Annotated in this window: 50 protein-coding genes (1 of these 50 running past the window's edge); 7 read left to right on the forward strand and 43 right to left on the reverse strand. The window is 72.1% G+C overall.

What is annotated here, in order from left to right:
* Positions 1-265 precede the first annotated feature (265 nt).
* From ACZ51D_RS03225 to ACZ51D_RS03265, 9 genes are all read right to left on the reverse strand, one after another.
* Entirely contained in the window at positions 266-1789 is a 1524-nt protein-coding gene (locus ACZ51D_RS03225) for a CoA-acylating methylmalonate-semialdehyde dehydrogenase (RefSeq protein ID WP_360504704.1), read from the reverse strand.
* A 220-nt stretch (positions 1790-2009) separates the two neighbouring features.
* A complete protein-coding gene (locus ACZ51D_RS03230; RefSeq protein WP_465622221.1) occupies positions 2010-2849 on the reverse strand; it encodes a nucleotidyl transferase AbiEii/AbiGii toxin family protein in 840 nt (279 codons plus the stop codon).
* Between the two features lie 139 nt (positions 2850-2988).
* Entirely contained in the window at positions 2989-3420 is a 432-nt protein-coding gene (locus tag ACZ51D_RS03235; protein ID WP_465622223.1) for a hypothetical protein, read from the reverse strand.
* Between the two features lie 112 nt (positions 3421-3532).
* Positions 3533-4927, reverse strand: coding sequence for an NAD(P)/FAD-dependent oxidoreductase (locus ACZ51D_RS03240; protein ID WP_360504701.1), 1395 nt, complete (start codon positions 4925-4927; stop codon positions 3533-3535).
* 61 nt (positions 4928-4988) lie between these two features.
* A complete protein-coding gene (locus ACZ51D_RS03245; RefSeq protein WP_465622224.1) occupies positions 4989-5792 on the reverse strand; it encodes an ABC transporter permease in 804 nt (267 codons plus the stop codon).
* Positions 5792-6736 (reverse strand): ABC transporter permease, encoded by a 945-nt coding sequence (locus ACZ51D_RS03250; RefSeq protein ID WP_465622226.1) that lies wholly within the window; start codon positions 6734-6736, stop codon positions 5792-5794. Before ACZ51D_RS03250 ends, ACZ51D_RS03245 begins: the two co-directional genes overlap by 1 nt.
* Positions 6733-7875 (reverse strand): ABC transporter ATP-binding protein, encoded by a 1143-nt coding sequence (locus ACZ51D_RS03255; protein WP_465622227.1) that lies wholly within the window; start codon positions 7873-7875, stop codon positions 6733-6735. Before ACZ51D_RS03255 ends, ACZ51D_RS03250 begins: the two co-directional genes overlap by 4 nt.
* Before the next feature lie 40 nt (positions 7876-7915).
* Entirely contained in the window at positions 7916-9166 is a 1251-nt protein-coding gene (locus tag ACZ51D_RS03260; protein ID WP_465622228.1) for a polyamine ABC transporter substrate-binding protein, read from the reverse strand.
* Positions 9167-9223: 57 nt separating this feature from the next.
* A complete protein-coding gene (locus tag ACZ51D_RS03265) occupies positions 9224-10735 on the reverse strand; it encodes a gamma-aminobutyraldehyde dehydrogenase (RefSeq protein ID WP_465661064.1) in 1512 nt (503 codons plus the stop codon).
* 398 nt (positions 10736-11133) lie between these two features.
* Between ACZ51D_RS03265 and ACZ51D_RS03270 the strand changes: the two genes are divergently transcribed.
* Positions 11134-12789 carry a PucR family transcriptional regulator gene (locus ACZ51D_RS03270; protein WP_360504689.1) on the forward strand — a complete coding sequence of 552 codons (1656 nt, stop codon included), beginning with the start codon at positions 11134-11136 and terminating at the stop codon, positions 12787-12789.
* Between the two features lie 10 nt (positions 12790-12799).
* Here ACZ51D_RS03270 and ACZ51D_RS03275 read toward each other — a convergent pair whose 3' ends face one another.
* The 3 genes from ACZ51D_RS03275 to ACZ51D_RS03285 form a co-directional block, all read right to left on the reverse strand.
* The gene (locus ACZ51D_RS03275; RefSeq protein WP_360504687.1) at positions 12800-14002 is read right to left on the reverse strand and encodes a polyamine ABC transporter substrate-binding protein; all 1203 of its coding nucleotides are present in this window, start codon (positions 14000-14002) and stop codon (positions 12800-12802) included.
* Positions 14003-14067: 65 nt separating this feature from the next.
* On the reverse strand, positions 14068-15426 hold the full coding sequence (locus tag ACZ51D_RS03280) for an aminotransferase class III-fold pyridoxal phosphate-dependent enzyme (protein ID WP_465622234.1): 1359 nt from the start codon (positions 15424-15426) through the stop codon (positions 14068-14070).
* Positions 15427-15646: 220 nt separating this feature from the next.
* Positions 15647-17140 carry a gamma-aminobutyraldehyde dehydrogenase gene (locus tag ACZ51D_RS03285; protein WP_465661066.1) on the reverse strand — a complete coding sequence of 498 codons (1494 nt, stop codon included), beginning with the start codon at positions 17138-17140 and terminating at the stop codon, positions 15647-15649.
* Between the two features lie 250 nt (positions 17141-17390).
* Here ACZ51D_RS03285 and ACZ51D_RS03290 point away from each other — a divergent pair, with 250 nt between their 5' ends.
* From ACZ51D_RS03290 to ACZ51D_RS03305, 4 genes are all read left to right on the forward strand, one after another.
* Positions 17391-17864 carry an Lrp/AsnC family transcriptional regulator gene (locus ACZ51D_RS03290; protein WP_030306695.1) on the forward strand — a complete coding sequence of 158 codons (474 nt, stop codon included), beginning with the start codon at positions 17391-17393 and terminating at the stop codon, positions 17862-17864.
* Positions 17861-19255 (forward strand): aspartate aminotransferase family protein, encoded by a 1395-nt coding sequence (locus tag ACZ51D_RS03295; RefSeq protein WP_360504681.1) that lies wholly within the window; start codon positions 17861-17863, stop codon positions 19253-19255. The genes ACZ51D_RS03290 and ACZ51D_RS03295 overlap by 4 nt, the downstream gene beginning before the upstream one ends.
* A gap of 221 nt (positions 19256-19476) precedes the next feature.
* On the forward strand, positions 19477-20232 hold the full coding sequence (locus ACZ51D_RS03300; protein ID WP_465622236.1) for an ABC transporter ATP-binding protein: 756 nt from the start codon (positions 19477-19479) through the stop codon (positions 20230-20232).
* Between the two features lie 27 nt (positions 20233-20259).
* A complete protein-coding gene (locus ACZ51D_RS03305; protein ID WP_465622238.1) occupies positions 20260-21411 on the forward strand; it encodes a hypothetical protein in 1152 nt (383 codons plus the stop codon).
* 18 nt (positions 21412-21429) lie between these two features.
* Here ACZ51D_RS03305 and rlmN read toward each other — a convergent pair whose 3' ends face one another.
* From rlmN to rpsB, 6 genes are all read right to left on the reverse strand, one after another.
* Positions 21430-22530: a dual-specificity RNA methyltransferase RlmN gene (gene rlmN / locus ACZ51D_RS03310; protein WP_360504676.1), complete on the reverse strand. Its 1101-nt coding sequence runs from the start codon at positions 22528-22530 to the stop codon at positions 21430-21432.
* Positions 22531-22603: 73 nt separating this feature from the next.
* Positions 22604-23869, reverse strand: coding sequence for a phosphatidate cytidylyltransferase (locus ACZ51D_RS03315; protein ID WP_465661068.1), 1266 nt, complete (start codon positions 23867-23869; stop codon positions 22604-22606).
* Between the two features lie 281 nt (positions 23870-24150).
* Positions 24151-24708 (reverse strand): ribosome recycling factor, encoded by a 558-nt coding sequence (gene frr, locus ACZ51D_RS03320; RefSeq protein ID WP_359900627.1) that lies wholly within the window; start codon positions 24706-24708, stop codon positions 24151-24153.
* 99 nt (positions 24709-24807) lie between these two features.
* Complete coding sequence (pyrH, locus tag ACZ51D_RS03325) at positions 24808-25572, reverse strand: UMP kinase (protein WP_360504673.1); 765 nt, start codon at positions 25570-25572, stop codon at positions 24808-24810.
* 262 nt (positions 25573-25834) lie between these two features.
* A complete protein-coding gene (gene tsf / locus ACZ51D_RS03330) occupies positions 25835-26674 on the reverse strand; it encodes a translation elongation factor Ts (protein WP_387693683.1) in 840 nt (279 codons plus the stop codon).
* A 130-nt stretch (positions 26675-26804) separates the two neighbouring features.
* A complete protein-coding gene (gene rpsB / locus ACZ51D_RS03335) occupies positions 26805-27713 on the reverse strand; it encodes a 30S ribosomal protein S2 (RefSeq protein ID WP_465661070.1) in 909 nt (302 codons plus the stop codon).
* 607 nt (positions 27714-28320) lie between these two features.
* Here rpsB and ACZ51D_RS03340 point away from each other — a divergent pair.
* Positions 28321-29010, forward strand: coding sequence for a M23 family metallopeptidase (locus ACZ51D_RS03340; RefSeq protein ID WP_465661072.1), 690 nt, complete (start codon positions 28321-28323; stop codon positions 29008-29010).
* Here the strand turns inward: ACZ51D_RS03340 and ACZ51D_RS03345 are convergent.
* The 18 genes from ACZ51D_RS03345 to proS all read right to left on the reverse strand — a co-directional run bounded on the left by ACZ51D_RS03345 (position 28997) and on the right by proS (position 45597).
* The gene (locus tag ACZ51D_RS03345) at positions 28997-29599 is read right to left on the reverse strand and encodes a TetR/AcrR family transcriptional regulator (protein WP_465622390.1); all 603 of its coding nucleotides are present in this window, start codon (positions 29597-29599) and stop codon (positions 28997-28999) included. The two genes, ACZ51D_RS03340 and ACZ51D_RS03345, sit on opposite strands and share 14 nt — an antisense overlap.
* A 223-nt stretch (positions 29600-29822) precedes the next feature.
* Positions 29823-30857, reverse strand: coding sequence for an RNA polymerase sigma factor WhiG (gene whiG, locus ACZ51D_RS03350; protein WP_465622244.1), 1035 nt, complete (start codon positions 30855-30857; stop codon positions 29823-29825).
* 252 nt (positions 30858-31109) lie between these two features.
* Positions 31110-32333, reverse strand: coding sequence for a DNA-processing protein DprA (dprA, locus tag ACZ51D_RS03355; RefSeq protein WP_465622246.1), 1224 nt, complete (start codon positions 32331-32333; stop codon positions 31110-31112).
* Between the two features lie 8 nt (positions 32334-32341).
* Positions 32342-34051, reverse strand: a complete 1710-nt coding sequence (locus ACZ51D_RS03360) for a YifB family Mg chelatase-like AAA ATPase (RefSeq protein WP_465622248.1) — start codon at positions 34049-34051, stop codon at positions 32342-32344.
* Between the two features lies 1 nt (position 34052).
* Entirely contained in the window at positions 34053-34487 is a 435-nt protein-coding gene (locus tag ACZ51D_RS03365) for a YraN family protein (RefSeq protein WP_360504712.1), read from the reverse strand.
* Between the two features lie 297 nt (positions 34488-34784).
* Positions 34785-35111, reverse strand: coding sequence for a DUF2469 domain-containing protein (locus ACZ51D_RS03370; protein WP_030056781.1), 327 nt, complete (start codon positions 35109-35111; stop codon positions 34785-34787).
* Positions 35112-35166: 55 nt separating this feature from the next.
* On the reverse strand, positions 35167-35640 hold the full coding sequence (locus tag ACZ51D_RS03375; RefSeq protein WP_465622249.1) for an NUDIX hydrolase: 474 nt from the start codon (positions 35638-35640) through the stop codon (positions 35167-35169).
* A gap of 112 nt (positions 35641-35752) precedes the next feature.
* Entirely contained in the window at positions 35753-36508 is a 756-nt protein-coding gene (lepB, locus tag ACZ51D_RS03380) for a signal peptidase I (RefSeq protein WP_465622250.1), read from the reverse strand.
* Positions 36509-36653: 145 nt separating this feature from the next.
* Positions 36654-37595 (reverse strand): signal peptidase I, encoded by a 942-nt coding sequence (gene lepB, locus ACZ51D_RS03385; protein ID WP_465622252.1) that lies wholly within the window; start codon positions 37593-37595, stop codon positions 36654-36656.
* Between the two features lie 306 nt (positions 37596-37901).
* Positions 37902-38843, reverse strand: a complete 942-nt coding sequence (gene lepB / locus ACZ51D_RS03390) for a signal peptidase I (RefSeq protein ID WP_465622253.1) — start codon at positions 38841-38843, stop codon at positions 37902-37904.
* On the reverse strand, positions 38827-39759 hold the full coding sequence (lepB, locus tag ACZ51D_RS03395) for a signal peptidase I (RefSeq protein WP_465622255.1): 933 nt from the start codon (positions 39757-39759) through the stop codon (positions 38827-38829). Before lepB (ACZ51D_RS03395) ends, lepB (ACZ51D_RS03390) begins: the two co-directional genes overlap by 17 nt.
* A gap of 77 nt (positions 39760-39836) precedes the next feature.
* Positions 39837-40187 (reverse strand): 50S ribosomal protein L19, encoded by a 351-nt coding sequence (gene rplS, locus ACZ51D_RS03400; RefSeq protein ID WP_030306736.1) that lies wholly within the window; start codon positions 40185-40187, stop codon positions 39837-39839.
* 154 nt (positions 40188-40341) lie between these two features.
* Positions 40342-41160, reverse strand: a complete 819-nt coding sequence (gene trmD, locus ACZ51D_RS03405; protein ID WP_465622392.1) for a tRNA (guanosine(37)-N1)-methyltransferase TrmD — start codon at positions 41158-41160, stop codon at positions 40342-40344.
* 32 nt (positions 41161-41192) lie between these two features.
* Complete coding sequence (rimM, locus tag ACZ51D_RS03410) at positions 41193-41819, reverse strand: ribosome maturation factor RimM (RefSeq protein ID WP_465661074.1); 627 nt, start codon at positions 41817-41819, stop codon at positions 41193-41195.
* Positions 41820-42022: 203 nt separating this feature from the next.
* Entirely contained in the window at positions 42023-42262 is a 240-nt protein-coding gene (locus ACZ51D_RS03415; RefSeq protein WP_030056773.1) for an RNA-binding protein, read from the reverse strand.
* 2 nt (positions 42263-42264) lie between these two features.
* Complete coding sequence (gene rpsP, locus ACZ51D_RS03420) at positions 42265-42693, reverse strand: 30S ribosomal protein S16 (RefSeq protein WP_360504647.1); 429 nt, start codon at positions 42691-42693, stop codon at positions 42265-42267.
* A gap of 391 nt (positions 42694-43084) precedes the next feature.
* The gene (locus ACZ51D_RS03425) at positions 43085-43663 is read right to left on the reverse strand and encodes a hypothetical protein (protein WP_360504645.1); all 579 of its coding nucleotides are present in this window, start codon (positions 43661-43663) and stop codon (positions 43085-43087) included.
* 521 nt (positions 43664-44184) lie between these two features.
* Positions 44185-45597: a proline--tRNA ligase gene (gene proS / locus ACZ51D_RS03430; protein ID WP_465622258.1), complete on the reverse strand. Its 1413-nt coding sequence runs from the start codon at positions 45595-45597 to the stop codon at positions 44185-44187.
* A 230-nt stretch (positions 45598-45827) separates the two neighbouring features.
* Here proS and ACZ51D_RS03435 point away from each other — a divergent pair, with 230 nt between their 5' ends.
* Positions 45828-46652, forward strand: a complete 825-nt coding sequence (locus ACZ51D_RS03435; protein WP_360504641.1) for a class I SAM-dependent methyltransferase — start codon at positions 45828-45830, stop codon at positions 46650-46652.
* 53 nt (positions 46653-46705) lie between these two features.
* Here ACZ51D_RS03435 and ftsH read toward each other — a convergent pair whose 3' ends face one another.
* The 7 genes from ftsH to nsdA all read right to left on the reverse strand — a co-directional run.
* Positions 46706-48799 (reverse strand): ATP-dependent zinc metalloprotease FtsH, encoded by a 2094-nt coding sequence (gene ftsH / locus ACZ51D_RS03440; RefSeq protein WP_465622259.1) that lies wholly within the window; start codon positions 48797-48799, stop codon positions 46706-46708.
* 93 nt (positions 48800-48892) lie between these two features.
* Complete coding sequence (locus tag ACZ51D_RS03445; protein WP_396289949.1) at positions 48893-49417, reverse strand: GNAT family N-acetyltransferase; 525 nt, start codon at positions 49415-49417, stop codon at positions 48893-48895.
* A 108-nt stretch (positions 49418-49525) separates the two neighbouring features.
* Positions 49526-51091, reverse strand: a complete 1566-nt coding sequence (gene ffh / locus ACZ51D_RS03450; RefSeq protein WP_465622393.1) for a signal recognition particle protein — start codon at positions 51089-51091, stop codon at positions 49526-49528.
* A gap of 149 nt (positions 51092-51240) precedes the next feature.
* Positions 51241-53697 (reverse strand): [protein-PII] uridylyltransferase, encoded by a 2457-nt coding sequence (locus tag ACZ51D_RS03455; RefSeq protein WP_360504637.1) that lies wholly within the window; start codon positions 53695-53697, stop codon positions 51241-51243.
* A 144-nt stretch (positions 53698-53841) separates the two neighbouring features.
* Positions 53842-54180 carry a P-II family nitrogen regulator gene (locus tag ACZ51D_RS03460; protein WP_045700226.1) on the reverse strand — a complete coding sequence of 113 codons (339 nt, stop codon included), beginning with the start codon at positions 54178-54180 and terminating at the stop codon, positions 53842-53844.
* Positions 54180-55565, reverse strand: a complete 1386-nt coding sequence (locus tag ACZ51D_RS03465; protein WP_360504635.1) for an ammonium transporter — start codon at positions 55563-55565, stop codon at positions 54180-54182. The genes ACZ51D_RS03460 and ACZ51D_RS03465 overlap by 1 nt, the downstream gene beginning before the upstream one ends.
* Positions 55566-55890: 325 nt before the next feature.
* On the reverse strand, positions 55891-57245 hold the 3' portion of the coding sequence (gene nsdA / locus ACZ51D_RS03470; protein ID WP_360504633.1) for a transcriptional repressor NsdA. 100 nt of this gene lie beyond the right edge of the window; 1355 of the gene's 1455 nt are visible here — the last part of the coding sequence; its start codon lies off the right edge, out of view; the stop codon is at positions 55891-55893.

The raw sequence follows: 57245 nt of genomic DNA on the forward strand, positions 1-57245 counted from the left end.
ATAAAACGAACACGCCGAATAAGAACCGAGCCGCGACGCACAAATGCAGACGCAACCCAGCCCGAACCTGGGAAGTGGTGTTTCAGAGGATTGGCTACCCCGGGACCGTCCGCGCCGATGCGTGTCCGGTGCTCCCTGCCGAGCAGCTCGAAGAACTCTACGCGCTTCGGCAGGCTGATGCAAACGCGGATGCGGCGTGCGGGCAAGAGCACGCCGGCCGGACCCCGGGAGAGGGGTCCGGCCGGCGTGTCCGCGCGGTGCGGGCTCAGCTGTTGGTGGGGAAGCCGAGGTTGATGCCGCCGTGCGACGGGTCCAGCCAGCGCTGGGTGACGGCCTTGCCGCGGGTGAAGAACTGCACGCCGTCCGGGCCGTACGCGTGGGCGTCGCCGAAGAGCGAGGCCTTCCAGCCGCCGAAGGAGTAGTAGGCGACCGGCACCGGGATCGGCACGTTGATGCCGACCATGCCGACCTCCACCTCGAACTGGAAGCGCCGGGCCGCGCCGCCGTCGTTGGTGAAGAGGGCGGTGCCGTTGCCGTACGGGTTGGCGTTGATCAGCGCCAGGCCCTCCTCGTAGGAGGAGACGCGCACGACCGAGAGGACCGGGCCGAAGATCTCGTCGTTGTAGACGGACATGCCGGGCTTCACGTGGTCGAACAGCGTCGGGCCGAGCCAGAAGCCGTCGGCGGTCGGGGTGCCGTCCTTGTCCTCGGCGGTGACCGGGTGCTTGCGGCCGTCCACGGCGAGCTCGGCGCCGTCGGCGACACCGGACTCCACGTAGGAGGTGACCTTGTCACGGTGCTGGCCGGTGACCAGCGGGCCCATCTCCGAGTCGCCGTTGCAGCCCGGGCCGACCTTGAGGGTGGCCACCCGCTGCTTGATCTTCTCGACCAGCTCGTCGCCGATCGGGTCGACCGCGACCAGGACGGACACCGCCATGCAGCGCTCTCCCGCCGCGCCGAAGCCGGCGTTGACGGCGGCGTCGGCGGCCAGGTCCAGGTCGGCGTCGGGCAGGACCAGCATGTGGTTCTTGGCGCCGCCCAGGGCCTGCACGCGCTTGCCGTAGCGGGTGCCGGTCTCGTAGACGTAGCGGGCGATCGGGGTGGAGCCGACGAAGCTGACGGACTTGATGTCCGGGTGCTCCAGCAGGCGGTCGACGGCCACCTTGTCGCCGTGCACGACGTTGAAGACGCCGTCCGGCAGGCCGGCCTCCTTCCACAGACCGGCCAGGAAGTCGGCGGCGGACGGGTCCTTCTCCGAGGGCTTCAGGACGACGGTGTTGCCGGCCGCGATGGCGATCGGGAAGAACCACATCGGCACCATGGCCGGGAAGTTGAACGGCGAGATGATGGCGACCGGGCCGAGCGGCTGGCGGATCGAGTAGACGTCGATGCCGGTGGAGGCCTGCTCGGTGAAGCCGCCCTTGATGAGCTGCGGGATTCCGCAGGCGTACTCCACGACCTCCAGGCCGCGGGCGATCTCGCCCAGGGCGTCGGAGTGCACCTTGCCGTGCTCCGCGACGATGATCGAGGCCAGCTCGTCGCGGCGGGCGTTCAGCAGCTCCCGGAAGGCGAAGAGCACCGTGGCCCGCCTGGCGACCGAGGCGGTGCGCCACTCGGTGAAGGCCGAGGCGGCGGCGGCCACGGCCTGGTCGACCTCGGCGATCCCGGCGAAGTCGACGTGACCGGCGACCTGACCGGTGGCCGGGTCGAAGATGTCGCCGCGACGGGGCGCCGCACCCGCGGTGGCGACCGGCTTGCCGCCGATCCAGTGAATGATGTGCTTGCTCAAGGTCGTCTGCCTCCGAAGTCCCGGGCGGCGTCCTGCCACCGGTCCGGTCTGGCGCCGCCCGCGAGTGGGCCGGGCGACGGAAATTCACGGGGCTACCGCGCTCGTCTCCAGTCTGCTCGCCGCTTCGGCCCGGCTCAACGAACAGGCTGACGGGGATCTCGGATTCAGCCTTACAGGTCGTCCGGTCGCTACTCCGAACGTGTTCCGCCCACCACGTTGCTCAGGCTTCGTCGTCCTCCGGGGACGGATCCTCCGAAGGTGAACCCTCCGGGTCCGGGTCCTCCGGGTACGGGTCCTCCTGGTCCGGGTCCTCCAGGTAAGGATCGTGCAGCCCGTCCGCCGCCTCCTGGGTCTCCAGCAGGTCCAGCCGCAGGTCCTGCGCCCACGCCAGCGCCCACCGTTTCCGCTCGTCCACCCCGCCGGCCGGAACGCCCCGGGCGCGGAACCGCCCGTCCGCCGCCTCGGCGAGCGTCTCCAGCCGGTCGGCGAGCGCCGCAGGCTGGAAGTCCGGGTCCAATTCCCGTGCCAGTGCGAGCAGTTCGCCCTCCCGGTAGCAGCGGGTGAGCGCGTGGACGTCGATCAGGTCGCGCGGCATGCCTCGGTCCACGAGCAGCGCGGTGGTCAGCGCCGCCACGTCCTCCAGGGCGACGACCGGCAGCACCACCGGTGGCTCGTCCGGCCCGGGCGCGCCGAGGTCGAGCCGGACCGGCCGATGGGCCAGCGGTTCCTTGCGCAGCTCCACCGAGTGCGTCCGGCCGCCCAGCGCCAGCCGGACGGTGAGCTGCTCCAGCCGCGGGGTGCCCGGTCGCTCGGCCACTCCGCCACCCGCCGCGCGGTACGCCTCGGCCAGCGCGTCGGCGACCTCCGGCAGGTCGGCGCCGCCGGTCACCAGGGTGAGCCCGTCCTGTGCGCAGGCCGCGACGCCGTGGGCGCGCAGCGCGTGCCCACCGGCCAGGGCGAGGCCGTACCGGTCGCAGACCGGCGCGGCCAGACCGGCCAGGCGCAGCTGGGCGGGGCCCGGTCGGAGGGACGCGTCGACGGCGTGCGGGGCGGTGGTCACGCCTCCAGTCTGACGCGACCGCCCGTCCCGCGCGCCATCGTCAGCCCCCTCACCACCGGCCGAACCACCCGCCGAAACACCCGCTGAAACACCCGCTGAAACACCCACCGAAGCCGCCGAACCACCCGCCGGACCCCCCTCACCACCCGCCGAGCCCTGCCGCCGCCTCGTGCAGGGCGAGTTCCAGCAGCACCGGGTCGTTGAGCCGCCCGGAGCCGCCCGGCGGGACGAGCCAGCGCACGCCCCGGCTGTTGTGCTCGGGGTGCGGGACGACGATCCAGGTGCCCTCCCCCGCGCTGCGCACGCCCGTGCCGACCCAGCGGGCGGCGGTGCCGAGCGGCACCAGGAAGCTGAGGTGCTCCTCGCCGAAGTCGGTGAGGACGGGGCCGCAGGAGCCGGTGTCCAGGATCTCCAGGGCGGGGCGCCCGAGCCGTCCGGGGACGGAGAGGACGTCCCAGCGGCGGCCGGCCGGGAGCAGCATCAGGCCGAGCCCGGTGCGTTCCCAGTGCTCCCGGAAGAACTCCGGGTCCGCCGCCACCTGGGCGAGCCAGTGCAGTCCGGTGCTCTCCATGTCTGTCCCCGCTTCTTGCCGCTCGTACTGTTCGGGCGCGGCGGGAAAGGCCGAGACCCGCCGTCACCAAGGAGAGGCGGACGGCGGGTCCCGATTACACGGGTCGCGGGGGTCAGCTGTCGAAGCCCAGCCCCAGGCGGTCGAGCGTGCGCAGCCAGAGGTTGCGGTGGCCGCCGTTGCGGTCGGCCCGCTCCAGCGACCGGGTGGTGATCTCGATGCCGGCCCAGCGCACCGGCTCGGGCGGGAACGGCAGCGGCTTGCTGCGGACCATCTCCAGCGAGGTGAGTTCGGTGCGCTCGCCCGCGAGCAGGTCGAGCATCACCTCGGCGCCGAAGCGGGTCGCGCCGACGCCGAGCCCGGTGTAGCCGACCGCGTACGCGACCTTGCCCCGGTACGCGGTGTCGAAGAACGCCGAGAACCGGCTGCAGGTGTCGATCGCGCCGCCCCAGGCGTTGGTGAAGCGCAGGCCCTCCAGCTGCGGGAAGCAGCGGAAGAAGTGGTTCGCCAGGGTGCGGAAGGTCTCCGGTCGCTGGTCGTACTCGTGCCGGACGTGGCCGCCGTAGTGGTAGACCGCGTCGTAGCCGCCCCAGAGGATCCGGTTGTCGGCGGAGAGCCGGAAGTAGTGGAACTTGTTGGCGCTGTCGCCGAGCCCCTGCCGCCCGCGCCAGCCGATCGAGGCGAGCTGCTCGTCGTTGAGCGGCTCGGTCATCAGCGCGTAGTCGTACACCGGCACGATGTACGGGCGGACCCGCTTGAGCAGGGACGGGAACACGTTGGTGCCGAGCGCGACCCGGCGGGCGAAGACCCGGCCGTAGGAGGTGCGGGCGGCCATGCCGCTGCCGTACTCCCGCAGGTCGGTGGCCCGGGTGTGCTCGTGGATCCGCACGCCCTGGCTCAGGCAGGCGTCCTTGAGGCCCCAGGCGAGCTTGGCGGGGTGGACCATCGCCACGCCCTCCTTGTCCCAGAGGCCGCCGAGGAAGGTCGGCGAGTTCACCTCGGCGCGCAGCTGGTCGGCGTCCAGGACGGTGATGTCGAGGCCGTGGCGGGCGACCGCCTCGGCGACCTCGTGGAGCTCCTCGACCTGGTGGGGCTGGGTGGCGACGTCGATCTCGCCGGTGCGTTCCCACTCGGCGTCGATGCCGTAGCGCTTGAGGGTGGCCTCGATGCCGTCGAGGTTGGCGGCACCGAGGCGTTCCAGCTGGGCGAGTTCGGACGGCCAGCGCTCCAGGCCGTTGCCGAAGCCGTGGGTGAGGCTGGCCGCGCAGAATCCGCCGTTGCGCCCGGACGCGGCCCACCCGACCTCGTTGCCCTCGACCAGCACGACGTCCAGCGAGGGGTCGCGTTCCTTGGCGATGAGGGCGGTCCACAGGCCGGAGTAGCCGCCGCCGACGACCAGCAGGTCGCAGGTGGTGTCGCCGACCAGGGCGGGCAGTGCCGCCGGCCGGCCCGGGTCCTCCAGCCAGAAGGGGGTGGGCCTGGCGTCACTGAGTGCGCGAGCGGAGTCCATGCATTATCAGCCACTTTCCACGGATAGGTGTCATGTCGGGCCACCGCTGACCGACCGTACGTCAGGCGGTGGCCTTCCTGCGGTTGCCGAGCCCCTGGCCGGCGACGGTCAGCGCGACGGCGGCGAGGAACATCGCGGTGCCGATGACGTTCACCTGCACCGGGATGCCGCGCTGCGAGGCGCCCCAGACGAACATCGGGAAGGTGACCGTGGTCGGGCCCGAGTTGAACTGGGTGATGATGAAGTCGTCGAAGGAGAGCGCGAAGCTGAGCAGCGCACCCGCCGCGATGCCGGGCGCCGCCAGCGGCAGGGTGACCCGGAGGAAGGTCTGGGTGGGGGTCGCGTAGAGGTCCTGGGCGGCCTGTTCGAGCCTCGGGTCCATGCTCATCACGCGCGCCTTGACCGCCGTCACCACGAAGCTGAGGCAGAACATGATGTGCGCGATGAGGATGGTGGTGAAGCCGAACGGGATGCGCATGTTGAGGAAGAGCGTCCCGAGCGAGGCGGCCATGACCACCTCGGGCATGGCCATCGGCAGGAAGATCATCGCGGTGGTGGCGGAGCGGCCGCGGAAGCGGAAGCGGGCCAGTGCGAAGGCGACCATGGTGCCGAGCACGGTGGCGCCGATGGTGGCGAACACCGCGATCTGCAGGCTGAGCGAGAGCGACTGGCACATGTCGGCCACGCCGCAGGGGTTGGTCCAGGCGTCGGTGGAGAACTCGTTCCACTCGTAGTTGAACTTGCCCACCGGCTTGTTGAACGAGAAGGCGAGCACGACCAGGTTGGGCAGCACCAGGTAGGCGAGGGCCAGCAGGCCGGCCAGCACTACCAGGTGGGCGCGGACCCACTTCAGAATCCGGGACATCAGACCAGTTCCTCCGTCCCGGCCTTGCGCATGTAGACCGTCACCATGCCCAGGATCAGGGCCATCAGGATGAAGCTCAGCGCGGCGGCCGTGGGGTAGTCGAGCACGTTCAGGAACTGTTTCTGGATGCCGTTGCCGACCATCTGCTCGCTCGGCGAGCCCAGCAGCTGGGCGTTGATGTAGTCGCCGGAGGCCGGGATGAAGGTCAGCAGGGTGCCCGCGACCACGCCCGGCAGCGAGATCGGGAAGGTGACCTTGCGGAAGGTGGTGAACGGCCGGGCGTAGAGGTCGCCGGCCGCCTCGTGCAGGCGCGGGTCGATCCGCTCCAGTGAGGTGTACAGCGGAAGGATCATGAACGGCAGGAAGTTGTAGGTCAGGCCGCAGACCACCGCGAGCGGCGTGGCCAGCACCCGGTCGCCGGAGGTGAGGCCGACCAGGTTGGTGAGGTCCAGGACGTGCAGCGCGTTCAGCGCGCCGACCACCGGGCCGCCGTCGGACAGGATGGTCTTCCAGGCCAGCGTGCGGATCAGGAAGCTGGTGAAGAACGGCGCGATGACCAGGATCAGGATGACGTTGCGCCAGCGCTTGCTCGCCTTGAAGGCGATCGTGTACGCGAGCGGGTAGCCGACGGCCAGGCAGAGCACGGTGGCGACAGCGGCGTAGGAGAACGAGCGGACGAAGTGCCACTTGTACTCGACCAGCGCGTCCCAGTACGTCGAGAGGTGCCAGGTGACCTTGAAGCCCTCTTCGAGCGAGCCGGTCTGCAGCGAGGTGGACGCCTGGTAGAGCATCGGGACGGCGAAGAAGACGACCAGCCAGGCGACGCCGGGCAGCAGCAGCCAGTACGGGGTGAGCTTGCGCTTCGGCTTGCGCTCGGCCGTCGGCAGCGGGCTGCCGTCGGGGGGTATGGCCTGGGGCGGCGCGGCCGGGGTGGTGGCGGTCATGCGGCCTCCTCCGCGGTGCCCGCGTCGATCGCCTGCGAGGCGTCCAGGGCGAAGGAGTGCGCCGGGTTCCAGTGCAGCCGGACGGCGGCGCCGGGGACGATCCGGGCGTCGCGCTCCATGTTCTGCTCGAAGACGGTGACCTCCTGGCCGCCGTCGATGCGCACCACGTACTGGGTGGAGACGCCGATGAAGCTGGAGTCGAGCACCGTGCCGGACAGCTTGTTGCGGCCGTCGGCGACCTCCTCGGAGGCGTGCGTGATGGTGAGCTTCTCCGGGCGCACGCCGAGGTGGACGCGCTTGGCGTCGGTGGCGCAGCGCGCCTTCGGCACGGCGAGGCGGACACCGCCCGCGCTCAGCAGCAGGTCGCCGCCCTCGGTGCCGGTGACCTCGGCGGGCAGCAGGTTGGACTGGCCGAGGAAGTTCGCCACGAAGGTGGTGGCGGGGTTCTCGTACAGCTCGGCGGGCGCGCCCAGCTGCTCGACCCGGCCGCCGTTCATCACCGCGATGGTGTCGGCCATGGTCATGGCCTCCTCCTGGTCGTGGGTGACGTGCACGAAGGTGATGCCGACCTCGGTCTGGATCCGCTTGAGTTCCAGCTGCATCTGGCGGCGGAGCTTGAGGTCGAGCGCGCCGAGCGGCTCGTCCAGGAGCAGTACCTGCGGGTGGTTGATCAGCGCGCGGGCGACGGCGACGCGCTGCTGCTGGCCGCCGGAGAGCTGGTGTGGCTTGCGCCGGGCGTACTGGCCGAGCTCGACCAGCTCCAGCATGTCGTCGACCTGCTTCCTGACGTCCTTCTTGCCGCGCCGGCGCAGGCCGAAGGCGACGTTCTCGAAGATGTCCAGGTGCGGGAAGAGCGCGTAGCTCTGGAAGACGGTGTTCACCGGCCGCTTGTACGGGGGCAGGGCGGTGACGTCCTGGCCGCCGATCAGGACGGTGCCGCTGGTGGGCTCCTCCAGGCCGGCGATCATGCGCAGGGTGGTGGTCTTGCCGCAGCCGGAGGCGCCGAGCAGGGCGAAGAAGGAGCCCTGGGGGACGGTCAGGTCGAGCGGGTGGACGGCGGTGAAGGAGCCGTAGGTCTTGCCGATGCCGGTGAGCCGGACGTCTCCGCCGGCGGCCGCGTCGCGCTGCTGGTCTGTCATGGAGTGGTGTCTTCCTGGGTTTCTCTGCCGGGAGTGGGGGTCAGGCGCCGATGAGCTTGGAGAACTTCTGCTCGAAGTCGCTCTCCTCGCTCTCGGTGAGCGTGCGGAACACGTGCGCCTTGGCCGCCATCTCGGGGGTGGGTACGACCAGCGGGTTGGCCGCGGTGTCCGGGGCGAGGGTGGCGAGCTCGTCGGTCATCCCGGTGACGGCGGAGACGTAGCCGATGCCCGCGACCAGCTGCGCCGCGATCTTCGGCTGATAGTAGAAGTCGATCAGCTTTTCCGCGTTCGCCTTGTGCTGCGCCTTGGCCGGAACCAGCATGTTGTCGGTCGAGGAGAGGAAGCCCTTCTCCGGGATGACGAACTCGATGTCCGGGTTGTCGGCGCGCAGTTGGATCAGGTCGCCGCCCCAGGCGATGCAGGCCGCGATGTCGCCGGAGGAGAGTTCCTGACCGTAGTCGTTGCCGGTGAAGCGGCGGATCTGCTTGCTGTCGACGGCCTTCTGCAGCCGGGCGATCGCGGCGTCGAAGTCGTCGGCGGTGAACTTCGCGGAGTCCTTGCCCTGGTCGAGCAGCACCATCCCGATGCTGTCGCGCATCTCGGAGAGGAAGGTGACCCGGCCCTTCAGGTCGGGGTCGTCCAGCAGCTGGGAGACGCTGGTGACCTCCTTCCCCTTGGTCGCCTTCTTGTTGTACGCGACGACGGTCTGGATGCCGGCCCACGGGTAGGAGTAGAGCCGGCCCGGGTCCCAGTCGGGGGCGCGGAAGCGCGATTCGACCGTGGTGATCGCGGTGGTGACGTTCGCCGGGTCGAGCTTCTGCACCCAGCCGAGCCGGATCAGCCGGGCGGCCATCCAGTCGGTGAGCACCATCAGGTCGCGGCCGGTGTCCTGGCCGGAGGCGAGCTGCGGCTTGATCTTGCCGAAGAACTCGACGTTGTCGTTGACGTCCTCGTTGTACTTGACCTTGATCCCGGTGGCCTGGGTGAAGGCGTCCAGGGTGCCGTGCTTCTCCTTGTCCTTCTCGTCGGTGTCGATGTAGAGCGGCCAGTTGGAGAAGGCGACCTCCTTCTCCGAGTCCGAGAGGTCCTTGGCGGCGTTCGCGGTGGAGTCGCCGGTCGACCGGGGGGCCGCCGGGATGCCGCAGGCCGCCAGGGTGCCCGCTCCGGCGGTGAGGGCGGCGGCGCGCAGCAGGGTGCGGCGGCCGAGTGCGGCCCGGCCGCTGGTCAGGCTGCGCTCCCACGCCTTGCGGACCGGTTCGGGCAGACCGTCGGTGAGCTCGTTGAACGCCATGGAACGGGCCTCCTGGGGGGAGAGAGGGGGCGTGGGGGAAGCGCCCTTGTCCGGGGGTTATCTGTCTCCGAAGACGGTGCGGTGCCAGTCCTTGCGGGCCACCGCGGTGGTGTCGAACATGACGTGCTTGACCTGGGTGTACTCGTCCAGCGAGTACTGGGACATGTCCTTGCCGTAGCCGGACGCCTTGTAGCCGCCGTGCGGCATCTCGCTGATGATCGGGATGTGGTCGTTGACCCAGACGCACCCGGCCGCGATCTCCCGGGTGGCGCGCAGCGAGCGGTGCACGTTGCTCGTCCAGGCGGAGGCGGCCAGGCCGTACGGGGTGTCGTTGGCCAGCCGCAGGCCCTCGTCGTCGCCGTCGAAGGGCAGCACGACCAGCACCGGGCCGAAGATCTCGCCCTGGACGACCTCGCTGTCCTGGGCCGCGCCGGTGATCAGGGTGGGCGGGTAGTACGCGCCCCGGGTGAGGTCGGTGCCGTCGTGGCCCTTCTCCGGCACCTGTCCGCCGGTGACCACGGTGGCGTACGAGCGGGCGCGCTCCACGAAGCCGGCCACCCGGTCCCGGTGGGTGTACGAGACCAGCGGGCCGAGGTCGGTCCGCGGGTTCAGCGGGTCGCCGATCCGGATCGCCGCGAACAGCTCGGCCACCCCGGCCACGAAGGCGTCGTACAGCGGGCGCTGGACGTACGCGCGGGTGGCGGCGGTGCAGTCCTGGCCGCTGTTGATCAGCGAGGCGGCGACGGCGCCGTGCACGGCGGCGTCCAGGTCGGCGTCGTCGAAGACCACGAACGGGGCCTTGCCGCCGAGTTCCAGGTGGGTGCGCTTGACGCTCGCGGTGGCGATCTCGGCGACCCGCCTGCCGACGGCGGTGGAGCCGGTGAAGGAGACCATCGCGACGTCCGGGTGCCCGATCAGGTGCTCGCCGGCGGTGCGCCCGGCGCCGGTGACCACGTTGACCACGCCGTCCGGGATGCCTGCCGCGGTGCAGGCCCGGGCGAACATCAGCGAGGTCAGCGGGGTCAGTTCGGCCGGCTTGAGCACGATGGTGTTGCCCGCCGCGATCGCCGGGAGGATCTTCCAGGCGGCCATCTGCAGCGGGTAGTTCCACGGCGAGATCGAGCCGACCACGCCGATCGCCTCGCGCCGCACGTACGAGGTGTGGTCGCCGGAGTACTCGCCGGCCGCCCTGCCCTCCAGGTTGCGGGCGGCACCGGCGAAGAACGCGGCGTTGTCGATGGTGCCGGGGACGTCGAACTCGGTGGCCAGCTTGACCGGCTTGCCGGTCTGCGCGGTCTCCACCCGGGCGAGGTCGCCGCAGGCGTCGGTCAGCACGGCGGCCAGCCGGGTGAGCGCCTCGGAGCGCGCCCCGGGGGTGGCCGAGGACCAGCCCGGCAGGGCGGCCTTCGCGGCGGCGACGGCCGTGTCGACGTCCTCGGCGGTGGCCAGGGCGACCTGCTCGACCACGCTGCCGTCGGCGGGGTTGACGACCTGGAAGGGCTCGCCGTTCCCCCGGGTCAGGCGGCCCGCGATGTACTGCGCGCCCGCGCCGAAGTCGGTCAGGTCCATCTGGTTCCTCCAAGTGCCGGTGGTACGACTGAGCGACGGAGCGCCGCCTCCCGCCGTGGGGGTCTGCGGGGTGCGGGAATCCGTCCTGTCGATCATCGGGGTTGCGCGATCCTGACAGTCCGGTTGGCTCCGGACAAGGGATTCCACGGTTGCGTTCTGGTCAACGCGACGGATTCCGGCGTGAGGTCGGTTTTCCGCCACAGCCGACCCGCTGACCATGCCCGGTGCCGCCGGGGCGTGACAAGGGTCACTGCGACAATCTCGACACGAAGGGCCTTACAGGGTGCAAGGGTCCCGCCAGGGCAACAGGTCGTTGCGGGGATGGATGATTCACCTGACACTCTGACCACCTCTGCCCACCCGTCCCCGCTCTGGTCCCCCGGCCATGGAGGCCCGCGATGCTCCCCACCGTCGCCCGAGTACTCGACCTGGAGGTGATGCGGCGCGGCCTGCCCCAGGTCGTGGCCGGCGCCGACCACCTGGAGCGGCCGGTCCGCTGGGTCCACGTCAGCGAGCTGCCCGACGTCGCCGGGATGCTCCGGGGCGGCGAGCTGGTGCTGACCACCGGCATCGCGCTGCCCGAGGACCGCGAGGGCCTGGCCCGCTACGTCCGCGAGCTGGACGAGGTCGGGGTGGCCGGCCTGGTCGTCGAGTACGGGCGGCGCTACTTCGACACGCTCCCCCGCGCGCTGGTCAACGCCGCCGAGCAGCGCGGGCTGCCGCTGATCACGCTCCGCCGCGAGCTGCGCTTCGTCGCCGTCACCGAGGCCGTGCACGCCCTGGTGGTCAACGCCCAGCTGGAGCAGCTGCGCGCCTCCGAGTCGGTCCACCAGGTGTTCAACGAACTGGTGGTGGAGGGCGCCGAGCCGCCCGAGGTGATCCGGCAGGTGGCCCGGATGGCGGGCGGGCCGGTCGTCCTGGAGAACCTGGCCCACCAGGTGCTTGCCCACGACACCGCCGGGCGTCCGGAGGCCGAGGTGCTGGAGGACTGGGAGCGCCGCTCGCGCGGGGTCCGCCCGTCCGGCCGCACCGGCCACGACCCGCGCAGCGGCTGGCTGGTCACCACCGTCGGCGCCCGCGGCCAGGACTGGGGCCGGCTGGTGCTGGTCCTGGAACCCGGCCCGCTGCCCGAGGGCGAGACCCACCCGCACGCGATGCTGCTGGAGCGCGGCGCCTCCGCGCTGGCGCTCAACCGGCTGGTGGTCCGCGACCGGGAGAGCCTGGAGCGGCAGACCCACCGCACCCTGCTCTCCGGCATCCTCACCCACGCGCTGACCGTCTCCGAGGCGGCGCTGCGGGCCCAGGCACTCGGCGTCCCGCTGGAGGGCCGCCGGCTGGTCGGCGTGGTGCTGCGGCAGCGGCGCGGGCCGATCCCGGCCGCGCTGGAGGCGCAGTCCCGGCTGCGCGACTTCACCGAGCTGGCCGCGAGCGCGGTCCGCTCCTGCCGGCTCTCCGCCCTGGTCGGCGCGCTGGACGACGAGGCCGTCGGCCTGCTGATCTCGCTCGGCGCCCAGCAGGACGAGCACTCCGCGCTGGACTCCTTCTCCGCCGCCCTGCGCCGGATGTCCGCCGAGGCCGCCCGGGAGGGCGCCGACCCGGCGGGCCCGGTGGTCGCGGTCGGCTCCTCCGTCGGCTCGGTCCGCGACGCCCGGCGCACCCTGCTGGAGGCCACCCAGGTCGCCGACGCCGCCCTGCACGACGCGCCCGGCGGCGGCCGCACCTCCTCCTACTACCGGCTGCCGGACGTCCGGCTGCGCGGCCTGCTCCACCTGCTGCGCGACGACGCCCGGCTGCAGACCTACGTGGAGCGCGAGCTGGGCCCGCTGCTGGCCCACGACGCCGAGCACAACGGCCAGCTGGTGCAGATGCTGCGGATCTACCTGGAGCAGGGCCGGAACAAGTCGGCCGCGGCGGACGCCGCGCACCTGTCCCGGCCGTCCTTCTACGACCGGCTGCACAAGGTCGAGCGGATCCTCGGCGTCGACCTCGACCAGGTCGAGTCCTGCCTGTCCCTGCACGTGGCGCTGCTCGCCCTGGACGCCGTACGGCGCTGAGCCCCGCGCGTCACACCCCGGTGATGCGGCCCCAGACCTTGTGCAGCTCCGGCCGCTCGGCCGAGGTGACGTCACGCATGGTGCGCAGCCGGGCCCGCATCTCCTCGGTCGGGAACACCAGCGGGTTCTCGGCGAGTTCGGCCTTCTCCTTGTCGCCGCTGGCCGCCAGCACCTCGCGGGCGGCCGGCACCGGGCAGATGTACTGGACGAACGCGGCGAGTTCGGCGGCCACCTCGGGCTGGTAGTAGTAGTCGATCAGCAGCTCGGCGTTGCGCTTGTGGGTGGCGCGGTTGGGGATCATCAGGCTCTCCGCCCACAGCTCGCCGCCCTCCTCCGGCACCACGAACTCGATGTCCGGGTTCTCGGCGGTGAGTTGGACCGCGTCGCCGGAGTAGGCCTGGCAGGCGAGCGCAGCGCCGGAGGCGAGGTCGCTGGTGTAGTCGTTGCCGGTGAAGCGGCGGATGTGGCCGGTGTCGACCATCTTCTGCACCAGGTCCATCGCCTTGTTCGCGTCGTCGTCGCCGAACGTCGCGATGTCCGCGCCCTGGGAGAGCATCAGCAGCCCGAGCGCCTCGTCCAGCCCGGCGAACAGCGTGATCCGGCCCTTGAGGTCGGGTGCCCACAGGTCGGCGGTGGACTTGATCTCCCGGCCGAGCGCCTTGCGGTTGTACGCGATGCCGGTGATCCCGGACTGCCACGGCACGCTGCGCCGGCGCCCGGGGTCGAAGCCCGGGTTCGCGAGCTGCGGGTCCAGGTTGGCGGTGACGTTGGGCAGGTTGGCCCGGTCCATGGCCTGCACCCAGCCCAGCGAGACGTACCGCCCTGCCATCCAGTCGCTGATCACCATCAGGTCCCGGCCGGGGGCGGCGCCCTGGGTGAGCACCGGGCTGATCTTGCCGAAGAACTCGTCGTTGTCGTTGATGTCCTCGGTGTAGGTGACGTCGATCCCGGTCTTCTCGCTGAAGCCGTCCAGGGTCGGGCGGCCGCCGTGGTCGTCGGTGTCGATGTACTGCGTCCAGTTGGAGAAGGCGAGCCGCTTGTCGGTCTCCGAGCGGTCCGGCGCCGAGCGGCGGTCTTCGGGGACGTACGCGGACGGGATCCCGCAGCCGGTCAGGGTGCCGGCGCCGAGCAGCGCGGCCCCACCGAGCACGGAACGTCGGCGCAGCACGGCGGAGTCGGGCGTACGGCGGGTCAGGGTGGAGCTGCTGGGCATGGCGGAGCCTTCCGGAGCGTGGGACGGCCCCGGGCACAACTGCCCGGGGCCGTCCTGGAGGTACGTCAGACAGTGTGCGCGTCGGTGAGCGACAGCACCTCGTCCAGCACCGCGAGGCCGGTCTTGGCCTCCTCCTCGGTGACGGTGCACGGCGGGACGACGTGGAAGCGGTTCATGTTGACGAACGGCCAGAGCCCGCGCCGCTTGCAGGCGGCGGCCAGCTCGGCCATCGGCGCGTTGGCGGCGCCGGCGGCGTTGTACGGCACCATCGGCTCGCGGGTCTCCCGGTTCTTCACCAGGTCGAGCGCCCAGAACACGCCCATGCCGCGGACCTCGCCGATCGACGGGTGCCGCTCGGCCAGCTCGCGCAGGCCGGGGCCGAGCACGGTCTCGCCGATGTGCTTGGCGTTCTCGACGATGCCCTCCTGCGCCATCGTGGTGATGGTCGCCACCGCGGAGGCGCAGGCCAGCGGGTGGCCGGAGTAGGTGAGTCCGCCGGGGAACGGCCGCTCGGCGAAGGTGGCCGCGATCTCGGCGCTGATCGCCACGCCGCCGAGCGGCACGTAGCCGGAGTTGACGCCCTTGGCGAAGGTGAGCAGGTCCGGGGTGACGCCCCAGTGGTCGGCGGCGAACCACTCACCGGTGCGGCCGAAGCCCGCCATCACCTCGTCGAGGATGAACACGATGCCGTGGCGGTCACAGATCTCCCGCACCCCGGCCAGGTAGCCCGGCGGCGGGATCAGGATGCCCGCGGTGCCGACCACGGTCTCCAGGATGACGGCCGCGACGGTGCCCGGCCCCTCGAAGGCGATCACCTCCTCCAGGTGCCGCAGCGCGCGCTCGCACTCCTGCGCCTCGTTCTCGGCGTGGAAGTTGGAGCGGTAGGCGTACGGGCCCCAGAAGTGCACCACGCCGGAGACCCCGGTCTCGTTGGCCCAGCGCCGCGGGTCGCCGGTGAGGGCGATCGCGTTGGCGGTGGCGCCGTGGTACGAGCGGTAGGTGGACAGCACCTTCTGCCGGCCCGTGTGCAGCCGGGCCAGCCGGATCGCGTTCTCGTTGGCCTCGGCGCCGCCGTTGGTGAAGAAGATCTTGTCCAGGTCGCCCGGGGTGCGCTCGGCGATCAGCCGGGCGGCCTCGCTGCGCGACTCGACCGCGAAGCCGGGTGCGATGGTGCAGAGCTTCGCCGCCTGCTCCTGGATCGCGGCGACCACCTTCGGGTGCTGGTGCCCGATGTTGGTGTTGACCAGCTGCGAGGAGAAGTCGAGGTAGCGGTTGCCGTCGTAGTCCCAGAAGTACGAGCCCTCGGCGCCGGCCACCGCGAGGGGGTCGATCAGCGCCTGGGCGGACCACGAGTGGAAGACGTGCGCGCGGTCGGCGGCCTTGACGGCCTGGCCGGCGGCTGAGTCAGCGGTGGGGATGCTCATGCCGGTAAGGCTAGGACGGGCCGCGCGCGAAGTGCAGTTTCATCTTGTCAGTCGGTCGCCCGATCCGTCGACAGGGTGCAAAGACACCGGGCCCGGGGCGGAAAGCCCCGGGCCCATTGTCAGTTCATACGACCTGAATAGGTCAGATCGCGGTCATACTGCGCCCGACGGTCATGACCCGCTAGATCGCGGTCATACTGCGCCCGACGGTCATGACCCGCTAGATCGCGGTCATGACGTGCTTCACGCGGGTGTAGTCCTCGAAGCCGTACGACGACAGGTCCTTGCCGTAGCCGGACTTCTTGAAGCCGCCGTGCGGCATCTCGGCGACCAGCGGGATGTGGGTGTTGATCCAGACGCAGCCGAAGTCCAGGCGGCGCGACATCCGCATGGCGCGGGCGTGGTCCTTGGTCCACACCGAGGAGGCCAGCGCGAACTCGACGCCGTTGGCGTACTCGACGGCCTGGTCCTCGTCGGTGAACTTCTGCACGGTGATGACCGGGCCGAAGACCTCGTTCTGGATGATCTCGTCGTCCTGGTTCAGGCCGGAGACGACGGTCGGGGCGTAGAAGTAGCCCTTGTCGCCGACCCGGTGGCCACCGGCCTCGACCTTGGCGTGGGCGGGCAGCCGCTCGATGAAGCCGGCGACCTGCTTCAGCTGGTTGGCGTTGTTCAGCGGGCCGTACAGCACGTCCTCGTCGTCCGCGCCGCCGGTCTTGGTCTCGGCCGCGGCCTTGGCCAGCGCCTCGACGAAGGCGTCGTGGATCGACTCGTGCACCAGCACGCGGGTGGCGGCGGTGCAGTCCTGGCCGGCGTTGAAGTAGCCCGCGACCGAGATGCCCTCGACGGCCTCGGCGATGTCGGCGTCCTCGAAGACCACGACCGGGGCCTTGCCGCCCAGCTCCAGGTGGACGCGCTTGACGTCCTTGGACGCCGACTCGGCGACCTGGATGCCGGCCCGGACCGAACCGGTGATGGAGGCCATCGCCGGGGTCTTGTGCTCGACCATCAGCTTGCCGGTCTCGCGGTCGCCGCAGATGACGTTGAAGACGCCGGCCGGCAGGTCCAGGTCCTTGAGGATGCCGCCGATGATCTCGGCCAGCAGCACGGTCGAGGCCGGGGTGGTGTCCGAGGGCTTCAGGACGACGGCGTTGCCCGCGGCGATGGCCGGGGCGAACTTCCAGACGGCCATCATCATCGGGTAGTTCCACGGCGCGACCTGGGCACAGACACCGACCGGCTCGCGGCGGACGATCGAGGTCATCCCGTCCATGTACTCACCGGCGGCCTTGCCCTCCAGCAGGCGGGCGGCACCGGCGAAGAAGCGGATCTGGTCCACCATCGGGCCGATCTCCTCGGAGAGGGTCAGCGCCCGGGGCTTGCCGGTGTTGCGCACCTCGGCGTCGACGATCTCGTCGGCCCGGGCCTCGACCGCGTCGGCGATCTTGAGCAGCAGCTTCTGCCGGGTGCTCGGGGTGGAGTCCCGCCAGATCGGGAACGCGACGGCGGCGGAGGCCATGGCGGCGTCCACGTCCGCGGCACCGGACAGCGGCGACGTCGCGTACACCTCGCCGGTGGCCGGGTCGACGATGTCGAGCGTGCGGCCGTCAGCCGCGTCGACGAACTCACCGTTGATGTAGTTGCGCAGCGTGCGAAGGTCGCTCACGGATCTCTCCTCGGTCTGGGCCTGCGGCGTTGCAGATTCCGGCGCCATGGTACGTCGGCGGATCCGGCGTACGAAGGGCGCCGAGTGGCCGTGCCCGAAGCGGCGCGGTCCACTGGTGGCGGTATGCGCGGCACCTCGCGGTGCCGCGCGCGTACCGTGTCAGGGTAGCCGCACGACGGCTGGTATCGACAGGCAGACTCCGTGTACGCGATGAAATCCGTACGCGTTTTCCAAGATCACGACGAAATCAGCAGCTTCCAAGCTTGCGAACACGGGAACGATCAGGCACAGTGGCCGCGTGGCCAACCGCGACCGGAACGCCAGCGTTCCCCTCGACGCCGCCTCCAAGGCGATCATCGAGCAGCTGCAGGAGGACGGGCGTCGCCCGTACGCCGCCATCGGCAAGGCCGTCGGCCTGTCCGAGGCAGCCGTACGGCAACGCGTCCAGAAGCTGCTCGACCAGGGCGTGATGCAGATCGTCGCCGTCACGGACCCGCTCACCGTCGGCTTCACCCGCCAGGCGATGGTCGGCATCCGGGTCGAGGGCGACATCGAGCCCGTCGCCGACGCGCTGGCCGCCCTCGACGAGGTCGACTACGTCGTCTGCACCGCAGGCTCGTTCGACCTCCTGGCCGAACTGGTCTGCGAGGACGACGAGCACCTGCTCGAAATGATCAACAAGCGCATCCGCGCCCTTCCCGGCGTGCGGAGCACCGAGAGCTTCGTTTACCTGAAGCTCCGGAAACAGACCTACACCTGGGGCACCCGATGACAGCCGACCCGGCGCAGAAGGACCTTTCCAAGACCGCTTACGACCACCTGTGGATGCACTTCACCCGCATGTCGTCGTACGAGAACTCCCCCGTGCCGACGATCGTCCGGGGCGAGGGCACCTACGTCTGGGACGACAAGGGCCGCAAGTACCTCGACGGCCTGGCCGGCCTGTTCGTCGTCCAGGCCGGCCACGGCCGCGAGGAGCTCGCCGAGGCCGCCGCCAAGCAGGCCAAGGAGCTCGCCTTCTTCCCGGTGTGGAGCTACGCCCACCCGAAGGCCGTCGAGCTGGCCGAGCGCCTGGCCAACTACGCCCCCGGCGACCTGAACAAGGTCTTCTTCTCCACCGGTGGCGGCGAGGCCGTCGAGACCGCCTGGAAGCTCGCCAAGCAGTACTTCAAGCTGACCGGCAAGCCGACCAAGTACAAGGTCATCTCCCGCGCCGTCGCCTACCACGGCACCCCGCAGGGCGCGCTGTCCATCACCGGCCTGCCGGGCCTGAAGGCCCCGTTCGAGCCGCTGGTGCCGGGCACCCACAAGGCGCCGAACACCAACATCTACCGCGCCCCCGCCTTCCTGGAGAGCCCGGACGGCACCGTCGACCCCGAGGCCTACGGCCGCTGGTGCGCCGACGAGATCGAGGTGGCCATCCTCAACGAGGGCGCCGAGACCGTCGCCGCCGTCTTCGTCGAGCCGGTGCAGAACGCCGGCGGCTGCTTCCCGCCGCCGCCCGGGTACTTCCAGCGCCTGCGCGAGATCTGCGACCGCCACGACGTGCTGCTGGTCTCGGACGAGGTCATCTGCGCCTTCGGCCGCCTGGGCACCATGTTCGGCGCCGACAAGTTCGGCTACCAGCCCGACATGATCACCTGCGCCAAGGGCATGACCTCGGGCTACTCCCCGATCGGCGCCACGATCATCTCGGACCGCCTGGCCGAGCCGTTCTACAAGGGTGACAACACCTTCCTGCACGGCTACACCTTCGGCGGCCACCCGGTCTCCTCCGCGGTGGCGCTGGCCAACCTCGACATCTTCGAGCGCGAGGGCCTGAACCAGCACGTCCTCGACAACGAGGCCGCCTTCCTCGGCACCCTGAACAAGCTGCGCGACCTGCCGATCGTCGGCGACGTCCGCGGCAACGGGTACTTCTACGGCATCGAGCTCGTGAAGGACAAGGTCACCAAGGAGTCGTTCAACGACGACGAGGTCGAGCGCGTGCTCTACGGCTTCCTGTCGAAGGCGCTCTTCGACAACGGCCTGTACTGCCGCGCCGACGACCGTGGCGACCCGGTCATCCAGCTGGCCCCGCCGCTGATCTCCAACCAGTCGACCTTCGACGAGATCGAGCAGATCCTGCGGACCAGCCTCACCGACGCGTGGGCGAAGATCTGATCCCCTGAGCCCTCTTCCCCACCCTCCGCCGAAGGGCGGCCCAGCTCCCCGCCGGGCCGCCCTTCGGCGTTCCCCCACCGGAACATCACAGTCGCACGACCAAACATGCCTGAATGCGGGTGATTTGCCCGTGATGGACCAGAGCGCCGCAACCGCGCCCCGCCCCGGTCGTTCTAATCTGACGACTGTCATATCCCTGCGGCCACCCAGGATGGAACCTCATGTCAGCGGCACCGCCTGACAACGACGTGCTGTGGGCCCGAGGGATCGTCAAGTCCCATCACGGCACCCCCGCCCTGCGCGGCATCTCGCTCGGCGTCCGCGAGGGCGAGGTGCTCGCCGTCACCGGCCCGCGCGGCTCCGGCAAGAGCACCCTGCTGGGCTGCCTCTCCGCCCAGCTCCCGGTCGACGAGGGCGAGGTCTGGTTCAACAGCGCCCCCGTGCACACCCTCACCCGGGCCGGCCGCGAACGGCTGCGCCGCGACCGCTTCGGCTTCGTCGGCTCCGAGCCGCACCTGGTCCCCGAACTGACCGCCCGGGAGAACGTCGCCCTGCCGCTGCTGCTCGCCGGGGCCGGCAACAAGGCCGCCTACACCGCCGCCGCCGAGTGGCTGGAGCGCCTCGACGTCGGCGACTTCGCCAAGCACCGCCCCGACCGGCTGGTCCAGAGCCAGCGCCAACGGGTCGCCGTCGCCCGTGCCCTGGCCCCGCTGCCGCCTGTCGTCTTCGCCGACGACCCCACCGCCCCGCTGCACCGCGAAGCCGCCGACCAGGTCCTGCGGATACTGACCAGCGCGGCCCGCTCGCACCAGCTCACCCTCGTCCTGGCCACCCACGACCCCGAGCTCGTCCGGTTCGCGGACCGCGCCGTCGCCCTCGTCGACGGACGGCTCACCGCCCCCGCCGCCCCCGTCCCGCGCGGCACCACCGTGTCCGGGGCCCCCGGAGCGCCCGCCGTCACGGCCACCCGCCGCTGACGACGCCGAGCCGCTGAAAGAGTCGACGTGTTCTATCTCCGTCTGGCCCGGGGCTACCGGGTGCCCGACCTCGGCCGCTGGCTGCTCACCGCGCTGGCCGCCGCCGTGGTCGCCGCCTTCCTGCTGCGCTCCCTCGGCCGGGCGATGAGCGACCCGCTCGGCGGCGCCGACCCGCTGGTCCGGCTGCTCTGGTGCCTGCCCCCGCTCGCCGCCGTCGCCTGGTTCGCGGCCGTCGCCGCCCGCGCGGTGCCCGCCCGGCGCCCCGAGCGGATCGCCGGCCTCACCGCCGCCGGAGCCGGCTCCCGCCGGATCCGGGCCCTGATCGCCGGCGAGGTCGCCCTCGCCTGCACCCTCGGCAGCGTGCTCACCCTGCTGGTCTTCCTGGTACTGCGCAACGACATCGCCGGGCCCTCGCTCGCCCCCGACCTCGGCATGGGCGTGCCGCTGCCGCCCGCCGCGCCGGTCACCCTGCTCGCCCTGGTCCCGCTCACCGCCGGCCTCGCCGCCGCCTGCGCGGTGCCCGCCACCGAGAACCTGCCCGGCGGCCGCACCCGCCGCCGCACCGGCTTCGGCGTCTGGCGGATCGCCCTGCCGATCGGGCTGGGCGTGATCGGCGCCGCACTCGAACTCATCGCGCTGCGGCCCGGCGCCGCCGCCGACGGCCGCCCGATCCACCTGCCCGCCGGGCTCGGCACCACCAGCACCGCCGCGCTCGGCGGCTGGGCCACCAGCGCACTCGGCCTCGCCCTGCTCACCGGCCCGCTGCTGGCCTGGGCCGGACGGCTGCTCGCCCTCGGCCGGCCCACCCCGCTGCGACTGCTCGCCGGGCGCGGGCTCACCGCCCAGGCCCCGCGCCTCGGCGCGCCGCTGGCCGTCCTCACCCTCGCCGTCGCGCTGGTGCTCACCACCATCCGCTACTGGATCGGCGCCCCCGACAGCGCCGACGCGCTGCCCGCCGTCGAGGCCTGCCTGGTGCTCGGCTGCGCGGCCGCCGCGGTGGTCGCCCGGCTCGCCGAGGTCCGCACCGACCGCCGCCACGTCACCGACGCGCTGCTGCGCCTCGGCGCCTCGCCCCGCCTGCTGTTCGGCGCGGTCGCGCTGCGCACCCTGGCGGTCGGCACCACGCTGCTGCTGACCGGCGGGGCGACCGCCGCACTGGCGGCCGCCGGACTGCGGTAGCGGCCGGGCTCCCGGGGGCTAACCCGCTGCGGCGAGCTGGCCGCAGGCGCCGTCGATCTCCTGGCCGCGGGTGTCGCGGACGGTCGTCGGCACACCGTGCGACTGCAGCCGGCGGACGAACTCGCGCTCGTCCTCGGGCCGGGAGGCGGTCCACTTGGAACCCGGGGTCGGGTTCAGCGGGATCAGGTTGACGTGCACCCGGTGGTTCTTGATCAGCCGGCCGAGCAGGTCGGCCCGCCACGCCTGGTCGTTGATGTCCTTGATCAGCGCGTACTCGATGGAGATCCGGCGGCCGGACTTCTCCGCGTAGTTCCAGGCCGCGTCCAGCACCTCGTCGACCTTCCACCGGGTGTTCACCGGCACCAGCTCGTCGCGCAGCTCGTCGTCCGGGGCGTGCAGTGACAGCGCCAGGCGGCAGCTGAGGCCCTCGTCGGCGAAGCGGTGCATCGCCGGGACGAGCCCGACGGTCGAGACGGTGATGCCGCGCTGGGACAGGCCGAAGCCGTCCGGCGCCGGGTCGGTCAGTCGGCGGATCGAGGCCAGCACCCGGTTGTAGTTGGCCAGCGGCTCGCCCATGCCCATGAACACCACGTTGGACAGCCGCGCCTCACCGCCCGGGATCTCCCCGTCCTTGAGCGAACGCATCCCGGCGGCGATCTGCTCGACGATCTCGGCGGTGGAGAGGTTGCGGGTCAGCCCGGCCTGGCCGGTGGCGCAGAACGGGCAGTTCATGCCGCAGCCGGCCTGCGAGCTGATGCACATGGTGACCCGGTCCGGGTAGCGCATCAGCACGGACTCCACGAGCGTGCCGTCGAAGAGCTTCCACAGCGTCTTGCGGGTGGCGTCGTCGTCACAGGAGACGTGCCGCACCACCGACATCAGCTCGGGCAGCAGGCTCCCGGTGAGCTTCTCCCGGCTGGCGGCGGGGATGTCCGTCCAGCTCGCCGGGTCGTTCGACATCCGGCCGAAGTAGTGGTTGGAGAGCTGCTTGGCGCGGAACGGCTGCTCGCCCAGCTCGGCGACGGCCTCCTTGCGCTCGGCGGGGCTCAGGTCGGCGAGGTGTCGCGGGGGCTTGGCGCCGCGCGGCGCGACAAAGGTGAGTTCTCCGGGCTTAGGCATGGTTGTTCCAGTGTCGCAGACGCGCGGGGGCCCCGGACGCCAGGCGTCCGGGGCCCTCGCGGGTACGCGCGGATCAGCTGCCGACGAAGGCCGTCAGCAGCAGCCAGACCACCGGGGCGGTCGGCAGGAGCGAGTCCAGCCGGTCCATGATGCCGCCGTGGCCGGGCAGCAGCGTGCCCATGTCCTTGATGCCGAGGTCACGCTTGATCATCGACTCGCCCAGGTCGCCCAGGGTCGCGGTGACCGCCGCGCAGCCGCCCAGGATCAGGCCCTGCCACCAGCTGCCGTCGTCGATGATCAGCTGCATCAGCACCGCGCCCGCCAGCATCGACAGGCCGATGCCGCCGGCCAGGCCCTCGCGGGTCTTGCCGGGGCTGATCGTCGGGGCCAGCTTGGTGCGGCCGAACTTGTAGCCCACGGCGTAGGCGCCGGTGTCGCTGCAGATCGTGACGATCAGGAAGAGCACGATCCGCTGGGGGCCGTCGTCGGCCGCCAGCATCATCGCCACGAAGGTGGCCAGGAACGGCACGTAGAAGGCGGTGAACACCCCTGCCGTTATGTCCCGCAGGTAGTTCTCCGGCGGTTCGGCCATCCGCCAGACCATCACCGCCAGCCCGGTCAGCGCGAGCGAGGCCGCGGCCCACTGGATCCCGGACCAGTAGCCGGTCGCGACCATGGCGATGCCGCCCGCGACCAGCGGGATCAGCGGCGCCTTGATCTGCTTGCGCTCGGAGAGCCGGCTGGTCAGCTCCCAGACACCGACCGCGACCGCGGCCATCACGACAACCAGGAACAGTGCCTTCACCACGAACAGCGAGGCGACGATCACCGCGCCGAGGCCGACGCCCACGCCTATGGCGGCCTGGAGATTACGGCCGCCGCGCTGCTTGCGCGGCTGCGGCTGCGGGTCGGGCTGGGCGGCCACGGGTGTCTCCTGCCCTGGATGGGACGACGGCACGAAGTGGGGCTGTCCGGCCGCCGGGTGGCTGGGCGGCGGCGCGGAATGCACCGGTGCCCCCGGGTACGGCGGGGTGCCGTGGCCGGGGGCGGGGGCGGTGTCACCGGATATCGCGCGCAGCACGACCGTCTCCGTCACGCCGGGCGGCGCGGTCTCCGGCTGCTCGTCCCGGAACAGCGGGCCGCTCAGCCGGCCGGCTTCCCGGGCCTGGCCCGCGGCGGGGTCGGCCGGTCCGCCGGTGGGCTGACCGGGTGCGGGCCGGCCCGGTGCGGGCTGACCGGGCGCGGGCCGGCCCGGTGCCGCGGACGCGCCGCGGCCGACCGGTCGGCCGCCGCCGGGCACACCGGGAGGCGGGCCGGGGTCGGCCGGTACGGGAGGCATGACCTGAGTCTCCTGCGCGTCGCCGCCCCAGTACACCGGAGGCTGCTGCGGGTGATCCGAACGGAGGTCCCGCTCCGGCGGGCCGGCACCCGGCGCGCCCGGGGGCACGGCTCGGCCGCCCGGGTGGCCGGGGTGTCCCTGGACCGGCGCCGCCGGTTCGCCGTACCCCGGCGCCGGATGGGCCGGGGTACGGGATGCCTGCGGCTGCGGCGCCGGGCGGTAGGGCTGGAACTGCTGGTCGGACGGGCCCCAGTAGCCAGGGGCGTCAGGGGCGTCGTTCATCAGACCTCGAGCAGCTCGGCTTCCTTGTGCTTCAGCAGCTCGTCGACCTGGGCCACGTACTTGGCCGTGGTGTCGTCGAGCTCCTTCTCGGCGCGGCGGCCGTCGTCCTCGCCGACCTCGCCGTCCTTGACCAGCTTGTCGATGGCGTCCTTGGCCTTGCGGCGCACGGCACGGATCGAGACCTTGGCGTCCTCGCCCTTGGTGCGGGCGATCTTGATGAACTCCCGGCGGCGCTCTTCGGTCAGCTCGGGCAGCACCACGCGGATGATGGAGCCGTCGTTCGACGGGTTGACGCCCAGGTCGGAGTCGCGGATCGCCTGCTCGATGGCCTTCAGCGCGGTCTTGTCGAACGGCGAGACGACCGCCATCCGCGGCTCCGGCACCGAGAACGAGGCCAGCTGGTTGATCGGCGTCACGGCGCCGTAGTACTCCGCGACGATCTTGGCGAACATCGCCGGGTGCGCACGGCCGGTACGGATGGCCGCGAGGTCGTCCTTGGCGACGCCGACGGCCTTCTCCATCTTCTCCTCGGCCTCGAGGAGGGTCTCTTCGATCACTGTGGTCTCCCTGTCCGGTTCATCTGCTGTTGTTCCGACCGGTGTCGGCGCGGCGGCCGTTCGCGGCTCCCGCACCGTTCCCGTACGGCTGGTTGCTGCTCAGGCCCGGACAGAATCCTGGCTGATGAGTGTGCCGATCTTCTCACTCTTCACCGCACGCGCGATATTGCCCTCCGCCAGCAGTTCGAAGACCAGCATCGGGAGGTTGTTGTCCTTGCACAGCGTGATCGCGGTGAGGTCGGCGACCTTGAGGTCGCGCGCGATGACCTCGGAGTACTCCAGCGCGTCGAACTTGACCGCGTCCGGGTTCGTCCGCGGGTCGGAGTCGTAGACGCCGTCCACGCCGTTCTTGCCCATCAGCAGGACGTCGGCGTGGATCTCCAGCGCGCGCTGGACGGCCGTGGTGTCGGTGGAGAAGTACGGCATGCCCATACCGGCGCCGAAGATCACCACGCGGCCCTTCTCCAGGTGCCGGACGGCCCGCAGCGGGAGGTACGGCTCGGCGACCTGGCCCATGGTGATGGCGGTCTGGACCCGGGTCTCGATGCCCTCCTTGACCAGGAAGTCCTGCAGCGCCAGGCAGTTCATGACGGTGCCGAGCATGCCCATGTAGTCGGAGCGGGCCCGGTCCATGCCGCGAACCTGCAGTTCGGCGCCCCGGAAGAAGTTGCCACCACCGATGACCACCGCGACCTCGGTACCGGCGCGGACGACCGTGGCGATCTCTCGGGCGATCGCGTGCACGACGTCCGGGTCGACGCCGAGTCCGCCGCCACCGGCGAAGGCTTCACCGGACAGCTTGAGCAGCACCCGGCGGCGCGAGCCGACCCTGGGGTCCTGCGCGGTCTCCTGCGTCTCCTGCATGGACTTCTCCTTTTTGCACCTACTGGTCACAGGCGCGGGTGTGCGGATGCCCCGCCTGCGCGTACACGCGAGGAGGCCACTGCCGCGGGAACCGGTTCGGTGTCCTGCACGGCAATGGCCTCCTCGTCGTTCATGGTGCCGACGCGAGCCCGCCCGTGGGCGGTTGGCGCTGGGTGAGCCCGTTCGGCGTTCCTCCCGCCCTGGTCAGCGGGCGGGGGCGGTTCCCAGCCTAAAGGGGGCCGGGAACCCGGTGGAACGTGGCTCAGGCGCCGACGCGGAAGCGGGCGAAGCGCTTGAGGGCGACGCCGTTCTCCTCGAGGACCTTGGCGACGGTCTTCTTGTTGTCCTTCGCGAAGGCCTGCTCCAGGACGGAGAACTCCTTCACGAAGCCGGTGACGCGACCCTCGACGATCTTCGGCAGGGCAGCCTCCGGCTTGCCCTCCTCGCGAGCGGTGGCCTCGGCGACGCGGCGCTCGTTCTCGATGTCCTCGGCCGGGATGTCCTCGCGGGACAGGTACTTCGGGGCGAAGGCGGCGATGTGCTGCGCGACGTCCTTCGCGACCTCGGCGTTCTCCTTGTCCAGCTCGACCAGGACGCCGACGGCCGGCGGCAGGTCGGGGCTGGTCTTGTGCAGGTAGACCGCGACGAAGCCGTCACCGTCGAACTGGGCGAAGCGACGGAAGACGATCTTCTCGCCCAGGGTGGCGTTGGCCTCGTCCACGAACTGCTGGACGGTCTTGCCGGCCTCGATCTCGGAAGCCAGGGCGGCGTCCAGGTCGGCCGGGGCCGTCTTGGCGACGTGGGCGGCAATGGCGTCGGCGACCTTGACGAAGTTGTCACCCTTGGCGACGAAGTCCGTCTCGCAGTTCAGCTCGACCAGAACGCCGGACTTCTTGTCCTCGGCGATCAGCGCGGCGACGGCGCCGTTGGAGGCGTCGCGGCCCTCGCGCTTGGCAACGCCCTTCTGGCCCTTGATGCGCAGGAGCTCGACGGCCTTCTCGACGTTGCCCTCGGCCTCGTCCAGGGCCTTCTTGCAGTCCATCATGCCGGCGCCGGTGAGCTCACGGAGCTTCTTGACGTCCGCGGCGGTGAAGTTCGCCATGGTGTGAATCTCTTCTCGCGTCTCGCGTGTCTGCGTGGAGTGGCGCCGGGACCGATGGTTCGGGTCCCGGCGCTGGAGAGAGGGGCACCTGCCGGCTTCGTACCGGCGGGTGCCCCTCACCCTTGGTACGTCAGGCCTGCTCGGCCGGCGCCTCGGTGGCGGGAGCCTCGGCGGCGGCGGGGGCCTCCTCGGCGGCCGGCGCCTCGGCAGCGGGGGCCTCCTCGGCGGCGGGGGCCTCGGCGGCGGCGGGGGCCTCCTCGGCCTTCTCGCCCTCGATGAGGTCCTTCTCCCAGGCGGCCAGCGGCTGGTCGGCGCCCGGCTCGGCCTTGGTGTCGCCCTTGGCGACACCGGCGCGGGACTTCAGGCCCTCGGCCACGGCGTCGGCGATCACGCGGGTCAGCAGGGTGACGGAGCGGATCGCGTCGTCGTTGCCCGGGATCTTGTAGTCGACCTCGTCCGGGTCACAGTTGGTGTCGAGGATGGCGACGACCGGGATGTTGAGCTTCCGGGCCTCGCCGACCGCGATGTGCTCCTTCTTGGTGTCCACGATCCAGACGGCGCTGGGAACGCGCTGCATGTCGCGGATACCGCCGAGGGTCTTCTCCAGCTTGTCGTGCTCGCGCTGGAGGACCAGGAGCTCCTTCTTGGTGAGGCCGGAACCGGCCACGTCCGAGAAGTCCAGCTCGCCGAGCTCCTTCAGACGCTGAAGGCGCTTGTAGACGGTCGAGAAGTTGGTCAGCATGCCGCCAAGCCAGCGCTGGTTCACGTAGGGCATGCCCACGCGGGTGGCCTGCTCGGCGATGGCCTCCTGGGCCTGCTTCTTCGTGCCGACGAAGAGGACGCTGCCGCCGTGGGCAACGGTCTCCTTGATGAACTCGAAGGCGCGGTCGATGTAGTTCAGCGACTGCAGGAGGTCGATGATGTAGATGCCGTTGCGCTCCGTGATGATGAAGCGCTTCATCTTCGGGTTCCAGCGGCGGGTCTGGTGACCGAAGTGGACGCCGCTCTCCAGCAGCTCCCGCATCGTGACGACGGCCATTGCCGTGCTCCTCAGGTGTTACGGCCCGACAGCGGCACTGCGTCGCAGCGATCGCCCACAGCCGGGTCAGTCTCGGTTTGTCCGTGGCGGCCAGGTGACAGCCACGCCTGACGCCCCGAACGTGCCGAGCCGCTTGCGCCCGCTCGGCCGGGGGCCGGTCGGGCTCGGCGGACCGAGCGGCACTCGCACCTGGCGGGGCTGCGGACGAACCGCGTCCGGCCGCCGGTGGCGGGGCGTGCGAAGTCGACCCGGCGGACCGGGTCGCGTGTGAAGTGTACGGGAAGCGCCGAGCGACGGGCGACTTCGCGAGCGGCCGGGGGCCTGCCGAGGACCCGGGAAGAACCTGGGAACGGCCGGGACGGGCGGGTCGGCGGGGGTGCCGACGGGCGGGTCGGCGGCGGTACCGGCGCCGGGGTCTGCGGAGCTGGGGAGCGTGCGTGCGTCGGTCGGCTGCCTGCCCGCGGTTGGCCACCGGTATGCCGCTTGTACACCGGATGGCGGCGTCCGTACACCCGTTGGAGGGGCGGCGGTCGGACGCGGGGGCGGTTTGTCCACAGGAATCCGGATCCGGGTGGTGCTTGGGCGGCCGGGCGGCGAGCCTTCGCGCATGACTGCTCGTGCGTGGTTCGTCGGGATTCGGGGGCTGGTCGCCGTGGGGGTGGCGCTGGGGGTGGTGGGGGCGCTCGGGATGCCGGGGGCAGCGGCGGGGGCGGCAGCGGGGGCGGCAGCGGGGGCGGCGGGCGGCTCGGGCTCCGGCAATGGCTCCGGCTCCCGCAGTGGCAGTGGCTCCGGCAGTGGCTTGGGCCCGCGCGGTGCCCGGGCCTGGCCGGTGGGCGGGCCCGGCGGGGTGCTGGGGCGGTTCGAGCCGCCGGCGAAGCCCTGGGCCGCCGGGCACCGGGGAGTGGACCTCGCCGCCGAGCCCGGGGCGGAGGTCCGGGCGGCGGCCGCCGGGGTGGTCACGTTCTCCGGGCTGGTGGCCGGACGTCCGGTGGTGACCGTCTCCCACCTCGGCTCGGGGTCTCCCCCGCTCCGAACCACCTACCTGCCGCTCACCGGCACCCTCCCGGTCGGCACCGCGGTGGCCGCCGGGCAGGTGATCGGCCGGCTCGCCCCGGACGGGCGGCACTGCGCCGCGCGCGACTGCCTGCACTGGGGGCTGCTGCGCGGGGGCCGCTACCTGGACCCGCTGGCCCTGTTCGGCGCGGGTACGGCACGGCTGCTGCCACTGGGCTCAGAACCGCTGGGGGCCGAGCGGCTGCAGCCGTCGGAGGCCGAGCAGGCGGTCACGCCCGGCTGAGGCCGTGCAGCGCGAAAGCGACGGCGGCGACCGCGATCTCCTCGGGGTTCTCCGCGTTCTCGGGGTTCTCGGTCGGGCAACCGGCGTGCTCCCCGGTAGTCGCCTGCTCGGCTCGACGGACGGCCGCCTCCACGACCCCCTGCAGCAGCACCGCGGCGAGCCGGGGCCGCTCGTGGCCCAGGTCCTCCAGCGCCCGGACGACCAGGCCGGCCAGCCTGCCGTGCGCCGCCCGGATCCGCTCGCGCGCGGCCTCGTCGAGCTCCAGCGCCGAGATCGCCACGATCGCACGGTGGCGCGGGTCGGCGGCCAACGCCAGCTGACCCCGGACGTACGCCTCGATCCGCTCGGCGGCGGTGTCGCAGCTCCCCATCCCGGCCTCGATCTCGGCCGCCCAGAGCGGGAAGTCCACCTCGCAGAGCGCCTCGACCACGGCGGCGCGGGAGCGGAAGTACTCGTAGACCGAGGAACGCGCCAGCCCGGTACGCGCGGCAAGCGCGGGGAAGGTCAGGGCCTCCTTGCCACCCTCGGTGAGCAGGGTGCGGGCAGCGTCGAGGAGTGCTGCTCGCTGCAGCTGGCGATGCTCGGCCACCGTGGCCGCTCGGATCTTCGGCACGCTCCCACTGTACGGAGCCCTGCCCGCGGCCGATAAGGCGCCGCGCATGCGGAGGAGGCAGGGGCCCGCCGGGCAGGCCCGGCCTGTCCGGCTGAACCCCGCGCCGCCGGATCGGGGCGCTACGGGATCGGCGCGCGACCGGATCGGCGCGCGACCGGATCGGCGCGCGACCGGATCGGCGCGCGACCGGATCGGGGCGCTAGCGGACCTCCGAGAGCTTGGCGCGCAGCTGGAGGACGGACTTGGTGTGGATCTGGCTCACCCGACTCTCCGTCACCCCCAGCACCTGCCCGATCTCGGCAAGGGTGAGTCCCTCGTAGTAGTAGAGCGTCACGACGGTCTTCTCCCGCTCGGGAAGGGTGTTGACCGCCTGGGCCAGCAGTCTGCGCAGCTCGCGGTCCTCGGCCACCTCGACCGGGTTGTCCGCGCCGTGGTCCTCCAGGGTGTCCATCAGGCTCAGCCGGTCGCCGCCCTCCCCCACCGGGTGGAGCAGCTCGTCCAGGGCCACCACGTTGGCGAGCGACAGCTGGCTGAAGATGGCGTGCAGGTCCTCGATCGCGATGCCCATCTCGGCCGCGACCTCGGGCTCGTGCGGCGTCCGGCGCAGCCGGGCCTCCAGCGTCGCGTACGTCCGCTCGACCGCCTTCGCCTTCTGCCGCACCGAGCGCGGGATCCAGTCCAGGGCGCGCAGCTCGTCGATGATCGCGCCGCGGATGCGGCTGATCGCGTAGGTCTCGAACTTGATGGCGCGCTCGATGTCGAACTTCTCGATCGCGTCGATCAGCCCGAAGACCCCGGAGGAGACGAAGTCCGCCTGCTCGACGTTGGAGGGCAGGCCGACCCCGACCCGCCCCGCCACGTATTTGACGAGCGGTGAGTAGTGCAGGATCAGCTGCTCGCGCAGCCGCTGGTCGCCGGTCTCCTTGTAGGAGCGCCAGAGCTCTTCGAGCGCGCTGCGCCCCTGGGTCACGGCGTCCGGGCCGGCCTGTCCGGTGTCCGCGGGCGTGGCGGCTGGTGTCGCGGCGGATGTGTCGGCGGTTGTGTCCACCGGCGCGTCGCCGGCGCGGACCGCCTCGGTGCCCCGGGTCGCGTCCGCGGGCTGGCCTGGCACCACCGTCGGCCGGCCGCCCTGGCGCGACAGGCCGCCCATCGCCCCCGCCGACTTGGACGGGAACTCGGTCGCCGGGCGCCGCTCGGTCCTCGGCCCTCCCGAGGACCGAGCGCCACCGGTCACTCTGTGTCCGGGAATGTGTGTGGGCATGCGTTGGTCTGCGCCGTTCTGCCGAGTCATGTGCTGATAGGGAAGGCATGTGGAGCGTAGCGTGACCGACTCGCTGCAAAGCGCTACCGCCACTCGGTCGTCCCCCGATCCGGTGGCGTTCACTCACCGGATCCGGGCACACGAGCGGAAGACCCGGATCAGCAGGTCAGCCGGGCGGTTCGGACACGCCCTCCCTCGGCGCACGCGCGTTCCCTGCTCCGACGCTCACCTCCTCCGCACCATGCGCCAGTGCGCGCCGTGTCGCTCGACGTAGCCGAGCGAGCCCAACTCGTAGAGCCGCTGGAGCACTTCGTCCGGCGGGAGCCCGGACTGGCGGGCCAGTCGTTCGACCGGCGCGCCCTCCGCCGTCGCCGGTACGGCTTCCAGGACCCGGGCCACCGGGGGCTCCAGCAGGTCGCGCGGCAGCACCGGTCCACTGCGCTGCGGGGCCAGGTCGTCCCCGATCGCCCCGATCAGCTCGGTGATCTCGGCCGCGTCGGTGACCAGGGCGGCGGCGCCGCTGCGGATCAGGGCGTGCACCCCGGCCGAGAGCTCCGAGGTCACCGGGCCGGCGACGCCCATGGTGTGGCGGTTGAGGTCCCGCGCCCGCCTCGCCGTGCTCAGGGCTCCGCTGCGGACCGCCGCCTCGACCACCACGGTGCCCCGGGTGAGCGCCGCGATGACCCGGTTGCGTAGGACGAAGCGGAAGCGGTTCGGGTGCTCCCCGGGCGGGAGTTCACTGACCAGCAGACCCTGGACGCCGATCCGCCGGATCAGTTCGGCGTTCCCCTTCGGGTAGGCCACGTCGACTCCGCAGGCAAGCACCGCGACGGTCATCCCTCCGACGGCGAGTGCGCCGCGGTGGGCGGCCGCGTCGATCCCGTAGGCGGCGCCGGACACCACCACCCAACCGCGCTCGGCCAGTTGGGCCGACAGTTCCCCGGCGACGTGGGCGCCGTAGGCCGTGCAGGCCCGGGAGCCGACCATCGCGACCGAGCGGAGCGCGAGCAGCCTCAGCGAGCCGGTGCCGATCGTCCAGAGCCCGATGGGACGGCCGTCGCCCAGGTCATCGAGTTGGCTGGGCCATTCCGTGTCCCCCGGAATGATGAACCGCCCACCGGCGCGCCGTACCCGTTTCAGGTCCATCTCCGGGTCCAGCCCCGGGAGTCTCGCCTGGTACCCGGCCAGGCGGGCGGAATCCAGCCCGGGGTGGTCGGGCACCGTCCCGTCCCGGATCGCCTGGACCACGTCGACGGCGGGGAGCCGGCCGAGCCAGCGGCCGACCACCGCGTCCCCCGGTTCGCTGAGCCGGCTGAGCACGACGCGGGCGAGGCGCTCGGGATCGGGCGCTGTCGTGGCGTCGGTGGGATCGGTTGCTGGCCCGATCCGGAGCCGGGGCCCGAGCCCGGCTCCGGCTCCGGCTCCGCTGTGGGCTTGGGGGTGCCTCACCAACCGGTTCATGCCTCGCCCTCCGCGTTCTCCGTCTGCTCGGCACGTGTCCCGGGCCGGCCGCCGTCCGGCGGGCCGCCGCGCTGGGCCGGGATGCCCCCGAGCCGGCCGGTGCCCCGTTCGGTCAGCGCCAGCCCGTGCTCCACCCCGGTGCGCAGGACCAGGGCGGTGCGCAGGTCCCGCTGGTCAGGCCGGTCGCGGCCGGCGAGGTCGGCGACCGTCCAGGCGACCCGGAGCACCCGGTCCAGGCCCCGGGCGGTCAGCAGCCCCCGCTCCAGCTGGCGTGCGACATCGTTGAGCGCGCCGGGCGCGAGCTGCCACCGCGTGCGCAGCTCGTGGCCCGGGACCTCCCCGTTGGTCCGCCACGGGGTGTCCGCCAGCCGGGCCGCCGCCCGCTCCCGCGCGGCCAGCACCCGGGCCGCGACGGTCTCGGTGTTCTCCGCCGTGGTGTCCCGCTCCATGAGTTCGATCCTCGTCACCGGGGCGACCTGGACCTGGAGGTCGACCCGGTCCAGCAGTGGCCCGGAGAGCCTCCCCTGGTAGCGGCTGACCATCACCGGGGTGCACTCGCAGCCCTCGCCCCGCCGTGAGTGCCGGCCGCACGGACAGGGGTTGGCGGCCAGGCAGAGGAGGAAGCGGGCCGGGAGCCGGAGCGACCCGGCCGAGCGGGCGATCACCACTTCGCCCGACTCCAGCGGCTGGCGCAGTGCGTCGAGCACCCGGACCGGGAACTCCGGCGCCTCGTCCAGGAACAGCACGCCCCGGTGGGCCAGCGAGACGGCGCCCGGTCGCGGCAGGCCGCTGCCGCCGCCGACGATCGCGGGCATCGTGGTGGAGTGGTGCGGGGCGCAGTAGGGCGCGGTGTCGATCAGCGGGCGCCCGACCGGGAGCAGGCCGGCAACCGAGTGCACGGCAGTGACTTCCAGCGCTTCCTGCTGGGTCAGCGGCGGGAGCAGCGAGGGCAGCCGCTCCGCCAGCATGGTCTTGCCCGCGCCCGGCGGACCCTTCAGGTAGAGGTGGTGTCCTCCGGCGGCGGCGATCTCCAGGGCTCGCCGCGCCTCGTACTGGCCGGCCACGTCGGCCATGTCGAGGCGGGCCGCCTTGTCCTCGGACAGGCCCCGCACGCTCGCGCTGGGCAGCATCAGCCCGGCCATCAGCGGGTCCGGTCGGCCTCCGATCGGATCGGGCGGCTCCTCCGGCGGCGGCGCTCCGGTCAGGATCGCGACCAGCTGGCGCAGGCTGCGGACGCCGATCACCGTCACCCCGGGGACGAGCGAGGCCTCGGGCGCGGTCTGCTCGGCGACCACGACCCGTTCGTAACCGGCATCGGCGGCGGCCAGCACCGACGGGAGCACGCCGCGGACCGGCCGCACCCGGCCGTCCAGCCCCAGCTCGCCGATGATCAGCAGCTCGGCGATGGACGACGGGTCGAGCCGCTCGGCGGCGGCCAGCACGGCGCAGGCCACCGCGAGGTCGAAGCCGCTGCCGCTCTTGGGCACCGAGGCGGGGCTGAGGCCGACCGTCAGCTTGCGCTGCGGCCAGGCCTCGCCGCTGTTCACCACCGCGGCGCGGACCCGGTCGCGGGACTCGGTGAGCGCCTTGTCGGGCAGGCCGACCAGGGTGAACGCGGCCACCCCGGGCTCCAGATCGGCCTGGACCTCGACGATCACCCCGTCGACGCCGACCAGCGCGACGGAACAGGTTCGGGCGAAGGCCATCTCAGACCACCCCCCGCAGGTGGTCGACCAGGGCCGCACCCCGCGCCCGGTTGACCACGGCGACCAGGTCGATCCGCACCCCACCCGGCGGGGCGGGCGGCCAGTGCGGATCCGTCGGCGCCACGTCGTCGTCGGCCCCGGCCAGCCGGGCGAAGTGACCGGGCCAACGCTCGGCCATCCAGCGCTCGGCCAGGCGTTGCAGCCGGGCGGCCTTGGCCTGGTCGATGGCCTCGGTGGGCTGCTGGAAGCCCCGCTCGGAGCGGGTCTTCACCTCGCAGACCGCCACGGTGTCGCCGTCGAGGGCGACGATGTCCAGCTCGCCCTCGACGCAGCGCCAGTTGCGGTCCAGGATGCGGAGCCCGGCCTCCGCGAGGCGGCGGGCGGCGACCCGCTCCCCGTAGCGGCCGAGCGCGTTCCTGGTGCTGCGGTCCGGGATCCCCCGCGGCTTCTTCCCGGGCGCGGCCTGCTCCGGTACGGCCGTGTCCGGCGCGGTCGGGTCGGCTACGGCCGTGCTCGGTGCGACCTGCTCCGGTACGGCCTGGTCCTGCTCGACGGTGTGCTGCATGGTGACCACCTCCGCCGAGGAGGCTGCACCACCGCGCACGGCGGGGCCCGGAAATTCCGTTTCCCTGTGGATAACTCGGACCTGTGGACAACTTCTGTCACCCGCAGGGGTGAGAAGCCCCGATCCCGCGAAATTCGGCTGGACAACGCGGGCCGGAGTCGTTCAACGTCAGTTCCCGAAGCCGGACTCGTCCGAGGGCAGCTCCAGGTCGCTCTTCGCGAGTTCCTCGATGTTCACGTCCTTGAAGGTCAGCACCCGGACCTTGCGGACGAACCGGGCCGGCCGGTACATGTCCCAGACCCACGCATCCGCCATCGACACCTCGAAGAACACCTCGCCCTGGACCGAGTGCACCTGCAGCTCGTAGTCATTGGTGAGGTAGAACCGTCGCTCGGTCTCGATCACGTACTTGAACAGGCCGACGACGTCCCGGTACTCCCGGTAGAGCTTGAGCTCCATCTCGGTCTCGTACTTCTCGAGATCTTCGGCACTCATCCAGGCGTCCCCTCAACTTGTCACGTCCACCCATTGTGGACCACCGCACCCACGGTCAGAGCCGCACCGGGTCCACCGGCGGGCCCTCGGCCAGCAGCCGTGCCAGGAAGTCCGCCAGGCCGGCCGGATAGACCGTCTCGCCGGTCCCCCTCAGTTCCTCGACCGTCCACCAGCGCGCCGCGAGCAACTGGGCGTGCTCGTCCGCGCCCATGCCCGAGTGGTCCAGGCCCGTCTCCGTGGTCCGGGCCAGGTGGAACCACTGTTCCTGCTCGAAGCGCTGTCCCTGAAAGGAGAACGACACCGTGCCGTACGCCACCAAGGGCCCCAGGTCCACGCCCCGCAAGCCGGTCTCCTCCGCGAGCTCCCGCTCGGCGGCCTCGCGCACGTCCTCCCCTGCTTCCAAGCCTCCCCCGGGCGTGAACCACCATGTCTCCCCCGGGACGGCCGGGTCGGCGCCCAGGAAGAGGAGGATGCGGTCCAGCCCGTCCAGCAGCAGGATCCGCGCCGCCCGGCGACGCTGTGCTGTCATGGCTGCGCTCCACGCTCCTTCCGTTCGCATCGGTGGCGCTACCGATCCTGCCACCCGACGCCGCCGTTCGGGGCGATGTTCGCCAGAGCGGCCCGCGCCGCGACGGCCCCGCTCAGGAGCTGCGCCCCCGGCGGAGCCGGCGGGCCAGGCCCGCCACCCCGCCCACCGCCGAGGTCACCAGGATCAGCGCCGCGCCGGCGACGGTGGCGTAGGCGGCGGGCTCCAGCGGGCCGGGCTGCGACGCCCTCGGCCCCGTGAAGCCGTCGAAGGCCGTGGTCCGGTCGAGCAGGCCCGTCCGGCCGAAGGGCTTCAGGGTGGCCTCGACCCTGGCCTCGATGACGTCGGCCGGGACGGTCCCGCCGTCGACCTCCAGGTGGGTGCGGGAGTCGAGCGAGCCGACCCGGTTGTCGCCGAGGAGGAACAGCCGGCCCTGCGGCACCGTCACGCTGAACGACTCGCCCTGGCGGCCCTGCGTCGCGAGGTAGGGCTCGTCCACCGGCTGTCCGTTGACCGTCAGCCGACGGTTGTCCCCGCTGGTTGCGACGGTGTCCCCGCCGACCGCGACCACGCGCTTGACCATGAGCTCGCCGCCCCAGGCCTGGTCCCGGAAGACCACCACGTCCCCCCGGCCGACTTTCCCGCCGTCGGCCTTGCGGGCCAGCACGGTGTCTCCGACCTGCAGCGTCGGGTGCATCGAGGCGGTCGGGATGTTGTACGGCCGGTAGTCGATCGCGATCAGGGCGAAGCCGCCGATCATCAGCACCAGCCCGAGCGCCAGCGCGACGCCCTGCAGCACTGCGGCGAAGCGACGGCGCTCACGGGCGGGCGCGGCCGGGCGATCGGCCGTCTGCTCCACGACACTGCTCATCGACACCGTCCACCTCTGGCCTACCGGAGAACACCACTGGCACGCCGGAGGCACCGGCGGGAACGCCGACGGGCCGTGGCACGTCCGAGCAGATTACTCGTCGGTACCACGGCCCGCGCAAGAGTCGGGGACAACCCGGTGGAGCTCAGGACTCCTTGCGGCGCTCCACCCGGACTCGCACCCGGCGCACCAGCGGAAGCAGGGCGACAGCCCCCACCGCACCGACCACGGGGGGCGCCATGGGCGCGGCCGCCGCCAGGCCCTTCTGGTCGAAGGTGTCCGGCACCGACAGCGTCGACCAGTGGTTGATCGGCCAGGCCACCACGAAGGCACGCCCGATCACGTTGTCCACCGGGACGGTGCCGCCGCCCGGCTGGTCCATGTGGAAGCGGGAGTCCAGCGAGTTGGCGCGGTGGTCGCCCATCACCCAGATCCGCCCCTTGGGTACCTTGACCGGCTGGAAGGGGTGGTCACCACAGGGGGTGTTGCCCGGGTAGACGTACGGCTCGTTGAGCGCGACGCCGTTGACCTTGACCGGCCCCTCGCCCTCGCACTCGACGGTGTCCCCGCCGACCGCGATGACCCGCTTGATCAGGTCCTTCTCATTGGTGGAGGGCATCAGACCGACGAAGCTGAGCACGTCCTGAACGCCGCGGACGAAGGAGTTGCTGCTCTGCTGGGTCGGCTCGTCGTTCAGCCAGCCGCCCGGGTCGTGGAACACCACGACCTCGCCGCGCTCGGGCTCGGCCCCGAACCAGGGGGTCAGCTTGTCCACCAGGACGCGGTCGCCGACCTGCAGCGTGTTCTGCATCGACTCCGACGGAATGGAGAACGCCTGGACGAAGAAGGTCTTGATCACGAGCGCGAGGATCAGCGCGATCCCGATCAGGATCGGCAGCTCCTTCCAGAAGGAGCGCGGCTTGCGCGGCTTGGCCGGAGACTCCGACTCCGATCCGTCCACCGACCCGGTCTCCGGGTGCGAGGGTTCCGGCGAGTCCTCGGCCCCCGTGCCCTGCTCGTCGGCGGTCTGGGCCGCGGCGTCGTCGACCGCGGCCGAGGACGCCGAGGACTCGGCGGACCGGGCCACCCGACGACCTGGGCCTTCGGGCTCTCCGGCGCCCGAACGGGCACCGATCACCAAATCCCCCACAACGTCTCCTCCCTGCTGTGCGGACGCCCGCGCGCCCGCGCTCAGAGTGCCGCACAGCGGGCACCACGCTCACCATGACCATGAACGCCTCAGGGCTGCCCACCGCGGGCTCCCCTGACACCAGCACAGTCTCGGCGCGCGACCCGGAACCACTCCCGGCCGCACCTGCACTTCTCTATCACTCCAAGGCATCCGGCTCGCGGTCCCACACGCGAGGCCCGGCCGGTCGGCGGCCGACGCGGCTCACTCCGGAGGCCGCCCCGGCCGACGACCGACGAGCGGAAGGATGCCCAACACACCCATAACGAGCGGAGGTTCCACAGGAACCGGCCCAACGCCCACGGATTCCGCGGTAGTTCCTCCGGCCTGCGGAGCCCGGGCGAGAGAGGAGAGTGAACTCGGCACATCGAGTTGATGGAAGCGGTCCAGCGGCCAGGCGATCACGAACGCGCGACCGACCACACCGCTCAGCGGGATCGTGCCCTGGCCCGGATTGCCCATGTGGAAGCGGGAGTCGGCGGAGACGTCGCGGTGGTCGCCCATGACCCAGAGCCGCCCCTGCGGCACCTTCACCTTGAAGGGCTGCCGGGACGGCGGGTTGCCGGGTGCGAGGTAGGTCTCGTCCACCGGGTGCCCGTTGACGCTGAGCCGCCCCTGCGCGTCGCAGCACTCGACGGTGTCCCCGCCGACGCCGATCACCCGCTTGATCAGGTCCTGCTCGTTGTCGGACGGCAGCAGTCCGACAAAGGTCAGCGCCTGCTTGGCCGCACCCAGCACCGGGCCGTCGTCGGAGGGCTTGTGGTCGTTCTCCAGCCAGCCGCCCGGGTCCTTGAAGACCACCACGTCGCCGCGCTGCGGCTCACTGCCGAACCAGGGGGTCAACTTGTCCACCAGCACCCGGTCCCCGATCCGGATGGTCTGCTCCATCGAACCCGAGGGGATCACGAACACCTGGACCAGGAAGGTCTTTATCACCAGCGCCACCAGCAGGGCCACCAGGATGATCATCGGGACCTCGCGCACCAGCGACCGCTTGCGTCGGCGAGCCGCCCGACGGGCGCTGCGGCGACGCTCGGCCCGGCCGCGCACCGACCGGGCCACGGCGGGCCCGGCGCCCTCCGGCCCACCGTTGTCCGGCTCGCGGGCCGGGCGGTCGGCGAGCCGACCCCTACCTCTGGTCCCCATGACCACCCGTCCCCGCAGTCGCGGCGAAAGCCGCGGGCCGGTCCAGGCTGGTCCAGCGCGAGAACGGGTAGACCACCCAGTCCGCCCGGCCGATCACCTTCTCCTCGGGCACGAAGCCGCCGCCGGGCTCGCCGAGGTGGTCGCGGGAGTCACGGGAGGCCCTGCGATGGTCGCCCATCACCCACAGTTCGCCGGCCGGCACCACCACGTCGAAGGCCACGCTCGACGGGTCGTTCCCCGGGGCCAGGTAGGAGGTCTCGTCCACCGGCACGCCGTTGACGGTGATCGGCGCACCCGGGCCGGCACTGGTCACCCGGTCGCCGCCGACGCCGATCACGCGCTTGACGTAGATGGTGTTCCCGGCCGGGGCCAGCCCGAGGTCCTGGGCGAGCGAACGCGCGCCGTCCCAGAAGCCCTGCGGCTGCGCGGACTCCCGCAGGAAGGAGCCCCTCCCGTCGAAGACCACGATGTCGCCCCGTTGGGGGTGGCCGCCGAAGGCGTAGGCGAGCTGGTTCGCGATCAGCCGGTCGCCCGGTCGCAGGGTGTCCTCCATCGACCCGGAGGGCACCGCGAACGGACGCGCGACGAAGGCGTTCACCAGGAGCAGGGCCGCCAGGCAGATCCCCACCAACAGCAGCAGGTCGCGCGAACGCGAGTGGCCGGGCTCCTCGTCCTGCTCCGAGCCCTCCTCGGCCTGACTCTCCTCGCCCCGACTCTCCGCGGCCTGGCTCTCCTCGGCGGTGCGCGCGGAAGCGGCAGTAGCCGGACCGGTCGCCGTGTCCTCGGAAACGACCGCGGAAACGACCGAAGCGGCCCCGGTAACCGCCCCGGACACGACCGCGGACCGCGACAGCGAGTCCGCACCGGAGGGTGCGGGACTGCTGTCGCGGTCCGCGGGTGGTTCGTGCGTGCTCATCGGGGGGTGAGCTTACCTTGCGGTCTCTCGGTCCCCTTGAGCGCTCCGATCCCCCGGCGAGGCCGGGGGCCGGTGGATCAGCGGTCGCGCTTCTCCTTGATCTTCGCGGCCTTGCCGCGGAGGTCACGCAGGTAGTACAGCTTGGCGCGGCGAACCGCACCGCGGGTCACGACCTCGATCTTCTCGACGACCGGGGTGTGCACCGGGAAGGTGCGCTCCACGCCGACGTTGAAGCTGACCTTGCGAACGGTGAAGGTCTCACCGATGCCGGCGCCGTGGCGGCGGATGACGACGCCCTGGAAGACCTGGACACGGGAGCGGTTGCCCTCGATGACCCGGACGTGGACCTTCAGGGTGTCACCGGCGCGGAAGGCCGGAATGTCGCTACGCAGCGAAGCCGCGTCGACAGCAGCGAGCTTGTTGCTCATGTTGCTCTCCATCGCAGGCGCCACGGGCCGCCCACGGAAAATCGTCACAATGGGGTTTGCTGCGGGCCGCATCGGCTGACGGCGAGCCCCCCGTGGCGGGGGCGCCGGTCCACGTGCCCCCTACGAGAGGGTGCCAGCGACAGACAGCAGCGGCCTATTCTTCCACACCACCGGCCACGGACCGAAATCGGCCGAGCTGTTCATCCCAGGCCAGGCCGAGGATGCTGAGCGCCTCCCGCTCCTTCTTGTCGAAGGCGCCGTACTGCCAGCGTTCGACCAGGTCGGGACGGTTCGCCAGGGTACGGGCGAAGGCCTGCTCGCGCCGCCAACGGGCGATCCGGCCGTGGTTGCCGCTGAGCAGCACGTCCGGCACGGTGCGGCCGCGCCACTCGGCGGGCTTGGTGTAGACCGGCCCCTCCAGCAGGTCGGCCATCGCGCCCGGCGCGAAGGAGTCGTCGCGGTGGGACTCGGCGTTGCCGAGCACCCCGGGCAGCAGTCGGGCGATCGCCTCGACCATGACCAGCACCGCGACCTCGCCGCCGGCCAGCACGTAGTCGCCGATCGAGGCCTCGACCACCGGCATCCGGGTGGCCGCCTCCTCGATCACCCGGCGGTCGATGCCCTCGTACCGCGCGGGGGTGAAGGCCAGCCAGGGGCGGCCGGCCAGCTCCTGGGCGAGCTCCTGGGTGAACGGGCGCCCGCTCGGGGTCGGCACGACCAGGGTGGGCACCTCGCCCTCGGGCCCGCCGGCGACCACCGCGTCCAGCGCCTCGCCCCACGGCTCGGGCTTCATCACCATGCCGGGGCCGCCGCCGTACGGGCTGTCGTCCACCGTGCGGTGCACGTCGTGGGTCCACTCGCGCAGCTCGTGGACGTGCACGTCCAGCTGGCCGCGCGCGCGGGCCTTGCCGACCAGCGAGATGTTCAGCGGCTCCAGGTACTCGGGGAAGATCGTGACGACGTCGATCCGCATGCCGCTCTGCACACCGCCGCTCTCCTCGACGGTCACTCCGACTCCTCCGAACCGTCGGCGGGCTCGGCGGGCGCAGCGGCCTCGGCAGCCTCAGCGGTCTCAGCGGTCTCAGGGCCCTCGGCCGAGGACGTACCGGCGACCTCCGCCTGCTCCAGGTCGATCAGCCCGGGCGGCGGGGTGATCACCGCGCGCTGGTTCTCCAGGTCGATGGTCGGCACGATCTGGCTGACGAAGGGCACCAGCACCTCGGTCCCGTCGGGCCTCTCCACCGTGAGCAGGTCCTGGTACGGCAGGTGGAGCACCTCGGTCAGCTCGCCGACCAGGGTGCCGTCGAGCAGCACCACGTCCAGGCCGATCAGCTGGTGGTCGTAGTACTCCTCCGGATCGTCGGGGCGCTCCTCCGGGTCGACCTCGGAGATGAGCAGGGTGCCCCGGAGTGCCTCGGCCGCGTTGCGGTCCTTGACGCCGACGAAGCGCAGCAGCAGCCGGCCGCTGTGCACCCGGCCGGACTCGATGGTCAGCGGCCCGGCCGACGCGGGGTCGGTGAGCAGGACGGCACCCGGGCCGAGCCGGAGCTCCGGCTCGTCGGTGCGGACCTCGACGCTGACGTCCCCCCTGATGCCGTGGGCACGGCCGATCTTGCCGACGACGAGCTGCACGGTGATCGTTCTCCTGGAGTTCCTGAGCCGAAACGAGAGCCCGACGAAATGCGAAGGGCCGGTGCGAAGGGCTGGTGCGGTGGGGTGGTGCGATGCCCCGAAGGGGTGGTGCGAACGGGTGGTGCGGGAAACGAGAAAAGGCCGACCGGGACGACATGCGTCCCGGTCGGCCCCAAGCCCTGACGGCTGAACGAGCAGCTGCGTCAGCGAATGTTGTCCACGTCGACCAGGTCGACCCGGACGTTGCGACCGCCGAGGGCGCCGACCACGGTGCGCAGAGCGCGCGCCGTGCGGCCACCCCGGCCGATCACCTTGCCGAGGTCATCGGGGTGCACTCGCACCTCGATGGTGTTGCCCCGACGCAGGTTGCGCGAACGCACCTGCACCTCGTCGGGGTGCTCGACGATGCCCTTCACCAAGTGGTCGAGGGCGTCCTCGATCACGCTCAGGCCTCGGCGGCGGCGTCGGCCTCAGCCTCGACCTTGTCCGACTTCTTGGCCTTCGGGGTGATGGCGACACCGGTGGTGGCGTCCTCGAAGCCGGCGACGGCCTTCGCGAACAGGTGCGAGAAGTCCTCGACCTTCGGCTCCGCGACCAGCAGCGGCGCCGGGGCCGGCAGGCCCTTGAACTTCTGCCAGTCGCCGGTCAGCTTCAGGATGGCGAGCACCGGCTCGGTCGGCTGGGCGCCGACGGACAGCCAGTACTGGGCGCGGTCGCTGTCGACCTCGATCTTCGAGGGGTTGTAGGTCGGCTGGTAGATGCCGATCTCCTCGATCGCGCGACCGTCACGCTTGGTGCGGGCGTCGGCGACGACGATGCGGTAGTGCGGGGAGCGAATCTTGCCGAGACGCTTCAGCTTGATCTTGACTGCCACGGGAGTGGGTTCTCCTGGTGTTGACGTGGGTGAGCGGGCTCGCCTCGCGTGGGGTTGCGGGGTGGACCGTTCAAGGGACACGCCAGCCGTAGGAGAGAGGGGTCCTGTCTCGGCTGCCGAGTACTCAGCTGTCCATTCTGCCATACCGGCGCGAACCGCCCGCACACGGCCCGGGAACGGATCAGGGCTCGACCGGGAGCCCCCGCTCCCGGTCCAGCCCACGGACTCACCGCTGTTGTACTGCCCTGCCGTTGTTCTGCTCATAGCGCTTGGACCGCTCGTAGCGCTCGGACTGCTCGTAGCGCCTGTACCGCTCTGCCGGTCCGCCGTGCGACCGCTCGCTCCGGCCGGACCGCTGCCCGCACAGCAGTCCCGCCGGCCCGCCGACCACTTACGTGATCTTGAACGGCTGCTGGCACGCGCCGCAGACGATGGACGCCTGCGCGAGCACCGACGGAACGACCCGGACGTTGCGTCCGCAGCCGCAAACCGCCTTGACCCGGACGCCGCCCCCGGAGGAGCCGTGCCGGGCGGCCGGGCCGCGGAAGGCACGCGTCACGCCGTCGCCGGCCACCGCTTCCTGGTGCGCGCCGAGGGCGCGGTCCAGACGCTCGATGGTTCCTGCGTAGCGTTCCTGGGTCTCCTTGAGCATGGTCACCTGGGAGAAGCCGCTACTCGCGTGCGGCTCCACCGGGTGCGCCAGGCCCAGCTCGGAGGCGAGCATCAGGAAGCGCCGGTTGTGGTAGCGGCCGGCCCGCGAGGTGTCCCGGATATCCCGGGCCGCGGCCAGACCGTGGGCAGCCTCGTGGAGGAGCCGCTCGAAACCGAGCCGCGTGCCACAGGCCGAGGAGGATTCACCGATCAGGGCCTCAGGCGAGGCCAGGTCGGGGAGATCCTGGTGGTAGGCCTGGATGTCGCTCCAGGCGGCGGCCAGTTCGGCCGCGAGGACGAGGGGCTGTGTCGTGCTCACGCTAGACCAACGATGGAGTGCGAGCCGATGTTCCGCATGTTTCCGTCCTCCGGGAATTCACAGGGAACTCCCAGGAATGCAAGGCGGCGCGCGAATTGCACGCTCCGGATCTGACGCAAGACCAACCCCCTGCCGGTTTCGGCCCGTCCCACGGTCGGCGGGCCTGGTGAATTCCGCCCCGGGCGGCGGGCTGTCGCCCCCAGGACGTACGGCCCGTGGTCCCGCCTGATTGACAGGGCCACGGGCCGTACACCGTACCGCTATTCCGTTAATACCGGGAGTTGACCGGCCAGTAGGGATGTCCGCTGCCGGGAGTCCCCCGAAGGAGTTACCGGATTCTTACCCATCCGCATTACGGGCAAATGTCGCCGCCAACGGTCATTACCTACAGGTAACAGACAACCGGCGGACATCCCGGATCGCGGAAGACCCGCGAAACGGCCGCCTGAACCGAACCCCGGATCGAACCCGGAACCGGACACGGGTGCGAACCGGGAACGGGTGTCGGAACCGGATCGATGTCAGTACGCGCGGGCGACGATCGCGATATTGCCGTCCTGGTCGTCCGACTGCGGCACCGAACCGTCGGCCGCGACGATGCAGCGCACCGTGACGCCCTGCTCGGCCAGCTTGGCCTCGCCCTCCGCGCCGAGGTCGGCCCAGGAGATCCGGCCCCAGCCGGTCGCGGCGGCCTCGACGGCCTCGTCGATGGTCTTGACGTCGACCGTGCGGGACTCGCGGCGCTCGCGGGACTGGCGCAGCAGCAGCGCCTGGTCCTCCTCCAGCACGCCCGGGAGCAGCGCGGCCAGGGCGTCGATGGAGACCGGCTCCTTGCCGCCCGGGATGCGGCGGGCCAGCATCGCGGTGCCGTTCTCCAGGTCGCGCGGACCGACCTCGATGCGCAGCGGAACGCCCTTGAGCTCCCAGTCGACGGCGCGGCGGCCGAACGGGGTGTCGGTGCGGTCGTCGACCACGACCCGGATGCCGGCGGCCTCCAGCTGCGCGCCGATCTCGCGGACCTTGGCGATGACCGCGTCGTCGCCCTTGATCGCGAGCACGACGGCCTGGACGGCGGCCAGGCGCGGGGGAACCCGCAGGCCGTTGTCGTCGCCGTGGGACATGATCAGGCCGCCGACCATGCGGGTCGAGACGCCCCAGGAGGTCTGCCAGACGTGCTCGCGCTCGGCGCCCTGCAGCTGGTAGGTGGTGTTGAACGCCTTGGCGAAGTTCTGGCCCAGCTCGTGGCTGGTGCCCATCTGCAGCGCCTTGCCGTCGCCCATCATCGCCTCGAGGGTGAGGGTGTTGATGGCGCCGGCGAAGCGCTCCTTGGCGGTCTTGCGGCCGAGCACGACGTCGATGCCGAGCACGTTGGTCATGAAGTCGCCGTAGACCTGGGTGTGGATCATCGCCGCGTACGCACGGGCGTCCTCGTACGTGGCGTGGGCGGTGTGGCCCTCCTGCCAGAGGAACTCGGTGGTGCGCAGGAAGACACGCGGGCGCAGCTCCCAACGGACCACGTTGGCCCACTGGTTGATCAGCAGGGGCAGGTCGCGGTGGCTCTGCACCCACTTCGAGAAGTACTCGTTGATGATCGTCTCGGAGGTGGGCCGGACGACGACCGGCTCGTCCAGCTGCTTGCCGCCGCCGTGGGTGACCACCGCGAGTTCGGGTGCGAAGCCCTCGACGTGCTCCGCTTCCTTGGTCAGGTAGGACTGCGGGATGAACATCGGGAAGTAGGCGTTCTGCGCGCCGGCCTTCTTGATCCGGGCGTCCATCTCCTGCTGCATCCGCTCCCACAGGCCGTAGCCGTACGGTCGGATGACCATGGTGCCGCGCACCGGACCGTTGTCGGCCAGCTCGGCCTTGTTGATGAGGTCCTGGTACCAGCGCGGGAAGTCTTCCGCCTGAGGGGTGAGAACGGGTGCCTTAGCCATGGGGCGAATGGTACGGGGAGCGACCCCCTGACTTCGAATCGGTATCACACCCCCGGCCGGTGACGGACCGGGCCGCGGAACGGGCCGAAGGACGGGGGGCGCACTACCGCGACACGCGCGCACCACCCTGCACCCCTCTGGACGCCGGGCCCGACCCGCTGTTCGCTGGAGTAGGGCGGGACTTTGGGGGAGCCGTAGCAGCACACCGAAGGACCGGATGGGAGGCCGCGATGGCTTCAGCTCGGACGACCGGCACAACCGAACGACCAACGGGCGCACGCGCGCACCACCCGCAGCCCGGGGCCGCCGGGCCCGTGCGGGCGCGCGACTGGGCGGAGATCCAGGAACGCATGCTGGTGCCGCTCTACGAGGCGGTCTACGACCGGCTGGAGGTCGGCCCGGCGAGCAGTGTGCTGGGCCTGGGCTGCCGGTCCGGACTGGCGTTGCTGCTCGCCGCCGGACGGGGCGCCCAGGTCTCCGGGCAGGAGCCACGGGACGAGCTGCGCGAGCTGGCCCGCGACCGTCGCCTGCGGGTGTGCGCCGGGGCCCGGCCGGCCGCCGACGTCGCCCGCTCGGCCCATTCGCTGGTGACGGTTTTCGAGCAGCTGCCCGGCGCCGCCGAGCCCTGCGCGGTGGTGGCCGAGGCCGCCCGGCTCACCCTCCCGGGCGGGCACGTGGTGCTCGCCGTCTGGGGCCCGCCGGAGCGCTGCGAGAGCGCCGCGCTGCTGGACGTGGCCCGGCGGATGGCGGGTCGCACCACCGCGCGCGACCCGTTCGAGCTGAGCGCGCCCGGAGCGCTGGAGGACCTGCTCGCCCCGGCCGGCCTGCGCCCGGCCGGCAGCGGCCGGGTGGGCTGCCCGTTCGCCTACGCCGACCTCGACAGCGCGGTGCGCGGACTGCTCTCCACCGGCCTGTTCGAGGCGGCGGAGGAGTTCTCCGGCGCCTCACTGGTGGCCAAGGAGCTGGAGGAGGCGCTGCAGCCGTACCTGCGCGCGGACGGCTCGGTCCGGATGGAGAACGTGTTCCGCTACCTGGTCGCCGAGCGGCCGCGCTAGGAGACGCGAACCGGGGGCGCCCGCCACCACGGCGGGCGCCCCCGGCAACCGGTTCACGCCTGGTCGAGCGACCTCCCGCCGGGGCCGTCCTCGGAACCACCGGCACTGTCGGAGCCACCGGAACCGGCGGAACCGTCAGAACCACCGGGACCACCCGAAGCACCGGAGCTGTCGGTCCCACCAGAGCTGCCGGACCCGCCGGAGCTGCCGGACCCGCCTGACCCGCCGGAGCCCTCTGAGGCCCCCTCCCGGGGCACCCCCGCCGCCCGGTAGGCCTGCTCCTCGTCCAGCGTCTCCGCCTCCAGCAGCGCCGCCGCCAGCGCGTCCAGCCGGTGCCGCTGCTCGGTCAGCAGCCGCACCGCGTCGTCGTAGCACTCGGCGACGATCCGCCGGGCCTCCTCGTCCACCGCGTCCAGCGTGGTCGGCGCGGCGGAGAGCCCGTACGCGCCCTGCGGGTCGGAGGGCACCGCGGTGAGCCGGCCGACCCGCTCGCTCATCCCCCAGCGCCCGGCCATCCCGCGGGCGATGTTGGTGACCTGTTCCAGGTCGCTCTCCGCGCCGGTGGTGATCACTCCGTAGACCACCTGCTCGGCCGCCATGCCGCCGAGCGCGCCGATGATCCGGCCGCGCAGGTAGGGCTCGGTGTACGAGTAGCGGTCGTTCTCCGGGGTGGAGAGGGTGACACCGAGCGCCCGGCCGCGCGGCACGATGGTGATCTTGCGGACCGGGTCCGCGCCGGGCTGGAGCATGCCCAGCAGCGCGTGCCCGCTCTCGTGGTACGCCGTCCGCTCGCGCTCCTCCTGCGGCATCACCAGCGGCCGCACGGCGCCGAGTTGGACCTTCTCCAGGGCGTCCGAGAGGTCCCGCTCGTTGACCGCGTCCTGCTCGCGCTTGACGGCCAGCAGGGCGGCCTCGTTGACCAGGTTGGCGAGTTCGGCGCCGGTCATCCCGGGGGTGACCTTGGCCAGTCGGGTGAGGTCGGTGTCGCCGGACAGCGGGACGGTGCGGGTGTGGATGCGCAGGATCGCGGCCCGGCCCTCCCGGTCGGGCGGGCTGACGGTGATCCGCCGGTCGAAGCGGCCGGGGCGCAGCAGCGCCGGGTCGAGCACGTCGGCCCGGTTGGTCGCGGCGATCACGATGACGCCTTCGGAGCCGCTGAAGCCGTCCATCTCGGTGAGGATCTGGTTGAGCGTCTGCTCGCGTTCGTCGTGCCCGCCCATGCCGCCGCCCGCGCCGCGCTGGCGTCCGATGGTGTCGATCTCGTCGATGAAGATGATCGCCGGGGCGACCTTGCGGGCCTCGGCGAACAGTTCGCGGACCCGGCTGGCGCCGACGCCGACGATCATCTCGATGAACTCGGAGGCGGAGGCGGAGAAGAACGGCACGTCCGCCTCGCCGGCCACGGCCCGGGCCAGCAGGGTCTTGCCCGTCCCGGGCGGGCCGCTCAGCAGCACGCCGCGCGGCATCTTGGCGCCGAGCTTGCGGTACCGCTCCGGGTTCTTCAAGTAGTCGACCACCTCGGTGAGTTCGGCCTCGACCTCGTCGATTCCGGCCACGTCGGCGAAGGTGGTGCGGGTGCCCTGCTCGGCGGTGACCGGCTTGGGCGGTGCCTTGCGCCCGAGCGGCCCGGCGCCGAGGCCGCCGGCCATCCGGCGGGCGAGCAGCACCCAGATGAAGATCAGCAGCAGCATCGGGGCGAGCGAGAGCAGCAGGTTGGTGAGGAAGCTGCGCTGCTGGACCGGCGAGGTGGCGGTGACCTCGACGCCCTGCTGCTGCAGCGTGGTCCACAGGTTGTCGCCCGCGAACGAGGGCCGCTGGGTGTCGAACTCGGTGTAGTCGCCCTTGCCGCCGTCCGGCTTGGGCTGGGCGCTCTTGAGGGTGCCCTCGATCGCGTCGCCCTTGGCGTAGATCTTGGTGATGTTGCCCTTGTTCAGCTGGTTGTTGAACTCGGTGTACGAGATCGTGGTGGCGCCCTCGTTGCCGAAGTAGGACAGCAGCACGTCGGAGATCAGGAACACCACGAGGGCGGTGAGGACGAGGCCGGTCCAGCCGCCGGGCATCCTGCGGCGGGGCGGGGGCGGGGGCGGGGCGCCCTCGGAGCGCCAGGGCTGGTCGGGGGTCTGACGCGGCGGCACGGGTTCGGTCACCCATCGGACGATACGGACAGGTGCTCGGGCGGGCCAACCGCAACGCCGCGCCCGAGCGCCCGCGCGGTCCCGCCGGGCGCCTCCCACCAGCGGTTATGCCGAAGCGCCGGGCCACTCCTCGGCGGTCAGCGCGAACCGCTCGTGGTCGCGCCAGTCGCCCTGCAGGAACAGCATCCGCGGCGAGAAGCCCTCGCGTCGGAAGCCCAGCCGCTTGGCCATCGCGACCGAACGCTCGTTGTCCGGCTGCACATTGATCTCCAGCCGGTGCAGTCCCAGCCCGCCGGCCGACTGCGGGGCGAAGCAGCGGTCCAGGACCAGCCGCATGCCCTCGGTCATCCGCCCGGTGCCGGCGAACGGCAGGTACGCGTCGTAGCCCATCGTCGCGTTGCAGAACCGGCCCATCACGATGTTGGCGATGTTCACCTTGCCGACCAGCCCGCCGGTCCTCCCGTCGAGGATCAGGAAGGTGCGCAGGCCGGCCCCCTGGCGCTCCAGCAGTTCGGGCAGCCCGTCCGGCTCGACCGGGTTCCACCGCCCGATGTGTTCGGCGGACCGCCGGACCGCCTCGGCGTACGCAACCGCGTCCTCGGCCCTCGGGGCCCTGATCATCACTCGCATGTCCCCCATCATCGGACACGCGATCGGCCCGCCGCCCGGAAATACCGGACGACGGGCCGAGCGAAATCGATCAAGGCCGATCACAGACCAGCCCCGGACGCTCAAGGACTACAGCAGGTCCTTGAACTCCTTGGGCAGCTCGAAGTCGGCCGGGCCCTTGCCCGCGCCGAGGCCGAACGCCCCGCCGTCCGCCGGGGCCTGGTCGGCGCCCGGGCCGAGCGCGCGGCGCTCGGCGGCCGCGGCCTCCTCCTGCGCCCGCTTCAGCGGGTTGCCGCTCTTGCGCTTGCCCTTGGCCTGCGGGGCCTTCTTGCCGGACTTCTTCGCGCCGCCGCCCATGCCCGGGATCCCCGGCATGCCGGGCATGCCCTTGCCGGAGGCCATCGCGGACATCATCTTGCGGGCCTCGAAGAACCGCTCGACCAGGTTCTTGACCTCGCCGACCTGGACGCCCGATCCCTTGGCGATGCGGGCCCGGCGGGAGCCGTTGATCAGCTCCGGCTCGGCGCGCTCGGTCGGGGTCATCGACTTGATGATCGCGCCGACCCGGTTGACGTCCTTGTCGTCGATGTTGTTGATCTGCTCGCGGATCTGGCCCATGCCGGGCAGCATGCCGAGCAGCTTGGAGATCGAGCCCATCTTCTGGACCTGCTCCAGCTGCGACAGGAAGTCGTCCAGCGTGAACGCCTTCGGGCCGCCGCGCAGCTTGGCGGCGATCTTCTCCGCCTCGGCCTGCGAGAAGGTCTGCTCGGCCCGCTCGATCAGCGAGAGGACGTCACCCATGCCGAGGATGCGCGAGGCCATCCGGTCCGGGTGGAAGGCGTCGAAGTCGTCGACCTTCTCGCCGTTGGAGGCGAACATGATCTGCCGGCCGGTGACGTGGGCGACCGACAGGGCGGCACCGCCGCGGGCGTCGCCGTCGAGCTTGGAGAGCACGACACCGGTGAAGTCCACGCCGTCGAGGAAGGCCTGCGCGGTGGTGACCGCGTCCTGGCCGATCATCGCGTCGACGACGAACAGGACCTCGTCCGGGTTCACCGCGGCGCGGATGTCGGCGGCCTGCTGCATCAGCTCGGCGTCGATGCCCAGGCGGCCGGCGGTGTCGACGACGACGACGTCGTACTGCTTCTGCTTGGCGTACTCGATCGAGTCCTTGGCCACCTGCACCGGGTCGCCGACGCCGTTGCCCGGCTGCGGGCCGTAGAAGGCCACGCCGGCGCGCTCGGCGACCACCTGGAGCTGGTTGACCGCGTTGGGGCGCTGGAGGTCGCAGGCCACCAGCAGCGGGGTGTGCTTCTGCTTCTTCAGCCAGTGGCCGAGCTTGCCCGCGAGGGTGGTCTTACCGGCGCCCTGCAGACCGGCGAGCATGATGACCGTCGGGCCGCTCTTGGCGAACCGCACCCGGCGGGTCTCGCCGCCGAGGATCGCGATGAGCTCCTCGTTGACGATCTTGATGATCTGCTGCGCCGGGTTCAGCGCGCCGGAGACCTCGACACCGAGCGCCCGCTCCTTGACCTGCTTGATGAAGGCCCGGACGACAGGCAGCGCGACATCCGCCTCCAGCAGCGCGATACGGATCTCGCGGGCCGTGGCGTCGATGTCCGCCTCGCTCAGGCGGCCCTTGCCCCGGAGGTTCTTGAACGTCGCTGCGAGGCGATCGGAAAGGGTGTCGAACACGTCGTCGCGGGTCCTCTGCGGCATCGGTAACGGTACGGTCGTCGTCCCCCAGGGTATCCGGCCGCCCCGGGTAAGGTCTCCACCCCTGCTCCAGGAGCTCCTCCGCCCCTGCTCCCGGGGCTGCTCAGCCGCTACTTCCCGGGGTTTCCTCAGCCCAGCGCCGCCCGGACCGCGGCCGCCACCTCCCCGGCCCGCCCGGCGGCCAGCGGACGGCCCTCCGGGTCGGTCAGGTAGAAGGAGTCGACGGCCTCCGCGCCCAGCGTGGAGACGTGCGCCGTGCGCACCCGTACGCCGGCCCCGTCCAGCGCCCGGCCGATCCGGTGCAGCAGTCCGGGGGCGTCGTGCGCGCGGACCTCCAGCACGGTCGCGGTCGCCGAGGCCACCGCGGGCGCCACCGCGACCAGCGGCGGCGGGGTCGGGATGCCCTTGCGGCGCGGGGCGGCGGCGTCCCGTTCGGCGAGGCGCCGCGCGACGTCCAGCGAGCCCTCCAGCGCCCGGCGCAGGTCGGCTCGCAGCCGGGCCGCCTCCGGCAGCTCGCCGAACTCGGCGGCCACCCGCCAGGACAGCAGCAGCACCGGCCCGGCACCGATCGGGTCCAGCTCGCGCAGCCCGGCCGAGCGGACGGTCAGCCGGTGCAGCGCGAGCACCCCGGCGGCGGTGCCGAGCAGCCCCGGGCGGTCCGGGACGGCCAGGGTCAGCTCCACGCCCATCGGCTCGGTGCCCGGGTCCGCGCCCGCGGCCTGGGCCCGCAGCGACAGCGCCGGCTCACCGGTGCGGGCCGCCTCGACCGCGAGCCGCTCCTGCTCGGCGGTCGGCGCCGCCTCCACCGGTGCCGTGGCCGCCCCGGCCAGCCGGTCGGCGGCCCGGTCCACCAGGCCGGCCACCAGCGAGGCCCGCCAGCTGCTCCACGCGGCCGGGCCGGTGGCCAGCGCGTCCGCCTCGGTGAGCGCGTGCAGCAGCTCCAGCTCCGGCAGGGTGGTGATCGCCTTGGTGATCGCCTCGACGGTGGCCGGGTCGTCCGGGTCGCGCCGGGTCGCGGTGTCGACCAGGGTCAGGTGGTGGCGGACCAGCACTGCCAGGGTCTCGGTGTCCTCGGGGCTGAAGCCCATCCGGGGGGCGAGGTCGCGGACGATCACCTCGCCGGCCTCGCTGTGGTCCCCGGGCCAGCCCTTGCCGATGTCGTGCAGCAGCGCGGCGACCAGCAGCAGGTCCGGCCGGGCCACCCGGCGGGTCATCGCGGCGGCCCGCACCGCCGTCTCCACCAGGTGCCGGTCCACCGTCCAGCGGTGCACGGCGTTGCGCTGCGGACGGCAGCGCACCCGCTCCCAGTCCGGCAGCAGCCGGGTGACCAGCCCCTCCGCCTCCAGCGCCTCCCACACCGGGACGGCCGCCTCGCCGGCGCCCAGCAGGGTGACCAGCTGCTCGCGCGCCTCGTCCGGCCAGGGCACCGGCAGCGGACGGCACTCGGCGGCCAGCCGGCGCACCGTCGCGTACGAGACGGTCAGCCCGTTCTGCGCGGCGGCGGCCGCGGCGCGCAGCGGCAGCACCGGGTCGGCGGCCGGGCGGGCGCCCTGGGCCAGCACCGCCTCGCCGTCCTGCTCGACCACGCCCTCGGCGAGGGGGCGGCGCTCGACCGCGCCCCGGGCCACCGCGCCCGCGCCGCGCCCGGCGCCGGTGAACGGGGCGGTGAACGGCGCGGTGAACGGGAACGCGCGCCGCGTCGCCCGGCGGCCCCGGCCGGTCCGGGCGGCGAGCACCCGGTCCACCGCCCGCCAGGTGACGTCGCTCGCGTACGCGATGGTCCGGGCGGCCTCGTAGACCTGGCGCAGCAGGGTGTCGGCGTCCAGCACGCCGAGCCGCTCGGCGACCTGGTCCTGGTCCTGCAGGCTGAGCCGCTCGGTGGCCCGGCCGGTGACCAGGTGCAGCGCGTCGCGCACGTCGGCGAGCCGCAGCGCGGCGGCGTCCAGGCCGTCCCGGGGAGCGTCGGCGAGCCAGGTGGCGGCGACGGCGTTGAGCGCGACCACGTCGCGCAGGCCGCCGCGGGCCTCCTTGAGGTCGGGCTCCAGCAGGAAGGACAGCTCGCCGTGTCGTTCGGCCCGCTCGCGGCCCAGCTCGCGCAGCTCGGGCAGGCGCGCGGGGGCGCTCGCGCGCCAGTCGGTGAACACCGCAGCGCGCAGCTCGGCGGTGAGCGCCGGGTCCCCGGCGAGGTGGCGGGCGTCCAGCAGGCCGAGCTGGGCCTTGAGGTCGGCGGCGGCGACCGCCCGGGCCTCGGCGACGGTGCGCACCGAGTGGTCGAGCTTGGCGCCCGCGTCCCAGACCGGGTACCAGATCCGCTCGGGCAGCTCGCGGGCGATCGGGCCGTCATGCAGCAGCAGGACGTCCAGGTCGCTGCGCGGGGAGAGCTCGCCGCGCCCGTAGCCGCCGACGGCGACCAGGGCGACCCCGGGCGGGGCACCGGCGGCCGCGAGCAGGGCGGCCAGCCAGTCGTCGGTGAGCCCGGCGAGCGCCTCGCGGCGCGGGCGGCCGACCGGGCCGGGGTCGGCGAGCAGCGCGGCCCGGGCGGCGGCGGGGTCGGCGGGGTCGGAGGGCCTGGTCTCGGTGGTCATGCGCTGGGGTCCCGTCCGTCGTGCGGGGTGGGCCGTGCCACGGTGCGCCGGGAATGCGGTGCGGCGCGGTTCGGCCGAGCGGGGTACGCCGTCGGCGGGCCCGTGGTCCCCTCGGGGGATCACAGGCCCGCCGACGGGCGGGGGCTACAGGGCGTCCGGGCCACGCTCGCCGGTGCGGACCCGTACGGCGGTGTCGACCGGGACGCTCCAGACCTTGCCGTCGCCGATCTTCCCGGTCCGGGCGGCCTTCACCAGGACCTCGATCAGGTCGTCGGCGTCCTCGTCCTCGACGAGGACCTCGATTCTGACCTTCGGCACCAGGTCCACGGTGTACTCGGCGCCCCGGTACACCTCGGTGTGACCGCGCTGGCGGCCGTAGCCGCTGGCCTCGGTGACGGTCAGGCCGTGGACCCCGAAGGCCTGCAGGGCGGCCTTCACCTCGTCCAGGCGGTACGGCTTGATCACGGCGGTGATGAGCTTCATCAGGCGTCGACCTCGGTCTTCTCGGCCGCCTTTCCGGCGGCCTTCTCGGTGGGCTTCTCGGCGGACGAACCGGCGGACGATCCGGCCGACGCGGCGGCCGCGGCCAGGCCCGGCAGGGCCCGGGCCAGGCCCGCCCCGACAGCGCTGAAATCGTAGGCGGACTCGGCGTGTTCGGCCTGGTCGATGCCGGCCACCTCGACCTCCTCGGCGACCCGGAAGCCGACCAGCTTGTCGACCGCCTTGGCCAGCAGCCAGGAGAGCACGAAGGAGTACGCCGCGACCACGGCCACGCCCATCGCCTGCTTGCCGAGCTGCCCCAGCCCGCCGCCGTAGAACAGGCCCTTGGCGGTCTGGCCGACCCCGCCGGTGGCGAACAGGCCGATCAGCAGCGAGCCGATCGCCCCGCCCACCGCGTGCACGCCCACCACGTCGAGCGAGTCGTCGAAGCCCCAGCGGTACTTGAGCGAGACGGCGGCGGCGCAGACCGCGCCCGCGACCAGGCCGATCGCCACCGCGCCGAGCGGGCTGACCGAGCCGCAGGCCGGGGTGATCGCGACCAGTCCGGCCACCGCGCCGGAGGCGGCGCCCAGCGTGGTGAAGGCGCCGTGCTTGAGCTTCTCGTAGATCAGCCAGCCGACCAGCGCCGCGCCGGTGGCGACCTGGGTGTTGACCATCGCCATCGCGGCGACCCCGTTGGCGGCCAGCGCCGAACCCGCGTTGAAGCCGAACCAGCCGAACCACAGCAGGCCGGAGCCGAGCATCACCAGCGGCAGGCTGTGCGGGCGCATCGGGTCCTTCTTGAAGCCGACCCGCTTGCCCAGCACCAGGCAGAGCGCGAGGCCCGCCACACCGGCGTTGATGTGCACGGCGGTGCCGCCGGCGAAGTCGATCACGCCGTTTCTGTCACCCAGCCAGCCGCCGTGGCCGCCGTCGAAGAAGAACACCCAGTGCGCGACCGGGAAGTAGACGATCGTCACCCAGAGTGCGATGAACAGGCCCCAGGCGGCGAACTTGGCCCGGTCCGCGATGGCGCCGCTGATCAGCGCCGGGGTGATGATCGCGAACATCAGCTGGAAGACCGCGAAGGCGGTGATCGGGATGCTCCCGGTCAGCTCGTTCAGGCCGATGCCGCGCATCCCGAGGAAGTCCAGGTTGCCGATCAGGCCGGCGAAGGCGTCGGGCCCGAAGCTGAGCGAGTACCCGTAGAGGACCCAGAGCACGGTCACGATGCCGAGCGAGAGGAAGCTCATCGCCAGCATGTTGAGTGTGCTCTTGGCCCTGACCATGCCCCCGTAGAAGAAGGCCAGGCCCGGGGTCATCAACATGACCAGGGCCGCACTGATGAGCACGAAGGCGGTGTCGCCCGCGCTGAAGCCGTCCGGCATCGGCGTCTCCTCTGCGTCCAAGCCGATCCGCACCCGGGTACCTGTCCCGTGCCACCCGGGGTGTCGGCGATGAAGAGGAGCGTGCCGAAGGCTGGTTTCGGCCAATGCGGCCGGTTGTTTCGCGGCCGTGACGCGTGCGACGCGCGGGTTACGGCTGTGTGAACCGCGGCCCCGCGGCCGCCCGGAGGGGCTACCGTGCCGCCGCACGGCCCGGCCCCGGCGCGGAGGAGCCACCGCCCGCGACGGCGGCGGCCGGCACGGGCGGTGGAGTCGGGGCGGGTGGTGGAGTCGGGGCGGAGCGGTGGAGTCGGGGCGGGAGCGGTGATCAGACCACCGAGAGGTACTCCGGGATGTCCTGGACGACCCGCTCCTTGAGCCGGCTGACGGCGTCCACGCCCTTGAACCGGGCCGCCGCGGCCTCCGTGGTCTTGCGCACCCTGGAGTTCAGCCGCTCCGAGCGCACCTTGGTCGCGATGTCCACCGCCTGCTCGGCCATCACCGCCGCCTGCTCGGCCTCCTTCTGCAGCAGGTGCACGCTGGCCATGCCGATCAGGTTGAAGGCGTACGAGCGCACGTGGTCGCCGTCCTGGCGGAACAGGTCGACCGCGCGCTCCATCACCGGCGCCGACAGCGAGGCGTACAGCTCGGCGTTGTCCGAGTGGTAGGCGAGGTCGCGGAAGGAGTGCGCGTTCTCGGCGTTCAGCTCGGCCGGCGAGAAGAACTTCAGCCAGTCCGGGTCCCCGTCGCCCTCACGGATGTCGGTGAAGGTGTCCTCGGACAGCCGGATCGCCCGGGCGCAGCGGTTGATCTCCCCGATGGTGGCGTAGGCGCGCGCCTCCATCGCGTACAGCAGGGACTGCTGGCGCGGGGTGGCGGTGTCACGGCTGCCGTACTGCGCCAGGTGGATCAGCTCCAGGGCGTCCTCGCCCCGGTTGAGGTGGATCATCTGGCGGCTCATGTCGGTGAGGATCAGCGCGCCGAACGGGCGGTCACCGGCCTCCTTGGCCGCGTGCAGGGCCAGCACGTAGTACTTCTGCGCGCTCGGGTGCATCCCGACGTCGTACGACATCCACCCGGCCAGGTGGGCGAGCTCGGCGGTGAGCCGGAACAGCCGCCGGGTGGTGTCCTCGGTGTACGTCTCCTGGAGCAGGTCGGTGACCTCGTGCAGTTGGCCGACGACGGCCTTGCGGCGCAGCCCGCCGCCGTTCTGCGCGTCCCATTGGCGGAACATGACCGTGGTCTGCTCCAGCAGTTCCAGCTCGGGCTCGGAGAGCCGGCCGGTGAACGCCTCGCCGCCGTTGGCTGCGGTGAGGATCGGGGTGGGGATGCCGGTCGGGCCGGGGGTCAGCCAGCGCTGCATCGGCTCGATCAGCGCGGCGCCGGCGGTCAGCGCCAGCGAGGTGCCGAGGAAGCCCCGGCGGTTGAGCATCAGGTCGCTGCGGGAGTAGTCACTGATCAGCTGGACGGTCTGCGGGCCGCTCCACGGCAGGTCGACGCCGCCGCCCACGGTGGAGACCGGGATCGCGGCGCGCAGGCCGAGGTCCTCGATCGAGACCACCGAGCCGAAGCGCTCGGAGAAGAGCTCCGACATGATCTTGGGGATCGGCTCGCGGGGCTGTTCGCCGTCGAGCCAGCGGCGCACCCGCGAGGTGTCGGTGGACACGTGGTGGGCGCCGATCT

The organism is Kitasatospora sp. NPDC033851, from assembly GCF_055576085.1.

Coding starts and splice junctions, on each gene's coding strand:
- ACZ51D_RS03235 (WP_465622223.1), bottom strand. CDS start 3,420: ATGGAGAGCACCGGACTGCACTGGCTCGCCCAGGTGGCGGCGGACCCG.
- ACZ51D_RS03240 (WP_360504701.1), bottom strand. CDS start 4,927: ATGGACTCCGCTCGCGCACTCAGTGACGCCAGGCCCACCCCCTTCTGG.
- ACZ51D_RS03245 (WP_465622224.1), bottom strand. CDS start 5,792: ATGTCCCGGATTCTGAAGTGGGTCCGCGCCCACCTGGTAGTGCTGGCC.
- ACZ51D_RS03250 (WP_465622226.1), bottom strand. CDS start 6,736: ATGACCGCCACCACCCCGGCCGCGCCGCCCCAGGCCATACCCCCCGAC.
- ACZ51D_RS03255 (WP_465622227.1), bottom strand. CDS start 7,875: ATGACAGACCAGCAGCGCGACGCGGCCGCCGGCGGAGACGTCCGGCTC.
- ACZ51D_RS03260 (WP_465622228.1), bottom strand. CDS start 9,166: ATGGCGTTCAACGAGCTCACCGACGGTCTGCCCGAACCGGTCCGCAAG.
- ACZ51D_RS03265 (WP_465661064.1), bottom strand. CDS start 10,735: ATGGACCTGACCGACTTCGGCGCGGGCGCGCAGTACATCGCGGGCCGC.
- ACZ51D_RS03270 (WP_360504689.1), top strand. CDS start 11,134: ATGCTCCCCACCGTCGCCCGAGTACTCGACCTGGAGGTGATGCGGCGC.
- ACZ51D_RS03275 (WP_360504687.1), bottom strand. CDS start 14,002: ATGCCCAGCAGCTCCACCCTGACCCGCCGTACGCCCGACTCCGCCGTG.
- ACZ51D_RS03280 (WP_465622234.1), bottom strand. CDS start 15,426: ATGAGCATCCCCACCGCTGACTCAGCCGCCGGCCAGGCCGTCAAGGCC.
- ACZ51D_RS03285 (WP_465661066.1), bottom strand. CDS start 17,140: ATGGCGCCGGAATCTGCAACGCCGCAGGCCCAGACCGAGGAGAGATCC.
- ACZ51D_RS03295 (WP_360504681.1), top strand. CDS start 17,861: ATGACAGCCGACCCGGCGCAGAAGGACCTTTCCAAGACCGCTTACGAC.
- ACZ51D_RS03300 (WP_465622236.1), top strand. CDS start 19,477: ATGTCAGCGGCACCGCCTGACAACGACGTGCTGTGGGCCCGAGGGATC.
- rlmN (WP_360504676.1), bottom strand. CDS start 22,530: ATGCCTAAGCCCGGAGAACTCACCTTTGTCGCGCCGCGCGGCGCCAAG.
- ACZ51D_RS03315 (WP_465661068.1), bottom strand. CDS start 23,869: ATGCCTCCCGTACCGGCCGACCCCGGCCCGCCTCCCGGTGTGCCCGGC.
- pyrH (WP_360504673.1), bottom strand. CDS start 25,572: ATGCAGGAGACGCAGGAGACCGCGCAGGACCCCAGGGTCGGCTCGCGC.
- tsf (WP_387693683.1), bottom strand. CDS start 26,674: ATGGCGAACTTCACCGCCGCGGACGTCAAGAAGCTCCGTGAGCTCACC.
- rpsB (WP_465661070.1), bottom strand. CDS start 27,713: ATGGCCGTCGTCACGATGCGGGAGCTGCTGGAGAGCGGCGTCCACTTC.
- ACZ51D_RS03340 (WP_465661072.1), top strand. CDS start 28,321: ATGACTGCTCGTGCGTGGTTCGTCGGGATTCGGGGGCTGGTCGCCGTG.
- ACZ51D_RS03360 (WP_465622248.1), bottom strand. CDS start 34,051: ATGGCCTTCGCCCGAACCTGTTCCGTCGCGCTGGTCGGCGTCGACGGG.
- ACZ51D_RS03370 (WP_030056781.1), bottom strand. CDS start 35,111: ATGAGTGCCGAAGATCTCGAGAAGTACGAGACCGAGATGGAGCTCAAG.
- ACZ51D_RS03375 (WP_465622249.1), bottom strand. CDS start 35,640: ATGACAGCACAGCGTCGCCGGGCGGCGCGGATCCTGCTGCTGGACGGG.
- lepB (WP_465622250.1), bottom strand. CDS start 36,508: ATGAGCAGTGTCGTGGAGCAGACGGCCGATCGCCCGGCCGCGCCCGCC.
- lepB (WP_465622253.1), bottom strand. CDS start 38,843: ATGGGGACCAGAGGTAGGGGTCGGCTCGCCGACCGCCCGGCCCGCGAG.
- lepB (WP_465622255.1), bottom strand. CDS start 39,759: ATGAGCACGCACGAACCACCCGCGGACCGCGACAGCAGTCCCGCACCC.
- rplS (WP_030306736.1), bottom strand. CDS start 40,187: ATGAGCAACAAGCTCGCTGCTGTCGACGCGGCTTCGCTGCGTAGCGAC.
- trmD (WP_465622392.1), bottom strand. CDS start 41,160: ATGCGGATCGACGTCGTCACGATCTTCCCCGAGTACCTGGAGCCGCTG.
- proS (WP_465622258.1), bottom strand. CDS start 45,597: ATGGCTAAGGCACCCGTTCTCACCCCTCAGGCGGAAGACTTCCCGCGC.
- ACZ51D_RS03435 (WP_360504641.1), top strand. CDS start 45,828: ATGGCTTCAGCTCGGACGACCGGCACAACCGAACGACCAACGGGCGCA.
- ACZ51D_RS03445 (WP_396289949.1), bottom strand. CDS start 49,417: ATGCGAGTGATGATCAGGGCCCCGAGGGCCGAGGACGCGGTTGCGTAC.
- ACZ51D_RS03455 (WP_360504637.1), bottom strand. CDS start 53,697: ATGACCACCGAGACCAGGCCCTCCGACCCCGCCGACCCCGCCGCCGCC.
- ACZ51D_RS03460 (WP_045700226.1), bottom strand. CDS start 54,180: ATGAAGCTCATCACCGCCGTGATCAAGCCGTACCGCCTGGACGAGGTG.
- ACZ51D_RS03465 (WP_360504635.1), bottom strand. CDS start 55,565: ATGCCGGACGGCTTCAGCGCGGGCGACACCGCCTTCGTGCTCATCAGT.